This is a genomic window from Rhizobium sp. P43 (genome assembly GCF_056730705.1).
The window spans coordinates 789,164-844,926 of record NZ_CM161539.1; the positions used below are offsets into that span (position 1 = coordinate 789,164).

The window sequence follows — 55,763 nt, forward strand, 5'->3', positions numbered from 1 at the left end:
TTCCAGTCCTATGCCAGCGCCATCGAGGCGATCGGTGCGCATATGGCCAAGTTCGGCAAGAGCCAGCAGCTGCCGAACCGCATGGGCATCTCGGTCAAGCTGTCGGCGCTGCATCCGCGTTATCTCGCAACCCATCGTGACCGGGTGATGCGCGAACTGGTGCCGGATCTCCTGAAACTCGCGCAGATGGCCAAGGCGCATCAGCTCAATTTCACCGTCGATGCGGAGGAGGCCGACCGTCTCGAACTCTCGCTCGATGTCATCGCTGCCGTGTTCGCCGATCCGTCGCTGGCCGGTTGGGACGGTTTCGGCCTTGCGATCCAGGCCTATCAGAAGCGTGCACCACAGGTGATCGACTATATCGACAGCCTCTGCCAGCAATATGGCCGCCGCATGATGGTGCGTCTGGTCAAGGGCGCCTATTGGGATACCGAAGTGAAGCGCGCCCAGGAGCGCGGCCTCGACGACTACCCGGTCTGGACCCGCAAGCCTGCGACCGATCTTTCCTATCTGCATTGTGCTGCCAAGCTCATGGAAAAGCGCGCCCGCATCTTCCCGCAATTTGCCACCCACAATGCGCTCACTGTCTCGACGATCATCGAGCTTGCCGGCGCTGACCGCACGGGCTTCGAATTCCAGCGGCTGCATGGCATGGGCGAGGCGCTCTACGACACGCTGCTGTCGGGCAATGACCGCATCGCCTGCCGCATCTATGCGCCCGTCGGCGGCTATCGCGATCTGCTGGCCTATCTCGTTCGCCGTCTGCTTGAGAACGGCGCAAACTCCTCCTTCGTCGCCGTTGCCGGTGACAAGAACATTCCGGTCACGGCACTTCTGGAGCGGCCGACCGAGAAGCTCGGCCTTGGCAATGGCCAGAGCGCCCGCCACAGCCAGATCCCGATGCCGCTTGGTCTCTACGGCGACCGCAAGAACAGCGTCGGCTTCGAATTCGGTCATCGCGATAATCTTGAGCGGCTGATGACGCGCCTTTCGGTTCCCCTCTCGGAGATCAAGGCCCGGCCACTGGTGCCGGGTGCAAGCGGCGCCACCAGCGAGGAGGCCGTGCTGTCGCCGGCCGATCGTGCCCGCAAGGTCGGCACCGTGCGCAACGCGACGCCCGCCGATGTCAACAGCGCCTTTGCCGCCGGTCGCCAGGGCTTTGCCCGCTGGTCGCGGCTTGCCGTCGAGGAGCGCGCAGCCACCCTCGACAAACTTGCGGACCTGCTTGAGGCCGATCGCGACCGGTTGCTTGCGCTTCTGGCGCTCGAGGCCGGCAAGACACTGGACGATGGTGTTGCCGAAATCCGCGAAGCTGTCGACTTCTGCCGCTATTACGCTGTTCAGGCCCGCAAGCAGTTCGGCGAAGCCGAAGTCATGCCCGGCCCGACAGGCGAGCTCAACCGTCTCTCCTGGCGTGGGCGCGGTGTGTTTGCCTGCATCTCGCCGTGGAATTTCCCGCTGGCGATCTTCCTCGGCCAGGTCTCGGCAGCACTTGTCGCCGGCAATGCCGTGGTCGCCAAGCCGGCGCCGCAGACGCCGCTGATCGCCTTTGAAGCCGTTAAGCTGTTCCACCAGGCGGGCGTGCCCGAGGATGTGCTGATGCTGCTCCCGGGGGCCGGCGACGTCGGTGCGGCGATCGCCGCCCATCCGCAGCTTGCCGGCATTGCCTTCACCGGCTCGACGGCGACGGCTCAGGCGATCAACCGGACGCTTGCCGCCAAGAACGGCCCGATCGTGCCGCTGATTGCCGAAACCGGCGGCATGAACGCGATGATCGTCGATGCGACCGCGCTTGCCGAACAGGTGGCCGACGACGTCGTCATGTCCGCCTTCCGCTCGGCCGGCCAGCGCTGCTCGGCACTGCGCATCCTCTACCTGCAGGAAGATATTGCCGACGGCATGCTGGAGATGATCGAGGGCGCCGCCCGCGAACTCAATCTCGGCAACCCGCTCGATATCACCACCGATATCGGCCCGGTCATCGACGAAAAGCAGAAGGCGATGCTGGAGGGCCATGTCGCCGAGATGAAGCGGACGCAGAAGGTGCGTTACGCCGGCAAGGTCCCCTCGACTGGCAACTTCTTCGCCCCGCACATCATTGAGCTTGATCGTCCGGAGGCGCTGACCAGGGAGATCTTCGGGCCGGTGCTGCATGTCGTGCGCTGGAAGGCGAAGGCGCTCGACCAGGTCATCTCGTCGATCGCGGCCACCGGTTACGGCCTCACACTTGGCGTGCACAGCCGGATCGAGGCGACGATCCGCACCGTCACCGAAGCGCTCGACACGGGCAATATCTATGTGAACCGCAACATGATCGGCGCCGTCGTCGGCACCCAGCCTTTCGGTGGCTCCGGCATGTCCGGCACCGGCTTCAAGGCCGGCGGCCCGGCGTATTTGAGCCGCTTTGCGGTGGAGCAGGTGATCTCGGTGAATACGGCCGCTGCCGGCGGCAATGCGAGTTTGATTGCGATCGGCGAGGGGTGAATACCGGGCGCAACCGTTGCTGCGGACTGCGGACACCCCCTCTGTCACTACGTGACATCTCCCCCACACGGGGGGAGAGTGGGTGCCCGCCGCCGGCTCCGTGCAATGTCACAGGTCAATTTCGTAAGGCTGCGAGGTCAGCCGCATTCCGCTCTCCCCCCGTGTGGGGGAGATGCCCGGCAGGGCAGAGGGGGGTAACCTCCTCCACTGACATAAATCCATTTGCAAAAGGCCTCAGATCCTATCGGCGTCGCTTGCCTTCTTCTTGCCGTTCATCATCACCTCGAGATAGCCGAGCATCAGGGCCGAGACGACGAAGGCAATGTGGATGATGGTCAGCCACATCAGCTTGCCATCGGTATACTGGTTGATGTTGAGGAAGACCTGCAAAAGGTGGATCGACGAGATGGCGACGATCGATGAGGCGACCTTGATCTTCAGGCTGCCGGAATCGAGCTTGCCAAGGAACGATACCTCGTCATTGGCATCGTCGAAACGGCTGACGAAGTTTTCATAGCCGGAGATCATCACCATGACGATGAGGCTCGCGACCAGAGCTGCGTCGATCAGCGCCAGCATGGCGAGGATCATTTCGAAGTCCTCGTAGACGAAGACATTCTGGGCGATCTTCAGGAATTTGTAGCCGAAGGAGATGGCATAGACGCCGAGGGCCGCGACAAGGCCGAGATAGAAGATGACGAGGATCCAGCGGCTCGACAGGATGATTTTCTCGATCAGCAGTTCCAGCGATTTCATCGAGACCTTCCTTCGACGGCGCGGTTAGAGCAAGTCCAGCACATGAGGGTGACGGTTAGCGAGCGCAATTGCGGTACAACAGGGCATGAGAGCATTTCAACGACCCCGTCTTTTCGGAAATGCATCCGGTCCCTCATGATACATTGTTCTTCTGGGGAAGAAGAGGGGGCAGACGCGGCGGATCGGTTTGTAAACATGAAATAAACACCGAGACCCCGCTTGCCAGCCGGGCTGCGCCGTCCGATCTTCTCGGCACAGCGAAGGGGCAGGGGGAAGCATGACCGTACCATCCGATATCGACATCGCACGCGCGGCTTCCAAGCGGCCGATCCAGGAGATTGGTTGCAAGCTCGGCATTCCCTCCGAAAGCCTGATCCCTTATGGCCACGACAAGGCAAAGATCTCGGCGTCCTTCATCAAAAGTCTCGCTGACCGTCCCGACGGCAAGCTGATCCTGGTGACCGCGATCAATCCCACACCGGCGGGCGAGGGGAAGACGACGACGACGGTCGGCCTCGGCGATGGTCTCAACCGCATCGGCAAAAAAGCGGTCATCTGCATTCGCGAGCCCTCGCTCGGCCCCTGTTTCGGGGTGAAGGGCGGGGCGGCGGGCGGTGGTTATGCGCAGGTCGTGCCGATGGAGGACATCAACCTGCATTTCACCGGCGATTTCCACGCGATCACGTCGGCCCACAATCTGCTCTCGGCGCTGATCGACAATCACATCTACTGGGGCAATGAGCTCGGCATCGACACGCGCCGCATCACCTGGCGGAGGGTGATCGACATGAACGACCGGGCGCTGCGCCAGATCGTGACCTCGCTCGGCGGCGCCTCCAACGGTTTCCCGCGCGAGGCGGGCTTCGACATCACGGTTGCCTCGGAGGTCATGGCGATCCTGTGTCTTGCCACCGATCTGGAAGACCTGGAACGCCGGCTGGGCGCCATCATCATCGGCTACCGCCGTGACAAGACGCCGGTCTTTGCCCGCGACCTGAAGGCCGACGGCGCGATGGCCGTTCTCTTGAAAGAGGCGATGCAGCCCAACCTCGTGCAGACGCTGGAAAACAATCCGGCGCTGGTGCATGGCGGTCCCTTCGCCAATATCGCCCATGGCTGCAATTCGGTGGTGGCGACGAAGACGGCGTTAAAGCTCGGCGATTATGTCGTGACGGAAGCGGGGTTCGGGGCCGATCTCGGGGCTGAGAAATTTTTCGACATCAAATGCCGCAAGGCGGGGCTCACCCCCTCGGCCGTGGTCATCGTTGCGACGGTCCGGGCGCTCAAGATGAATGGTGGCGTGGCGAAGGAGGATCTGTCCCGCGAGGATGTCGGCGCCGTCGAGCGCGGCGCCGTCAATCTCGCCCGGCATCTCGAAAACCTCGCCAAGTTCGGCGTTCCGGCCGTCGTGGCGATCAACCATTTCACCACAGACACCGAAGCGGAAATCGCGGCGGTCAAGGCCGTTGCTGAAGGCCTCGGGGCCGAGGCCGTGCTCTGCCGCCACTGGGCGGACGGATCAGCCGGCATCGCTGCGCTTGCCGAAACCGTCGTGCGGATCGCCGAGGGCCAGTCCTCCTTCCATCCGCTCTATCCGGATGCCATGCCGCTCTTCTCCAAGATCGAGTGGATCGCCATCGAGATCTACCGGGCGGGTGAGGTGACCGCCGACAAGGCGGTGCGCGAGCAACTCGCCGACTGGGAGCGGCAGGGTTATGGCCATCTGCCGGTCTGTATGGCGAAGACGCAATACTCCTTCTCGACCGATCCGACGCTGCGTGGTGCGCCCGAGGGGCATACGGTGCATGTGCGGGAGGTCCGGCTTTCTGCCGGCGCCGGCTTCGTTGTGGCCATCACCGGTGAGATCATGACCATGCCCGGCCTGCCGCGTGTGCCGTCATCCGAAAAAATCCGGCTCGATGCCTCCGGCGCAATCGAAGGGCTTTTCTAGCCCTCGAAATCCACCCAAGATATGTTGTATTTCCGCAACGGTGACGGCCGTCACAATTCATGATTAAAGTAATCATGTTTTATATGTTGACTCACAAGATCATGTTTTATACGGCGTGATTACGGCGGAAAAATTCTCTCCGCCCCGTTTTTGACGCAATCACATCAGGCCGACCTGCTTCCGACCCCCGGGAAGCGGGACACCCTTTCTGCGGCCATTGAAAGGACGACACGCATGCGCTCCCGGTCCCTCCGCCCCCTCCTGCTTGCCTGCACGGCGCTCGCAGCCATCTCCTCTCTTGCCCCCGCAAAGGCCCAGACCGCCGCAACGACGACGACTGCCAATGGCGAGACGCAGCTGCAGACGATCGTGGTGAAGGGGAAGCGGGTACCGGCGGGATCTGTCGCCGATACGCCGCTGGCGACGGAGACGACGGCTGCCGAGATTGAAGCCAAGCAGATCACAAGCATCGAAGATCTCGGTCGCGTGGCAGAGCCGGGCGTCAACTTCAATCGCTCCAACGGAGCCGTGAATATCAGAGGTCTCGAGGGCGCGCGCGTGCTCACGACCGTAGACGGCATTCCGGTCCCCTACATCTTCGACGCGACGCGTGCCGCAAGCGGGGGCGTTGACGCGTTCAACTTCGCGGCACTTTCGGCAGTTGATGTCATGCGTGGAGCCGACTCGAGCCGGGCCGGATCGGGTGCGTTGGGGGGCGTTCTAGCCCTGCGGACGCTGACGCCTGATGACCTTATCTCTGATGATAAGGATTGGGGCGGGGTGGCCAAAACGACCTATGACAGTTCCGACAACAGCTGGGAGGGATCGGCTGCCGTCGCGAAACGTGTAGAGAATACCTCGGTTATGTTCCAAGGATCCTACAAAAAGGGTCACGAGCGCAAAACCAATGGTACCGTTGATACCTTTGGCACCACGCGGACCATGGCTGATCCTTCCGAATACGACCAGCACAATCTCCTGTTCCGTCTGCAACAGCAGCTCGAAGGTGGGCATACGCTTGGTCTCACGGCTGAGCGTTTCCGCAAGGATCGTGTGACTGATGCCAGAAGCCTACAGAATACCACCACCTTCCGGCCTGGAAACTATACTGGCAAAAAAGATACCGATCGCGATCGCGTCTCGTTGGACTACCAGTATGAAGCCCAGTCACAGGACGCCATAATTTCCAATGCATGGGCATCCCTGTACTGGATGGATCAGCGGACCATGGACGGCTACGATGCCATCCGGCAGACCACTCCGATCGGCGCGATTGGGCGCGAGAACGACAATAACGAGAGGACGATCGGGTTTATTGGGGCGGCCCAATCTGAACTTACGACGGGTCAGTTGAACCATACCTTTAGTTATGGTCTGGACACAGCCTTTGGCGTTTCGGATCAATACTCAAGCGGTTACGACAACTGCACAACGCCGAGAACCGGAACGTGCTTGAACTTGCACACCAACCAGGCCGATTCGCCGAAAGTCGACAGCAGCAAGCTTGGAGTGTTTTTTGACGACGAGATCGAGGTCGGTTCGTCGGGCGTAACTGTAACTCCAGGCTTGCGTTTTGACTGGGTGAAGCATTCGCCTGAAATGACGCCCGAGTATGACCGCAATTACCTCAATCCGGCACTGCCGAACGGCTTTGAGGATGCTGGGTTGTCACCGAAGCTGCGTCTTGCATACGAGTTGCAGCCTGACGTGACGTTTTACGGTCAGTGGGCGATGGCGTTCCGCGCGCCTACGGCGAGCGAACTCTACAGCGCGTTTGGCGGCTCAGGCACTTATCTGCGCCTTGGCAATGCCGATCTCCAATCCGAAACGAGCAATGGCTTCGAGTTCGGAGCCGATCTCGGCGACGAAGAGATGGGCGCACGTGTCTCGGTGTTCTATAATCGCTACAAGAATTTCATCGATATTGCTTCAATCACTGCTGCCGAGGCCGCCGCACTTGGTTTCACCGGTACTTACCCTCAAGGCAGGACCCGCTACTCCAATATCTCCGATGTAGAGATGTTCGGCGTCGATCTTTCAGCTCATAAAGTGTTCGACAACGGTTTCCGCGTTTCGGGCGGCCTTGCCTATGTGAAGGGCAATGATCTCGATCGCGGTACCTTCATCCGTTCGGTCGCGCCGCTTAAAGTCGTGGCCAGCATTGGCTACGACACTGAATTCTGGGGCGTTGGTGCCGATTTCGTAGCGGCGCAAAAATCGAGAGCCGACGACGGAAGAGGTACAGCCAACACCAGCTATTTCAGAACTGCGGGTTACGGTGTCGTTGACCTCAATGCGTGGTGGGAGCCGGAACAGCTGAACGGCCTGCGGATCACCGCCGGGGTTTATAACGTCTTTGACAAGACCTACTTCGATTACGCATCGGTCCGTACAAATTCATCGGCGCAGGCACGGGATTTCTACTCCGAACCCGGCCGGACCTTCAAAATCTACCTCACCCAGAAGTTCTGAGCGAGACGGACTCCAGTGCAGGGGCGGCGCAGCGATGCGCCGCCTTTTGCGTTTCAGCGGCAGTAGCGGAACCCGCTCTTCCGCGTGATCACGTCGAGATGCATATGGTCCTGATGCGTCGCATCGCTGCCTGGCGATAAGACGGTTGTGAAATAGAGGCAGGCGATCGCGTTGAAGGCGCGCTGGAAGGCGGCTTCTGCCGTTCCGTCGTCCTGACGGGCGATCATCACCGGCATCTCTTCGTTCCCGAATCGCAGGCCGGTTATGTCGATCGCATTGCCATAGGCGTGTTCGGAGACCTTGCCGTCGTCGGCGCTGTTGCGGTTGCGGCAGACATAGGTCGAGGCCTGGCGGATGGCCGTGAGCTGAGGCCGATCGGGAAAAGCGGCGTCGGTCGCCGGTTTCAGCATGTCCCGGGTCATCCGCGCGAGTTGCAGTGCCGTCTCACAGCGCAGAATACCCTTTGGCTCCAGCTGGATGCCGGGGGGTACGGTGTTGAGTTCGATCGGCTTGTCGATGCCGCAGGTCTCTCCATCCTCGATCCTGCCGATCTCCCGAAAGCCCGCCCCGATCGTCTCGAGCGCACTGATGCAAGCGGCATAAGCCTTCGGCTCCTCTGTGGCGATTTCGGAACGGTTGTGCGCTGCTGAAGCCTCGCTTCCGCCAAGGTCCCGGTCCTTGGCCAGATGCTCGGTCAGCGGCTGTGTCTCTGCTAGGGCAGGGTGCGCAGATGGGGCGGGAGACGCGGGTTTTTCTGCCGCCTTGTCGGTTTGTGCAGCATCTGGTTTCGCGGCAGGCACCGGCACGGTTTTAGGCTGAGCCGGGGATTCTGCCGGTTCCAGGCTTGAGTTTGGGGATGCGTCTTCGGCGCGCGGCGCCGGAGGCGGGACGGGCCCTTCTATCGGCAGGCTGGCGCCGCCAAGAACCGCTATCGACACGACAAGCGATGCCATCGGCATCAGGGGGTGGCGCATAGACGGCCCTCCGTTTCATCGGAATGAAAACGGCGGTGTCGTCGCTTTGTTCAAAAGAAGCGGGGGAGGGCCGCAGATATCGGCTCTCCCCCTTCGCTCTGGCCGACGTTGTCTCAGTCAGGCCGCCCGTTCCTTCTGGCCTGCTGATACTCCGCGCAACATGCGGGTCTTTTCGGCATCTTCTGGCGTGTCGCGCACCCTGTGGCGACGATTAAAGACGAACTGACCGACGAGGCGCACGAGTTCGCTCACCTCTTCGCTGAGCGAGTGGGTGGCCGCGCTGGTTTCCTCTACCATGCCGGCATTCTGCTGGGTCAGCTGGTCCATCTGGTTGACGGCCTGGCTGATCTCCGCAAGACCGGAGGCCTGTTCCTGGGCGGCATTGGCGATTGCTTCGACATCCAGGGCGATCGAGCTGATGCTCGTGGCGATTTCGCCCAGGGCCGAGCCGGTGTCGCGCACCAGCGATACCCCGCCGGCGACCTCCCGTCCGGATTGCTCGATCAGGCCGTTGATCTGCTTGGCGGCAGCGGCGGAGCGCTGCGCAAGGTCGCGCACTTCCTGGGCGACGACAGCAAAACCCTTGCCGGCTTCGCCGGCGCGGGCGGCCTCGACGCCGGCATTCAGCGCCAGAAGATTGGTCTGGAAGGCGATCTGGTCGATCACATCGGTGATGCTGGCAATGCTGGAAGAGGCTTCCTCGATGCGCCGCATGGCCTCCACGGCATCCTGAACCACGCGGGTCGATTTCTCGACGCTCTGGCGGGCGTCGCGCGTCTTTTCACGGGTGCTGCTGGTTCGTGCCGCAGAGGTTCGGATGTTGCTTGTGACTTCCTGAAGGGCTGCTGCGGTTTCCTCCAGGGCTGCTGCCTGCTGTTCGGTGCGCTTGGCCAGCTGATCGGAGGATTGCTGCAGGGCACCGGCATTGCTCTCGATCTGGCGGGCCTTGTCGAGGACCTGCGACATGGTCTCCTGGAAGACCGACAGCGACTTGTTGAAATCGTGGCGCAGCTGTTCGAATTCCGGCTGGAACGGTACATCCAGCGTGTAGCGGATGTTGAATTTCGACAGCCGGTCGAGGCCGGCGCCGAGATCGGTGATCACCCGCTGCAGGTTTTCCGCCTGGGCAATCTGGGTGGCCAGGCGAGCGCTGCGCTCCTCTTCGATGACGGACTGCTGCTGTCGAGCCTCTTCCTCCATGCGGATCTTTTCAATGCCAGCCGCACGGAACACCGCCACCGCACCCGCCATCGCGCCAATTTCGTCCCGACGGTTGGCATAGGGTACCGGTGTGTCGTAATCGCCTTCTGCCAGACCGTTCATATAGCCGCCGAATTGCGAGAGCGGCACCACGGCACGACGGCGGAACGTATAAAGGCCGACGACGAGCAGGACGAAGGCCGCGCCTGACACCGCAGCGGTCACAATCGTCAGATTGCGCCCTATGGTGTCCGCCTGCTCCTGGCGCTGCTGCATGGAGGCCTGGGACAGCGCCGTGATTTCGACAATCGCTGCGCGCTGTGTCTCATAGGCCTCCTTCAGGCGCTTCAGACTTCTCGACATGACGATCTTGTTCTTCGATTTCACTGCGGGGATGAAAACTTCGTTCATCTCGGCCCAGAAGGCGATCGAGGCCGGCTTGATCTGGTTGCGCAGGCCGCTGAGGATCTCCGGCGAGAGGCCCGAAAACTCCCAGCGCCGCATGGATTTGCCATAGGCCTGTCGGGCGACGATGATGCGGCGGATGTTCTGCTCGGCATCCTGTCCGCCCGATGCGGTTTCATTGGCGATCAGGAAGGCTTCGAGCAGGAAGAGCGGCGGCGGCATGATGTCGGCAATGAAATCCTTGCCGAGGCTGAGTTCGTTGTAAACCGGGCCGTTCACCTTCAGGCGTTCGAAACTGTAGTAGAATACGCCGAGCGCCAGCCCAAAGCCGAGCGCGACGAAGGCTCCGAAGAGCATGAGACTGCGAGAAATGGTGATGTTCATGCGTTTGCCCTCGTGGCCCCCGTGTGCGAAATCTACAACCCCTCATAGAGTTAGATAACGCTAAATCGTGATCTCCTAATTTTTATATAATTAGAATTGTTCCCGCATCGGTTTTTCAACCATGCGCCGATCCCGCAAATCCCGCTTGCACGGGACCTCGCCTCGGGTTATCAAATCGCCCATGAAGATCGTATCGAAGAACATTGCTTGGTGGTGGGCACGCTGACGCGGCCTTGACCAGTCATGTCTTCTGACGATTGACCCCAAAGCCGCCCGGAAACACTCCTGAGGCGGCTTTTTCGTATTCAAGGCGCCCCGGAGAAGGGCACTGACGAATGGAGAAGGACTGAAAATGTCGACGATTTTGCAGGAAGACGGCTCGGAAGCCTATCAGACGCGCGGCGGCGTGACCGTCACGCGCAAGCGGCGGCCGACCCCTTATGGCGATGCCATCTCCACCTATGTCGACAAGCTCGACGAGCGCCGTGGCGCTGTCTTCTCGTCCAACTATGAATATCCGGGCCGTTATACCCGCTGGGATACGGCCATCGTCGATCCGCCGCTCGGCATCTCATCCTTCGGCCGCAAGGTCTGGATCGAGGCCTATAACGGTCGCGGCGAAGCGCTGCTGACCATGATCGCCGAGGCGCTCGCCTCCGTCGAGGATCTCGCCCTGGGTGAGCGGACCGCCACGCGTCTTGATCTCGACGTCAAGCTGCCGTCGCGCGTCTTCACCGAGGAAGAACGCTCGAAGATCCCGACCGTCTTCACGGTTCTGCGCGCCATTACAGCGCTCTTTTACTCGGAGGAAGACTCGGCCATCGGCCTGTTCGGCGCCTTCGGCTATGATCTCGCCTTCCAGTTCGATGCCATCGACCTGAAGCTCACCCGTCCCGATGACCAGCGCGACATGGTGCTCTTCCTGCCGGACGAGATCCTGGTCGTCGACCATTATTCTGCCAAGGCCTGGATCGACCGCTACGACTTCACCAAGGGTGACGTCACCACCATCGGCCAGTCGGAAGAGATTGCGCCGGAGCCCTTTGAGCATACCAACACGATCCCGCCGCGTGGCGATCATCGTCCGGGGGAATACGCCGAGCTCGTCACCAAGGCGAAGGAGAGCTTCCGCAAGGGCGATCTGTTCGAGGTCGTTCCCGGCCAGAAGTTCATGGAACGCTGCGATTCAAAGCCGTCGCAGATCTCCAAGCGGCTGAAGGAAATCAATCCGTCGCCCTATTCCTTCTTCATCAATCTCGGAAACCAGGAATATCTCGTCGGCGCTTCGCCCGAGATGTTCGTCCGCGTCAACGGTCGCCGCATCGAGACCTGCCCGATCTCGGGCACCATCAAGCGCGGCGCGGACCCGATCGAGGATTCGGCGCAGATCCTGAAGCTCTTGAACTCCAAGAAGGACGAGAGCGAGCTCACCATGTGCTCGGATGTCGATCGCAACGACAAGTCCCGCGTCTGCGAGCCGGGCTCGGTCAAGGTCATCGGCCGCCGCCAGATCGAGATGTATTCGCGCCTCATCCACACCGTGGACCATATTGAAGGTCGCCTTCGTGACGGCATGGACGCTTTCGACGGCTTCCTCAGCCATGCTTGGGCGGTCACGGTCACCGGTGCGCCGAAGCTCTGGGCCATGCGTTTCATCGAGGCGCATGAGAAGAGCCCGCGCGCCTGGTATGGCGGCGCGATCGGCATGGTCGGCTTCAATGGTGACATGAACACGGGGCTTACGCTCCGCACGGTGCGCATCAAGGACGGCATTGCCGAGGTGCGTGCCGGCGCGACGCTTCTGAACGACAGCGACCCGCATGAAGAAGAAGCCGAAACCGAACTGAAGGCCTCCGCCATGATTGCAGCGATCCGTGACGCCAAGAGCGGCAACGACGCCTCCTCCAAGCGCGGCGTGGCCCGCGTAGGCGAGGGGGTCAACATCCTGCTCGTCGATCACGAAGATTCCTTCGTCCACACGCTGGCCAACTATTTCCGCCAGACGGGAGCGACCGTGAATACGGTGCGCACGCCGGTGCCGGAAGAGATCCTGGACAGTCTGAAGCCGGATCTGGTCGTGCTGTCGCCCGGCCCGGGCTCGCCCAGCGATTTTGACTGCAAGGCGACGATCAAGAAGGCGCGGGCGCGAAACCTGCCGATCTTCGGCGTGTGCCTGGGGCTGCAGGCGCTGGCCGAAGCCTATGGCGGGGAGCTGCGTCAACTCGCCGTGCCCATGCATGGCAAGCCGTCGCGCATCCGCGTGCTCGAACCCGGCCTCGTCTTCTCGGGGCTCGGCAAGGAAGTCACGGTCGGCCGCTACCACTCGATCTTCGCCGATCCGGCGACGCTGCACCGCGATTTCATGATCACGGCCGAAAGCGAAGACGGCACCATCATGGGCATCGAGCATACCAAGGAACCGGTCGCTGCCGTCCAGTTCCACCCGGAATCGATCATGACACTCGGCGGCGATGCTGGCATGCGGATGATCGAGAATGTGGTCGCGCATCTGGCGAAACGGGCGAAGGTCAAGGCGGCTTGAGCGTATTGATAAGGGGCGCTTCGGCGCCCCGAAGTCTTTAATGATGCTCCGGTATCGGTGAAGCGATCGGCCGGGCGGATGTTCTTCAAGCAGCCCGTGGCTGGATCCGCTTCAACTCCTCCTCTATCTCCCGCCGCCGCTGCATCAGATCGTAATCAGCCTGCAAACCAAGGAAGAAGCCTTCGGAAACACCGAAGTAGCGGGATAGCCTCAGATCGGTGTCCGCCGTCAGAGAGCGCTTGCCCAGCACGATTTCGTTGATCCGGCGCGGCGGCACGTTTAACGCCCGTGCCAGTGCGTTTTGGCTCAATCCCATCGGCCTCAAGAAATCCTCAAGCAGGATGTCGCCCGGATGCGGATTGGGCAGCAGGTCAGTCATGATAGTCGACGATCCTGACATTGCTCGGTCCTCCATCTTGCCAGTTGAAACATATCCGCCACTGCTCGTTGATCCGTATGCTGTACTGGCCGCCCCTGTCGCCCTTCAGGGCCTCCAGTCGGTTTCCAGGTGGCACGCGAAGATCCGGTAGGCTACGGGCATTGTTGATCAGACGTAGCTTCCTAAGCGCGACGGCCTGTATGTCCGGGGGAAGTTTGCGGCTTCGCTGACCGGACCAGATACGCTCGGTTTCAGCATCGGCGAAACTTTGGATCATGGTTGAGCATAACGTATCACGTTATGAAGGGCAACGCACCCCGCTGTGCGCACCCCATCTCCCGCCTTGACCTTTCCTCAACCCTTCGGCATTACCCTGCCGATCAGACTGAACCGCCCGAACGCACGGGCGGTTTTGTCGTTTTTGGCATTGCGTCTGCAATTCACTCGCATCTGCAGGGAAGAAGGCCATGGTGGTTGACAAGAACAATCTCGTCCGGCGGCTCGCCCTGATGGGTATTCCGCTCGCCTTTGGCGTCATGGGGCTCAAGGCTCTCGCCTGGTGGGTGACGGGCTCGGTCGCTCTTCTCTCCGATGCGCTGGAATCGACCGTCAACGTGATTGCCGCTTTCCTTGCCTATTTCGTCATCCGCTATGCGCAGAAGCCGGCCGACGACGATCACCCTTACGGCCATCACAAGGCCGAATACCTTTCGGCCGTTCTCGAAGGTGTGCTGATCGTGGTCGCGGCGCTCCTCATAATCCGCGAGGCGATCCCGGCGCTGCAGAACCCGACGCTGCCGGATGCACCCTTCCTCGGGCTTGCGATCAACGGTCTTGCCGCGGTCATCAATGCCGGCTGGGCGACGCTGCTCATCCGTGTGGGGCGCAGCCACCGTTCGCCGGCGCTGTCCGCCGACGGCCAGCACATCATGTCCGACGTGGTGACCTCGATCGGCGTCATCATCGGCCTCGCCCTGGTGCTGGCGACCGGCTATGCCATCCTTGATCCGGTGCTGGCCGTGCTGGTAGCGCTCAACATCATCTGGCAGGGCTGGAAGGTGATCGCGCAGTCCGTCGCCGGGCTGATGGATATTGCGGTCTCCCCCGAGGAAGACGAGGCGATCCGCCAGGCGATCAAGGAGAATTCCGAAGGTTCGCTCGGCGTGCATTATCTGCGCTCGCGGCGGGCTGGGGCTGCGACCTTTGTCGCCTTCGATCTCGTCGTGCCTTCGAAAATGACCGTGCGTGACGCGCATGTGATCTGCGACCGGCTGGAAATGGCCGTGCACAAGGCGGTACCCGGTACCCGTGTCACCATCCATGTGGAACCCGAGAACGAGATGGCGCATGGCGCGGGCATCGAACTCGGGCGTTGAATGAAAGGATCCCATCATGAGCAAGACCGATACGTCGGGACTGACCCAGCTCGGCCAGAGCGTCGAAGCGCCCACGAGCCCCGAAACCGCCGTTCTTGAGCGTGTGCCCAATGGCAATGCCGGCACCGATTACGTGGTGCGCTTCACGGCGCCCGAATTCACTTCGCTCTGCCCGATGACCGGCCAACCGGATTTCGCCCATATCGTCATCGATTACATTCCCGGCGACTGGCTGGTGGAATCGAAGTCGCTGAAACTCTTTCTGTTTTCTTTCCGCAACCATGGTGCCTTCCACGAGGATTGCTCCGTCTATATCGCCAAGCGCATCGTCGAGCTTCTCGATCCAAAGTGGCTGCGCATAGGTGCCTACTGGTATCCGCGCGGCGGTATCCCGATCGATGTCTTCTGGCAGACCGGTGAGCCGCCAAAGGGCGTCTGGCTGCCCGATCAGGGTGTCGCGACCTATCGCGGTCGGGGATAAGTGATTTCCGGCCGGTCCGGATCACGGCGTGACTCGCCGCAACTTGCGCGCTAGATTTCGGCATCTCGTCCCGGATCAGGAACAGAAGAGATGCCGAAATTCCTCGCCGTCTACACGATGAACCCAGAAAATCTCGCGCGCTTTCGTCGTCTGACAAAAGCCGAACAGGACGCGATCGATGCCGAGGGCATCCCCAAATGGTTGGCCTGGGAGACGCGCCATGCGGGTGCCATCGTTCATCGCGGCGGCATGGTCGGCAAGACGACCAGGGTGACGGCTGAGGGCATCGCTCCGGCGATGAATGCGATTTGCGGCTATCTGATCGTCGAAGCGGAAAGCGCCGAGGCTGCGGCGGAACTCTTTCTCGGCCACCCGCATATGACGGTGTTCCCCGGTGATGGCGTCGACATCATGCCGCTCGTGACCGAATTGACGGATTAAAGGCGTCCCTGCGTACTATGCGCGGGATTGTAGCCGGAACAAAAAACGGCGGCCCGAGAGCCGCCGTTTGCATGTGGAATGGCGTGTCGATCAGCCGAAGGCGATCAGAGCGCCACCGGCCACGGTCGCAAGGCCGAGCATGCGTGCGACTGCCGGGCCGAAGCGGGTGACGCCGAGGCCAAGCGCGATGCCGGCACCATGCAGGGCGGCGGTGGCGATCAGGAAGCCGATGCCAAAGGAGAGCGCACCGGCCGAGCCGAGTTCGCCGCCATGGGCATGGCCATGGAACAGCGCGAAGATACCCACAACGGCGGCAGAGGCTGCGACCGGCAGGCGCACGGCAGCGGCGACCAGCAGGCCAAGGCCGATGACGGAAGCGAGGATCGCCGGCTCGACAAAGGGCAGGCCGACGCCCGCGACGGCAAGGCCGAAGCCGACGGCCATCATCGATACGAAGGCTGCAGGAACAGCCCAGAGCGCGCGTCCACCGATCTGACTTGCCCAGACACCCACGGCGACCATGGCCAGGATATGATCTGCCCCGAACAGTGGGTGGGAGATGCCGGCCATCAGCGAGCCGTGTCCTGCCGGATCGAGATGAGCAAAGGCGGGGCTTGCCGCCAGCGTCATCAGGGCAGCGGTGAGTGAAAGGCGCTTCAACATGTTTCTATTCGTCCCTCTATTTGGTCGACTCAAGGCGGCCGTATTCGGTCCCGCCAATCGTCCCCTTAAACCATTGCTGACCCTAGCGTAAGCCGCTCGGCGCTGTCCACGACAAAGGCATCGCCGAACCTACGTCGAATGCCGGTGGTGAAGCCATGGCATCTGCGGCAGGGCGTGGCGCGAAGGGAACAGAGGCCCTTCTCATCCAAGGCCAGGAAGGCGGGGCATAACCCAGCTTATTGCTTTTCCACGCCCAGCACCTCGGCGCAGCGCGACAGGCTGAAGCCGTCGCCATCGGTGTCGTTGCTGGCGCGGATGGAGGTGATCACGCCAGATGTGTCGGTGTTGATCTGAAGCTCGCAGAAGAGCTGCTGGTAGCGCGGCGGAGTGATCATTTCCGGTTCCCAGAACGGATCGCGGGTAACGATGCGGGTCTCGGTGACCACGGTATTGCCGGAGCCATCGGTGCGGGTGTCCGTCCGGACCACGACGCGATCCGGTTCAGGGCTTGAATAGGTCGGTGGGATGTAGCGCGTCTTGTCGCCGCCGCGCCAGGTGTAGATCATGCCCGATGACAGCGGGTAGTCGCTGATCGGCGGGCCATAGGCGGCAAAGAAGCGTTCCACCGGCTGGCCGATCCAGCGGGATTGCAGTTCGCGATTGGTATCTTCCGTGGTCGTACAGCCAGTGAGGATCGCAAGGGGGATAATGAGGGCGGCGATCAGGCGGCAGAGGGGGCGCATGAAGGATCTCAAAAGGGGATATCCGTTGACATTGCCCCATTCGTAGCGCGGGCGGTCCGCCTCCTGCAAGGCGTCCCTGCGTCGCGATCGGCTCACTAGCACTGAGATTTGGCATGACAGGCAAATCCGGGAGGTCGCGTGATGACGCCGTGATCCGCCGGTTCTTGCAGAGGAGGGGTGCGCTGCCCAGTTCCGGCTTGTCTCCACCCCGTCCGATCCCATATCTGGAGGTAGCCCAACACATCTCCGGACATCCCGGACGAGGAGTGCCTTCTTGTTTTCCTTCGACAACAGTTACGCCCGCCTGCCGCAGAGCTTTCACCGGCCGGCGCGTCCCGCCGCCGCCCGTCAGCCGAGCCTCATCCGGTTCAACCGTGCGCTTGCGGCCGAACTTGGCCTTGATGTCGAGGGGGCGAGCGAGGCGCGGCTCGCGCAGGTCTTGTCGGGGCAGGTGATCCCTGTTGGGGCGGAACCCCTGGCGCAAGCCTATGCCGGCCATCAGTTCGGGCATTTCAATCCGCAGCTCGGTGACGGACGGGCATTGCTGCTCGGCGAAGTCCTCGACCGTGAGGGCCGGCGGCGCGACATCCAGCTGAAGGGCTCGGGCCCGACGGCCTTCTCGCGCAATGGCGACGGCATGGCGGCGCTTGGCCCTGTCCTGCGCGAATACATCGTCTCGGAAGCCTTTGCCGCGCTTGGCGTGCCGGCGACGCGGGCGCTTGCCGCTGTTGCGACCGGCGAGCAGGTGATCCGCGAAACCGTGCTTCCCGGCGCGGTCTTCACACGCGTTGCGGCAAGCCATATCCGCGTCGGCACGTTCCAGTTCTTTGCCGCTCAAGGCGATGAAGAGGCCGTCAAGACGCTCGCCGACCACGTGATCGACCGCCACTATCCGGAGGCGCGGGGGGCGGCAAACCCTTACCTTGCGATGCTGACAATGGTCGCCGAACGGCAGGCGAAGTTGATTGCGCGTTGGTTGTCGATCGGCTTCATCCATGGGGTGATGAACACCGACAACATGGCGATTTCGGGCGAAACCATTGATTTCGGCCCCTGCGCCTTCCTCGACGAATACGACCCGCGCAAAGTCTTTTCCTCGATCGACCAGCGCGGCCGCTATGCCTATGCCAACCAGCCCGGCATCGGCCAGTGGAACATTGCCCGCCTTGCCGAATGCCTGCTCCAACTTATCGAAGCGGATGAAGACAAGGCGCTCGAAGCGGCCAACAGCGTGCTCAAGGCATTCGGCGACGTCTTCCAGGCGGAATGGCTCGCGCTGTTTTCGGCCAAGCTCGGGGTGGCAGGCGAGGGGGCGGATGATCGTCTTCTAGTCAGCGATTTCCTTGAACTGATGCACCAGGGCGAGGCGGATTTCACACTGACCTTTAGGGTGCTGTCGAGGGTCGCCGGCGGCGCCGATGTTGAGGTTCTGACTTCGGTATTCACCACCCCGCAGCCCGGTCTTGCCGATTGGCTGACCCGCTGGCGGGCCCGGATCGAGGATGGCCGGACACCCTTTGAGCGTCAGGCCGCGATGGAAGCCGTCAATCCGGCGCTCATTCCGCGCAACCACCGTATCGAGGAAGCGATCGCGGCTGCCGTCTACAACGACTTCTCCTTCTTCCATCGCCTCGTGGATGCGCTGGCGACACCCTATGCCGAAGACCCCGACACGGCCGACCTGCGGCTTGCTCCGAAGCCCGACGAGCGGGTGACACGGACGTTTTGCGGGACGTGACGGCGAGGGGGGCCTGCTGATCAGCGCAGGATATCCAGCCCCTTGCGCTCGACAATGTCGAGGATCTTCGTCGCCGTACCGCTTGGCTTTTTCGTTCCTTGCTCCCAGGCGGCGACGGTGACTTTGCGAACGTTCAGATATCGGGCGAAGACGCCCTGGCTGACCTTGTTGGCATTGCGGATCGCGCGGATTTCTTCCGGCGAGTAATCTCGAAGCTGAGGAAGGCACAAAGCATCGAATTCGCGCATGGTCACGTCGTCAACGAAGCCTTCTTCGTGCAAGCGGGCAGCCGAGCGATGAACGTTTTCAAGTATCTTGCTCATCGAGACTGACCTCCAATAGCAGCTTCTTTGCAATCATCCGGCCGAAAACCTCAGCATCAGCCTGCATGTAGATTTCGCAGAGTTTCCTAAGCGCTTCCGTTTCACGCTTTGTGATTGTTTCGATCTCGTTCTTGGCGAAGCCATGAATGAAGATCAGCCTATCGCCCTGGCGGTAACCGAGGATGACACGATATCCACCTCTCTTGCCGCGGCCGGCTGCTGCGATCCGCTTCTTGATGAGGAAGCCGCCTAGCCTCGCGTCGATCAGACCTGCCTCGATCTCCACAGCCGCCCGCTTCAGCGCGGTCTCGGCCACGCCGTATTCCCGAGCCCATGTGTCGAACTCAAGCGTCTTCACCACAACAATCGGCATAATCTATATTACTCCGTGATATAGATTTCAAGCCATGACCAGCTTCCAGAGCGCTTGGCCCGCCCTTGCATAGATTGGCTGCCGAGTTCGATTTGTGCTGCCTTTGGTTGTGTTCGTCAATCTTTTGATATCATGTCATTCGCCGCTGATTTCCACTGCGACTTGCCCAGAATTTGACGAATTGAAGGTTGCAGGTGGGCGTATTCTTGCTCCCGAGTCTTATGGCGCTCAGTTCCGAGGATCGCTGCCGTTCCGCTCTCCACTTTACTGGAATTTTCATGCTCCGCTATTTCGAGACCATCATCGTTCCCACTGCCCGCGAGACACCGGGCGATCCGCCCGAGGGGCTTCTTGCCTTCTACTGGTTCTTCGTGCGTCAGGCGAAGGGGTTGTTCATCGCCCTTCTTTTGGCAAGTCTCCTGGTTGCCATCGCCGATGCGGCGATCCCGGTGCTGATGGGCCGGCTGGTCGAGGTGTTGACCTCGACCCCGAAAGAGCAAGTGTTCGAAGAGGCATCCGGCCTGATCCTTTCGCTGATCCTGCTGGTGCTCGTCATCCGCCCGCTCGTCACCCTGCTGCAAGGGCTGGTGCTCAACCAGTCGATTGCGCCGGGCGTCACCAATATGGTGCGCTGGCAGAGCCACTGGCATGTCATCCGTCAGAACATCTCCTTCTTCCAGAATGATTTCGCCGGCCGCATCGGATCGCGCATCCTCGAAATCGGCCACACGCTTCGAAGCTCCGTCGTCTCGATCATCTCGGTCGTCTGGTATCTGGCAGCTCTTGGCATCATCACCTCGGCCTTTCTCGCCGCTGCCAGCTGGTGGCTGGTGCTGCCGGTGGCACTCTGGACGCTCGCCTATATCGGCTTCCTCATCCTGATCGTGCCGCAGATCCGGCGCGGCTCGAAGGGGATTGCCTATGCAAGATCCGAAATGGTCGGGCGCATCGTCGACAGCTATACGAACATCATGACGGTCAAGCTCTTTGCCCGGCCGGAAGAAGAGGATGCTTTTGTCCGCGAAAGCGTCGACAAGCACACCGACCGGATGATCATCCAGCACCGCTGGCTGTCGCTGTTTTCGATCGGCCTCACCGTGCTTTCCGGCCTGCTGATCGCCGGTACGACCTGGGTTGCGGTAAAGCTCTGGGTGAGCGGTGCCGTCGGCATCGATGTCGTCGCCATGGTCCTGCCGATGACGCTGCAGATCTCCGGCACATCGGCCCGCGTCGCCCAGGAAATCACCCAGATCTCCGATCAGGTCGGCACGGTGCATGAGGCGATGGACACGATCGCCAAGCCGATTGGCCTCATCGACAAGCCGGCGGCGCGCCCGCTCGTTGTGAGCCAGGGGGCGATCCGCTTCGACAATGTTTCCTTTCATTATGGCCGCAAGGGCGGGATCATCGAGAACCTCACGCTCGATATCAAACCCGGCGAACGCATCGGCCTCGTCGGTCGTTCCGGGGCGGGCAAGTCGACGCTGATGAACCTGCTCCTGCGCTTCTACGATCTCGAATCCGGCCGCATCACCATCGATGGGCAGGATATTGCGATGGCCACCCAGGAAAGCATCCGGCGGCATATCTCCGTGGTCACCCAGGATACCTCGCTGCTGCACCGCTCGATCCACGACAACATCGCCTATGGCCGCCGCTCGGCGAGCCGGGCCGAGGTGATCGAGGCGGCGCGTCAGGCGCATGCTTTGGAGTTCATCGAACAGCTCACCGACTGGAACGGCCGTTCCGGCTTCGACGCCCATGTCGGCGAGCGCGGCGTGAAACTCTCCGGCGGCCAGCGCCAGCGCATCGCGATCGCCCGCGTCATCCTCAAGAACGCGCCGATCCTGATCCTCGACGAGGCGACCTCGGCGCTCGACAGTGAAGTCGAGCAGGCGATCCAGACCAGTCTCGAAGGCCTGATGCAGGACCGCACCGTGATCGCCATTGCGCACCGCCTGTCGACGATCGCCGCCATGGACCGGCTGGTCATTCTCGACAAGGGTCGCATCGTCGAGCAGGGAACGCATGCGGAGCTTTTGGCGCTCGGCGGCCACTATGCCGGCCTCTGGGCGCGGCAGTCGGGCGGGTTCCTCGAGGCGGAGGGGTAAGAGCGCGGGTTACCCCCTCTGTCCTCCTGAGCGTGTCGAAGGGCGGACATCTCCCCCACAAGGGGGGAGACTGGCTGGGCCGCCGGCCCTTCGCCCCCCTGTGATTCTCATGAAAGGGGGCGGCACACGCGGCGCTCCGCTCTCCCCCCTTGTGGGGGAGATGTCACGAAGTGACAGAGGGGGGTATCCATAGTCGATAGCCCAGCTGCTGTTCGCAACGCTTGGTCAGCTTCAAAAAAAAGGCGCCCCTTACGAGGCGCCTTTCAAGTGTCCGGTGATCGCTGCCGATCAGATCGACGGCTGCAGCGTCATCGAGGTGCCGGTGGCGGCGATGTTGAGGCCGATCTGGCCGGAGATGCTGACCGGCTGCAGATGGATCGAGCCGGAGGTGCCGCCGAACAAGACGTTGGCGCCAACGCCTGCACCGACTGTCGCTTCCGCCGTTGCGCCGCCATAGAGGCCGCCGAGCGAGCCCTTGTGGTAGCCGGCGGTGGGTGCAAAGACCGCCCAGATCACGCGGCTCTGGGTGGTGAAGCCGAGATCGACGCCGAACTTCTTGATCGAGCCCGTGTAGGTGTCGAGCGGTTCGCCATCGATGACGGAGGTGAAGTTGCAGTCAGCCGACTTGGCCGAGCCGAGGATGTAACCGACGCCACCGCCGATCTGGCAGTCGAGGTAACCGATGCGCACGCCGCCGACGCGGTCGCTTTCCACGACGGCCGGAACAGGGGCTGCGGCCGTCATGTCGGCGGCTGCGGTGATGCCGGCCGAGGTGAGGACGGGCAGGGCGGCGAGGCTCAGGATGAGCATTTTCTTCATGGCAATTCTCCTTCCATGTTCGGCTGCCGGGCGGGGATGGCCGTTTTCGGCTTCTCGGGCAGCGTGGAACAACGCCTATCGCGGAAGATTGATCCAACTGAGGCTGAACATAGGCAGCAAGGTGGCGATCCACCTGGCTTTGCCCCTGAACAGCTGGAATCACGGGATCCCTACAGCCGGCCGGCTAAAGCCCCGGTCCTGCCCGCCTGCGACATGCCTTCCGCCCATCCCGCCGCGATCAGACGGATTTTGCAGTGCAAACGGGTCGTGGGTCTCTTGCAGAATGTCGCAGACAGGCTGCAATTGTCTTTGCCCGCCTCTTAAGATCGGCGCCACATCATTCACTCCCAGACATCAGGGTTCACAAGGCTATGGCAGAGTTTCCGACCAAGGCGAAAGTCGTCATCATCGGTCTAGGCGGCATCGTCGGCGCGTCGATCGCGCATCATCTCATCGAGCGCGGCTGGGACGACATCGTCGGCATCGACAAGTCGGGCATACCCACAGATATCGGCTCGACCGCGCATGCGTCCGACTTCTGTTACACCACCAGCCACGATTATCTCTCGGTCTGGACCACCCAGTATTCCATCGATTTCTACGAGAAGATGGGCCATTACGCCCGTATCGGCGGTCTGGAAGTTGCCCGCACCGGCGACGACACCTGGATGGAAGAGATCAAGCGCAAGCTGTCGTCCGCCCGCGCCTTCGGCACCCGCGCGCACTATGTCTCGCCCGCCGAAATCAAGACGCTCTTCCCGCTGATCGAGGAAGATCAGGTCATGGGCGGCATGTTCGATCCGGATGCCGGCCTTGTCATCCCGCGCTCCCAGACGGTTGCCGGCAAGCTCGTCGATGCCGCTGAAAAGTCCGGCAAGCTGAAGATGTTCGGCAATACGCCGGCGAAGTCGCTGATCGTCGAGGGCGGCCGCATCAAGGGCGTCGTCACCCATCGCGGCACGATCATGGCCGATCACGTCATCGTCTGCGCCGGCCTCTGGGGCCGCCTGATTGCCGAAATGGTCGGTGAAGACCTGCCCGTCATGCCGGTCGACCACCCGCTCACCTTCTTCGGTCCGTATAACGAGTTCGAAGGCACCGGCAAGGAAATCGGCTATCCGCTGCTGCGCGACCAGGGCAACTCCGCTTACATGCGCGACACCGGCGACCCGAAGACCACCGAGGGCGGCCAGATCGAATGGGGCTATTACGAGCAGCACAATCCGCGCATGTGCCATCCGCGCGAACTCTTGGAAAAGCACGAGGCGCGTCTCTCGCCCTCGCAGCGCGACCTCGACATGGAGCAGATCATCGAGCCGCTCGAGCGCGCCATGGAACTGACCCCGATCCTCGGCGAACTCGGCTATAACGAAAGCCATAGCTTCAACGGCCTGCTACAGGTCTCCGCTGCTGGCGGCCCCTCCTGCGGCGAAAGCCAGAAGGTGCGCGGCCTCTGGTACTGCGTCGCCATCTGGGTCAAGGACGGCCCCGGTTACGGCAAGCTGATCGCCGACTGGATGACCGACGGCCGCACCGAAATCGACCATTCCTCGATCGATTACGCCCGTTTCTATCCGCACCAGCTGGAAGAGAAGTTCATCGAGGGCCGCTGCTATGAAGCCGCCCAGAAGATCTATTTCCCGGCCGTGCACACCCGCGAGCCCTATGCCTCGGGCCGCAATGTCAAGCGCTCGCCAATGTATGAGCGCGAAGTCGAGCTCGGCGGCTATTTCATGGAACTCGGCGGCTGGGAGCGTGCGCATGGCTATGCCGCCAACGAGCACCTGCTGGAAAAGTATGGCGACCGCGTTCCGGTTCGTGAAAACGAATGGGATAACAGACACTTCTGGCGTGTTTCGAATGCCGAACATCTGGCGATCAGCGAGGATTGCGGCATCGTCAACCTCAGCCACTTCCACATGGTCGACATCGAAGGTCCAGATCATGTCGAGCTGCTCGAATGGCTCTGCGCCGCGAAGATCGGCGGTGACGCGAATATCGGCAAGGGCATCTACACTCACTTCCTCGACGACGAGGGCATGGTGCGCGCCGACTTCACCGTCTTCCGCATGGCCGACCGCTGCCGCCTGGTGAATGGCGCCGATGCCGGCCCGCGCGACCTCTATTACATGAAGCGCGTGGCGGAAGATCGTGGCCTCAATGTCACGATCACCGACACCTCGGAGAAGTATATCACCATCGGCATCTGGGGCCCGAATGCCCGCGCCACGCTGAAAAAGGCGGTCGCCGACCCCGCCGGTCTTGATCCGGAAAACTTCCCCTTCGCCGCGATCAAGCCGATCGAGATTGCCGGCAAGCACGTCACCGCCTTCCGCATCTCCTATGTCGGTGAGCAGGGCTGGGAACTGCACATGAAATACGAAGACGGCCTCGCCGTCTGGGATGCGCTCCGCGCCACCGGCGTCATGGCCTTCGGCGTCGAGACCTATGCCAACTCGCGCCGTATGGAAAAGAGCCTGCGCCTGCAAAACGCCGATCTTCTGACCCAGTACAACCTGATCGAAGCGGATCTGGCGCGTCCGAAGGTCAAGGAAGCCGATTTCCGCGGCAAGGCCAAGCATCTCGAATACAAGGCCCGCGACAAGCAGCCGGCCATGCTCTGCACGCTCGTCATGACCGACAATGTGGACAGCAAGGGCGTCGCCCGCTACCCCGTCGGCTCCATGCCGGTCGTCGACCCTGCGTCAGGCGAAGTCCTGATCGACAGCCTCGGCCGTCGCTCCTACACGACCTCCGTCGCCTTCGGCCCGACCATCGGCAAGAACATCGCGCTCGCCTATCTGCCGCAGGAATATTGCGAGGTAGGCCGGAAGCTGAACGTGGAATACTTCGCCGAGAGCTTCCCGGTCGAAGTTGCGGCGGTGGGGTATAAGCCGCTGTATGATCCGGAGAATCTGAAGCCGCGCAGCTGAGAGCAGGGCGCCGCCTTCGTCATGCTCGGGCTTGTCCCGAGCATCTGCAACCGATTGACTTTATTGACGTAGTAGATCCTCGGCACAAGGCCGAGGATGACGTGGAGCAAGAGCAAGCAGTTTGTCATCAAGCTGAACCCGTCGGTCGCGAGGCCGGCGGGTTTTTTGTTGTTCACGCATATTGATGCGTCTGTCTTGATGTCTCAATTAAATGTAGCTACATTAAATCATGAAGATCGTCTGGGATGAGCCCAAGCGGCGCGCCAACCTTGAAAAGCATGGTTTCGACTTCGCCGACGTCAGCGAACTCGATTGGGAGAACGCCGTTGTCGAAGACGGCAGGCCAGATGTGGATGGCCGGCGACGGTTGAAGGCGATCGGATATTTTCGGGACGGAACGGCAGCCGTCGTCTTCGCCCTTCTCGGATCGGAAGCCATATCGATCATCAGCTTTCGCCCGGCTAGCGACAAAGAAAGAAGGAGGCTTCCATGGCCACCAAAGTCAAGACACTGAAAACGTTCGAGACTGGACGCGGTTATGACCGCGAGGACTGGGATGCCGTCGAGTTCCCGCAATTGAGCGACGAGGAACTGGCGCGTATGCGCCCCGCGCAGGAGGTCTTGCCGCCAGCCTTTTTCAAGGCAATGGAGGACCACCGCCGTTCGCGTGGCCGTCCAGCGGTGGCGCATCCGAAGAAGCAGATCACGCTGAGGCTCGATGAAGACGTCATCGCCAAATTCCGCGAGACCGGCAAGGGCTGGCAGGGGCGCCTGAATGCGGCACTGCGCAAGGCAGCGGGGATTTGAGGGTCTCCGGTTGCTCCGGCCCTACCTCCCCCCATGCGGGGGAGGACGGAAAATCGAAGGCTTAGGCGAGCGCAAGCCGCCTAAACTTCAGATTTTCCAGGAGAGGGGCTCGGTTCCGTTCGCGAACACCTTACCGAGCCCCCCCTCTTGCGATTTCAGATGTTTAGGCGGCTTGCGCTCGCCTAACTCATCGAAATCGCGTTCTCCCCCGCAAGGGGGGTGATAGGCGTCGCGCGAGCCCCTCATCCTGAGGTGCCCGACAGCGTCGGGCCTCGAAGGACGAGGCCACAACGGGATCCGGTGTCTGGATCCTTCGAGGCCCTCGCTTTGCGAGGGCACCTCAGGATGAGGGCTATCAGTCAAGCCGCAGACTCGGCGCCAACTTCCGACAAAAGGGGGATGAATTCCAAAAATCCCCCAACAAAATCAACAAAACTAAGTTTTTTCATCCCCGCCCATTTTTCCCGCCTTACCCTAATCCCCGTCCCGCCCTCGGATACACCTGACGATGCGATGTCAGGCGAGGCGGGGCCGGCGCCGGGAGGGAGGGTTGTCGCAGACCTGACGTTCCGGCCCGCTGCAACGGTCTCCCTCCGGACGAAGGGCTTGACGAGGGTGATGGGGTCGGATGCCCCAAAGCCTGGATACCCTGATCGGAAGGACGTGCCTCAGAGGCACACAAACAGGGCGCCCGCGCTGTCGCGAACATCCAGACAGCGGGGCGAATAAAACGGCGGGGATGAGGGCCGAGGTCGCCAATGACCAGGGCCCCATCCCCCGGGCGAGGGTCCCGGTCGGAATGGTGCACCATCCGGCGGGAACCTCCCGGGCTACCGGCCAGGCTGAAGCGTCATCTCGTATGACGCCGCAGCCGGACCCTACGCCCGGTCATCCTCGGGCCCGACCCGAGGACCGTCGCCGCCTTGCCAGAGAGACGCATGCAGCGGGAATAGACGCCGAACGAGGCGCCGGAAGGAGCCACATACATTACTTAGACAGGTTGCTTCTGGCGCCTCGTCCGAGACAAGTTTGACCGAACCGGAGGACGACAAGTCTGACCGGAGGCGAAGCTTGGGGTTTTTGACCGTTCAGTTCTTGGATGGTGGAAGAGCGGGCCGCAAGCGCGGAGCCCATCTCCCCCTTAGTGGGGGAGAAAGCGATTTCGATGAATTAGGCGAGCGCAAGCCGCCTAAACATCTGAAATCGCAAGTGAGGGGGTCCGTTCGTCGTGCCACCATCACCGATCCCCTCACCAACAAAATCTGAGGTTTAGCCCTGATCGGGCTAAGCCCTCGATTTTGTAACCTCTCCCACAAAGGGGAGAGGACAATTCAAAAATCATTTGTTCTCCCTTGAACAAATGGGCGTAAGCTGCCCATCTTGAGAGAGACAAAAAAAACGAGAGGCAACCGCCATGGACGGACTGGTATCGCCGAAATCCGAGATCGCGGATCCCGCAGCCCGCATCGCGTCTATTCTTGCCGCGCAAAAGGCGGCCTGGGCGAAGGATGTGACCCCTGATCATGCCACCCGGGATGATCGCCTCGCACGGCTCGACCGGATGATCGAGGCCTGGCAGGAGCGGTTTGCCGCGGCGATTTCGGAGGATTTCGGCAATCGGCCTGCCGTCGTCACCACGCTGACCGACATCGTGCCGGTGCGCGCCGCGATCCGCCATGCGCGCAAGCATCTGAAACGCTGGATGCGGCCGCGGAGCGTGTCGCTTGCCTGGACCGGCAAGCCGGCCTCGGCAGTCATCCTGCGCCAGCCGCTCGGTGTGGTCGGCGTCGTCGCCCCCTGGAACTATCCGCTGAACCTGATGCTCTCGCCGCTGACCGGGGCGCTTGCCGCCGGGAACCGCGCGATGCTGAAACCCTCGGAGCTGACGCCCGCCTTTTCTGACGTGCTGGCGAAAGCCGTGGCCGAGACCTTTGCCGAGGACGAGGTGGCCGTCGTGACCGGCGGGCCGGAGGTGGCGGCAGCCTTTACATCCGCCCCCTTCGACCACCTGATCTTCACCGGCTCGACCGCCGTCGGCCGCAAGGTGGCGGAAGCGGCGGCGAAGAACCTGACGCCTGTCACCCTCGAACTCGGCGGCAAGTCGCCGGCTATCCTCGACGCTTCCGTGCAGTTCGACAAGGCCGTGCCGCGCCTCGTCTGGGGCAAGCTTTTGAATTCCGGCCAGACCTGCGTGGCGCCCGATTATGCGCTGGTGCCGCGCGCGCGGGTTGCCGATTTCCTCGCCGCCGTGAAGGCAGAGGTTAGCAGGCAATATCCGGGCCTGCCTGGCAATACCGATTACACCTCGATCATCAGCCCCCGGCATTACGAGCGGCTGACGCGGCTGGTGGAGGAAGCGCGCGAAAAGGGCGCCGAGGTGGTCGAGCTTGCCGGTCCGCATGACGGCGAGGGCCGCGTGTTCTCGCCGGTGGCGGTGATCGGTGCGCCGGACGAGACCGCCGTGATGTCGGAAGAGATTTTTGGGCCGATCCTGCCGGTCGTTGCCTATGACACGCTGGACAAGGCGATCGCCTATATCAACCATCGCGACCGGCCCTTAGCGCTCTACTGGTTCGGTGAGGACAAGGCGGCGCGGGAGCGGGTTTTGACCGGCACGATTGCCGGCGGCGTGACGGTCAATGACACGATCCTGCATCTGGCCCAGGACGATCTGCCCTTCGGTGGTGTCGGTGCCTCAGGCTACGGCGCCTATCACGGCGAAGCGGGATTCGTGGCGCTCAGCAAGGAAAAGCCGGTCTTGAAGCAGTCGGCGATTTCGGGGGTGAGATTCCTCTATCCGCCCTATGGGCGGATGGCGCATTGGGTGTTGAAGCTGCTTGGCCGGTTCGGCTGAGCCTGCGATGCCCGCCGCCGGTCAGCCGGCGGCGAGGCGCGGGGCGGGACGTATTGCCGGGGCCTCCGGCATTGGTTTGGGCGTCGGCGCCAGCACGGAGATCTCGAAATCGGCAAGCGGCATGGGGCGGCCGAAGAGGTAGCCTTGGAAGAAGCGGCAGCCGGTGGTTTCGAGAAAGGCAAGCTGGGCGCGGGTTTCGACCCCTTCGGCCACGGTTTCCAGGCCAAGATCGGTGGCAATTGCCCGGATCGAGCGGACAAGGGCGGCGTCGCGGTCGTTTTCAGCGGCCGCCGTGACGAAGCTGCGATCGATCTTGAGTTCACTCACCGGCAGCCGGCGCAGATAGGCGAGCGACGAATAGCCGGTGCCGAAGTCATCGAGCGAGAAGGTGAGGCCGAGCGATTTCAAAGCCGCCATCTTCTCGGCCACGGGCTCGAGCCCGGCGATCAACACGCTTTCGGTGAGTTCCAGCCTGAGACGCGTGGGGTCGATGCGGTGGCGGGTGATGAGATCGCGCAGCGTGGTTTCGAAATCGGCTTCGTTGAACTGGCTGGCGCTGACATTGACGGAGAGGGTGAGGCGGCAAAGCCTCGGATCGGCCTGCCAGCGGGCGAGCGTCGTGCAGGCCTGTTCGAGGACAAAGGCCCCGAGAATCGGCATCAGGCCGACATCTTCGGCAGCGGGTACGAATGTCGATGGCGGTATCGGCCCTTTCAAGGGATGGTGCCAGCGCAGCAGCGCCTCGGCGCCGACCACGTGACCGCTTCGCTCGACCTGCGGCTGATAGACGAGGCTCAATTCTCCCTGGCGCAGCGCACGGACCAGGTCGCGGGCTATTCCACGCGGAGCGGAGAGGCGCTGTTGCAGCGTGTAGATCGCCCCGCAGAAGATCAGCGCGGCCATGGTCGGATTGAGCCATACGCCGATGCGGTGCAATTCCGGCGGGACGGGCTGGGCAAAGGGCAGTCTGAGATCGGCCGCATGCAGGACGACAAAGGCAATCAGGCTCGCGGCAATCACCGACAGTTGCATCCGGGAGGGCCGATGCAGGTGGTTGAGATAGGCGACCATGCCAAGCACCGGCAGGAACAGATGGGTGACGCGCGGGGCGCCGTTCTGCGGGACGTCGAACATCAGGCAAAAGCCGATGACAAAGATGAGGAAGCTGAACTGCGCCACCAGCAGGAAGAGATCGAGCCGCCGACGGGTGACGAGAACAAAGCAGATCAGGGCCGCGACGACCGGAAAGAACTCGGCCAGCGCCAGCAAAAGATGGCCCTGGATGAGGAAGATGACCGTCCAGAGGAGCGCAAAGCCGCCCACGGCAATCGACACAGCCCGATAAACGCGAATGACCCGGGCGAGCCTGTGCTGCTCATTGACCTTGCCGAACATAAGCTGCCCCATCGCCCGCTTCGGAGCTTCGGTTGGATCTTGGCCGGGCTGCCGATGCATCCCGAGTTTGGATCGAAATTCAGCATAACCTAACTTAGCCTGCTAAATAAACCTTATATGTCGAAGATTGCGTTTTCCTCTTTTCGGGCGGTCTCTGCACCGCAAAACGGGTTGGGGCGGCCCATCCTGCGATGAGCCGCCCCTCCGGACCTTTGCGGCCCATCCTCCCCCCGGAGAATTCTCAGCCTGCTTTGGCGACCTTCATGACCTCAGGGTCGTAAACCCGACCGAAGCGGTTGGCGAGGAAGGCATCAAGACCGATCTCCTCCTGGCGCACGAAACCGGCCTGCGGCAGCGTTCCATCGGCGAGCAGATCGAGCACCGTGCAGATGCCGGCGGCGGTGGTGATCTGGATGGCGCTCATCTTCTTGCCCGCAACAACGCCGGCATAGACCTTGTTGGCATAGGTCTCCTGCAGGTAGCGGCCGTCCTTCCAGCCACAGACGGTGACGAAGATCACGACGACATCCTGCATGGTGGCGGGCAGGGCGTTTTCGAAGAGGTCTTTCAAAACGTCGCGGCGATTCTTCAGGTTGAAGTCGTTCAAAAGCGCCTTGATGATCGCCTGGTGGCCGGGATAGCGGATGGTGCGATAGTTCATCGTGCGCACGCGGCCTTCCAGCGTCTTGGCCAGCGTGCCAAGGCCGCCCGAGGTGTTGAAGGCTTCATAGGTGACGCCGTCGAGCGAGAATTCCTCGCGCTCTTCCATGGCCGGCACGACCGCGAGCTTGCCTTCAACGATCGCCTCACAGGGCTCGATGTATTCGTTGATCAAGCCATCGGTCGACCAGGTCAGATTGTAGTTCAGCGCATTCGACGGATACTGCGGCAGGGCGCCGACGCGCATCCGCACCGTATCCAGCGTATCGAAATGTTTGGTCAGATCGTTGGCGACAATCGAAATGAAGCCCGGCGCCAGGCCACACTGGGGAATGAAGGCGGATCGCGCGCCGCGGGCCAGTTCTTCAACCTTGCGGGTCGTCGCCACATCTTCGGTCAGGTCGAGATAATGCGTCGCTGTGCGGGCCGCACTTTCGGCAATCGCACCGGTCAAATGGAAGGGGGCTGCCGAGAGGACGGCGAACTGGCCAGCCAAAGCAAGATCAAGCGCCTTCGTATCGGTGATGTCGAGTTCGAGGGTTTTCACGGCCGGATGCGAGTCGATTTTTGCCAGCTGGTCGGCGCTACGATCGGTGACGGTGACCTGGTAGTCGCCGGTTTCGGCCAGCATGCGGGCAATCGCGCCGCCGATCTTGCCCGCGCCGATGATGGTGATGTGTTTCATGATTTGCCCCTCGCATGCTGACAAGCCCGCCAAAGCCAGGCTTGATATCCTTGATCAAACCAGTGTGGCGGCGGCACCTGTCGATTCCAAGTGACGATATGAGCAAACTGCGGTATCGTTATAGGCATAACGACGATCACGATGGGCAAAATGCAGATTTCGGACAAGGACAGAGAACTTCTGGCGCTGCTGTCGGAGAACGCCCGCATGCCGGTTGCCGAACTGGCGCGTCGACTCGATCTGTCGCGCACGACGGTCCAGGCCCGGCTGGAACGGCTGGAGGGGCAGGGGGTGATCGCCGGCTATCAGGTGCGGCTGTCGGATGCCTATCAGAGCGGGCTGATCCGGGCGCATGTGATGATCACGATTGCGCCCAAGGCGCTGTCTGCCGTAACAGCTGAACTCAATGCCATCAAAGAAGTGTCCGCGCTGTATTCGGTGAATGGGCCCTACGACCTGATTGCGATCGTCGCGGCACCGTCAATCTCTGAACTCGACCGGTTGATCGATCGGATCGGCGATTTGTCGGGTGTCGAACGGACGCTCTCATCAATCATCCTCTCAACGCGGATTGCACGGTGATCGGCACACGAAAAGATTGTATTGGTCCACTTTTGTTTAGAGAAGTTTAATAAACCTCATGTTGAAGTGACGTCGATGGATTATCCGAGGGGTTGCCATGAGAGTGACAGCATTCCTACTGGCCTTCAGTCTTTTTCCGACATTCCTTGCAGCGCAGCCCATCGACCGACCCGAGGCGAAAGAACATCCTTTTCCCGGTGCGTCCAACTGGATCAACCGACAGGGTTCGGTGATGATGCTGGATATCGGTCCGGATGGTCTCGTCCAGGGCTTTTTCATCAACAATGCGCCCGGCAAAGGCTGCCGTGGCATTCCCTATACGTTGCGTGGTCAGATGCAGGGTGATGCGATCTCGTTCCAGGTCAGATGGCGAAACGGGGTGGCCGACTGCATGAGCGAAACGCAATGGCGCGGCCATATGCAGCCATCCCGCAATGGAGGGTTTGAAATCGTCGCCGAGTGGCAGCGTTCCTCGACGGTTGCGCTGACGTCGCAAGAGATCGTTCCTGAAAGCGGTCTCGATGTCTTCACATTCCGGCCGTTTACCAACTCTCGGTGACGCGAACCTGTACGTCCCTATTGTCGCAAGTTGTTGTCAGACGGGACCGTCGGTACCGTTAGGCAGCCTGATAGCCTATCAACGGCACTTGGTATAAATCGCGAAACGCCTTATCAGGCTGCCTTGAGCTCTGCCCTGGCGAGAGCCCGTTCGAGTGCGGCGATGCAGGCTTCGTCGTGATGACGACCGGCGCCGTCCCAGAGGATGGCGAGTGCCTTCTCGACTGGCATCGCGGCCCGGTATGGACGGTCTGCAGTCAGGGCGTCGAAGACATCGGCTGCGGCGACGATGCGGGTCTCGAAGGAAATCTGATCCCCTTTCAGGCCGCGCGGATAGCCGGACCCATCGAGCTTTTCGTGATGGGCACCACCAATCAACGCGAGATCTGCGAAGGCTGCGATGCGGGACAGGATCATTTCCGAGAATTCCGCATGCCGCTTCATCTGCTCCCATTCCAAGCCTTCCAGACGGCCGGGTTTGTCGAGCACGTTGTTGGAGACACCAAGCTTGCCGATGTCATGCAGCAGGGCTGCGCGTTTCAGTCTTCGGCGTTCGGGCAGGGCCATGCCGAGCTCCTCGGCGATCAGATCGGTGAAGAGCGCGACACGTTCGCTGTGGCCCGACGTGTAAGGGCTCTTGGCGTCGATGACGCGCGCAAAACCCGCGGCGATGTCATCAAGATAGTCTTCGTGAGCCATCACGGCCTGGCGGCCCGGCTCCATGGCGAGCACATAGGCTTCGAGAGTGTCCGAACCGAGTTCCGCAAAGAAAATCGGGGTGGCGAGCGTTTCGAAGGCGGCAACCAGTTCGGGGTCAAACCAGCTGCCGGCGCGCTTGCGGACTTCGGCGAGTGCGGCTTCGCTGCCCTCGTGAACGAAGAAAACGTCGATGACCTGCGCCATCAGGGCGATGCGGGCAAAGAGATGGATGTCATCGCCCTTTAATCCTCGCGGCTTGCCGCCGCCATCAACATGCTCGTCGAGATCGAGGATGCCACGCGCAACCTCTTCGGAAAATCGCATCTGGCGGGCGATCTCCGCGCCGCGCTGGCAGCGCGTCTGGATCAGGCTGGTCGATATCTCGCCGCCATTCTTGAAGATGTTGAGGATGCCACGGAACCGCTCGGCCAGGCCCGCTTCCATGCCGGTATGGGAAAGAACGAACTTCAGAATCTGCGGGAAAGAGCCATCGATCAGCTTGAAGTCGCGTTTGAACTTCAGGTCGTCGGCGAGATACAGTTCGCAGATGCGGGCGGCATTTGACGAGCAGCCAAGGTCCTTCAGGAGCAGCGTGTAGTAGAGGTCCCGCAATTGCTCTTCCTTCAGCCCGAGGGACTGACCAAGGCGGGTGCCGATAAAGCAGCAGCGGACGCAATGACCGGGTGGCTGTCCCTCGGTCATGTCGAGCGCATGGCTGAGCGCCTCGATCAGTTCTGCAAGCCTTATGGTCTCCGTCATGGCGGCTCCTCTCGAGCAAGAAGCCTAGGCGACGGACGTTAAGAACGGGTGTTGTGCTGCAATCGTGCCAAACGCAGCGCACCGGCTAAACTCATGCCGCCTCTCGGGTCTGCGTGCCAAGCACCCGTTCCAGAGCGTCGATGCAGACGGGATCGTGGTGCTCTCCCTGGCTTGCCCGGATCATCGCAAGCGCCTTGTCCGTGGGGATCGGGTCGCGATAGGGGCGAGAGGCCGTCAGGGCGTCGAAGACATCTGCGGTCGCCACAATGCGGGTGGCGAAGGTGATCTCGTCGCCTTTCAGCCCCCGGGGATAGCCTTTGCCATCCAGCCGTTCGTGATGGGCGCCGCCGATCGTGGCCAGTTCGGCAAAGGCTGGAATGCGCGAGAGGATGCGCTCCGAATGGGCGGCATGATCCCGCATCTCCTGCCATTCCAGCGCGTCGAGCTTGCCCGGTTTGTTGAGAATGCGGCCGGAGACACCGAGCTTGCCGATGTCATGCAAGAGGGCAGCCCGCCGCAGCGTCCGCAGCTCGCCCTCTGTCAATCCGAGCTCTCGGCCGATCTCCACGGTAAACTCAGCCACACGTTCGCTGTGGCCTGCGGTATAGGGGCTCTTGGCGTCGATGACGCGGGCGAAACCTTCGACGATATCGTCCAGATAGTCTTCATCCGCCAGGATGATCTTCTGACCCGGCTCGGCGGCCAGCACATTCGCCTCGAGATCTGGTGCGGCCAGTCCTACCCAGAAATCTGCGTCCGCCGTAACCTCCAGAAGGGCATCGGCGATCTTCGGGTCTAGCCACTGCCCGCGGCGCTTGCGGATTTCTGCCCGCGCGGCCTCCGGGCCTGACCTGGTGTTGAAGACATCCAGCACCTGGGCGGCAAGGGCAATGCGGGCGGACAGGTTGATCGCCTCTGCCTTCAAGCCCGCCGGACGGCCGGAGCCATCATAATGCTCGTCGAGATCGCGGATACCCTCCGCGACGGCTGCGGAAAACCGCATCTGACGGGCGATCTCGGCACCGCGCTGACAGCGAATGGCGACAAGTTCGCTGGCATGACGGCCACGCCTGAGAGCCGCGACAATGGCCGCGAAGCGACCGACAAGACTGCGTCGGCTTCCAGCGTGGCGGAAGACCTGGATCAGCAGGCTCGGCAGCGACCCGTCGACACGCTTGTAATCCCGCTTGAACCTGGTGTCGTCGGTGTCGAAGAGTTCGCACATGCGCATGGCATTGGCCGAGCAGCCAAGATCCTTCAGCATCAGCGTATAGTAGAGATCATGCAGCTCTTCTTCCGAGAGCCCGAGCTTGCGGCCGACCGCACTGCCGATATAGGCCGTGCGGATACAGTGACCCGGATCCTGACCTCCGGTGAGGTCAAGAGCATGGCTGAGGGCGCCGATCAGCTCGGCAAGGCGTATCTTGGCAGGCATGCGCAGTCTCCGTTCCTGCGAATAATAGCCCCCAAATGTTAAGGGGTCGTAGATTATTCGTATATTCCGAAAGTCCTATCTGTTTTGGCGGCAACCTCCTGTTCACTCCTTCCATGCTTGTCTTTTTCGCGCATTGTCTTAAGCCATGAGACGCACTATGTGCGGATGAGCCAAACCAACGAGGACTATCCCCTGTGATGAACGAAGACGAAGACGACAAGAGCAAGGAACTGCCGATCGGCAAGGAAACGGAAGCGAACCTCTTCAAGTCGCGTTCGATCTTCATCTATGGCGGTATCACCATGGAGCTGGCGCAGAAGGTCTGCACGCAGCTCGTCGCTCTCGCTGCAGCCTCGGACGAAGACATCCGCGTGTTCGTCTGCTCGCCTGGCGGCCATGTGGAAGCCGGTGACGCGATCCACGACATGATCCGCTTCATCAAGCCGAAGGTCTGGATCATCGCGACCGGCTGGGCGGCGTCTGCCGGCTCGCTGATTTTCGTCGCGGTTCCGAAGGAACGTCGTCTGGCCCTGCCGAACACCCGCTTCCTGATGCACCAGCCGTCTGGCGGCACGCGTGGCATGGCCTCGGACATCGAGATCCAGGCCCGCGAAATCATCAAGATGAACGAGCGTCTGATCAAGATCTACGCCAAGGCCACCGGCCAGTCGGAAGAGAAGATCGCCAAGGATATCGATCGGGACTACTGGCTGTCGGCCGAAGATGCCGTCACCTATGGTCTGGTCGGCCGGATCATCGAGAGCCACGCCGATATCGGCTGATTGGCTTCTAACGTAAAGATAAAAGAAAGCCGCCGGAGCGATCCGGCGGCTTTCTTCATTCTGGCTTCTTCTGCCGCTCAGATCAGCGGGCAACCGCGCCGATTGGCAAATCGCAGCTGCTCGGGGCCGCGGCGGGTGAAGCCGCGCACCGTGACACTGCGATCTGTGATGCGGACGACTTCGGCACGACGAAGCCCTTCTTCGCGCGCGGCGCGCTCGGCCTCGCGCGGGCTGCAGCCCCGATCGCGGATGCGATCACGCTGGGGGATGACCGGGCGGATGCCGTCCGGCCCGATGCGCAGCTCAAGCTCCTGGGCATGGGCCGGGGGGACAAGCGGTGCGGTGAGCGACGCACCGGCAATTGCAAGCATGCCAACACATGCGACGCGCAGAATTCTAGCGGACATGATCGGGTCCTCCTTCATTGTTGTGGCGGGAAAAGCCAGAAGGAGGGAAATGGTTCCCGGCGGCCCGGCCTTTTCGCCGGAACCGGGGCTGCAGCAAGGTCTCTTTTGTTCAGCTGCGGGTGAGGAGGCGGGCCAGGCGGAACGCAAGCGGACCGACGCCCAGCGACAGCGTGAAGGCGATCGGAAAGGCCATCAGGAAGCTCTTGGCCCATTCGGCGAAGAAGGCGGGCGAGGGGCCGAGATGCAGGAAGCCGAAGATGCCGGTCATCAGGCCGGCCATCATCAGGGCGATCAGTGCCTGGGCGAGGATGAGGGTTTTCTTGTTCGTCACGTCATGTCTCCACGTTTCTCAAAAGGCGGTGGAGCTGGTGGCGAAGACCTGGTCGTCGAGCACAGCACCACCCGTTTCCGGTTGATGCCGTGGGTTCGCCCAAGCAGGCGACTAAGTCCCGCAAAGAGAGCGGGGGCCGGGATAACCGAACCGGCCTTACGTTTTTCGGCTGGCCTCTGATAGTGGATCCTGCGACCAGGAGTCAAGATTTCACCGCGATATCGGCCGTTAACCTTGACGCGCGTCTTATGTTTGTTTTCGGGGCCGACAATGATTTTGAAAGGACTTGGCGGTGAAGCTTTGCACTCTTGCTGTTATACGAAGTGTCGATGATAGGAACCGATCCTATGGGTTCTTATCATCGACACTTGGTATTAGACATCTATTCACGTTGGCAATTTCCGGCCGGGATTTCTTATTCTTGTCTGTTTCCGATCTTCCTAATGCTCTGGCGATCTCGCGCCGTTCGACTGTGCGGCGGTGACGGATGACACGACCGCACCTCTCCCCTAGGACGGCGGACGGTCGGCACAGCCGGCGGGTGACGAATCTCGTCCTCTATGGCGGTTTGATTGTCGTGCTGGTCAGCGCCGTCTGGGTGGGCGCTGCGTTGCTTTTCTTGGCCCCGCACGCGCTTGCCACCTCGCTGATCGCCTTGGGTGTCGGGACTGCCATGCTTTCACTGGCGCTTGCCAACCGGATCCGGGCGGCTGCTCTGGTCATGTCGCATGGCCTGTTTCTGGTGGTGTTCCTTGCGGCGCTTATCGAGGCGCCGGCGCCGGGCATACCTTGCTCGATGCACTTCTATTTTCTGCCGGTGCTGGCAGCGACCTATCTCGCTTTCCGGCGGGAAGGCTTCTATCTCAAGGCCGTTCTGCCCTCGATCGGGCTCGCCGGCTTTCTCGGCTTTTCGCTCGATATGGTTCCGCATGTGGTTCTCCCGGGCCTGTCCGGCGGTTCGGGCATGATCGAGGTCTTCGCCCATCAGATCACCGGGACGGTCGCCACCTGTGCGGTTGTCGTCATCATGCAGGCGGATGTCGATGCCCGCCGCGCGCTGGAGGGCGATATCCGCCGGGCGATTGCACGGGGCGAGTTCCAGCTGCATTACCAGCCGCAGGTCGATCAGCGCGGGCGCATTACCGGCGTTGAAGCCTTGCTGCGCTGGCAGCATCCGGCACGCGGCATGGTGCCACCGAACGCTTTCATCCCGCTCGCCGAGGAGACGGGGCTGATCATCCCGATCGGCGAATGGGTCTTGCGGACGGCTGCGGCGCAACTGCAGGCCTGGGCGGGGTCGCCGGAGACGCGGGACCTGACCATTGCCGTCAATGTCAGCGCCACGCAGTTCCGCCAGCCGGATTTCGTCGAGCAGGTGCGGTCGATCATCACTCTTTCGGGCGCGCGGCCGGAAGCGCTGAAGCTGGAACTGACGGAAAGCGTGCTGGCCGAGGATATCGACGTCGTCCAGGCCAAGATGCAGGCGCTGAAGGCCTTTGGCATCACCTGGTCGCTCGACGATTTCGGCACGGGCTATTCTTCGCTGAGCTCGCTGAAAAACCTGCCTTTCGCGCAGATCAAGATCGACCAGTCCTTCGTGCGCGACCTGCTCGCCGATCCCCGCAACATGGCGATCGTGGAGACGATCGTCCGGCTGAGCGACAGTCTGGGGCTTTGCGTGATTGCCGAGGGGGTGGAGACGGAGGCGCAGCGCGCGGCGCTGGAAAAGGCCGGCTGCAGCCACTTCCAGGGCTATCTCTTCGGCCGACCGGTGCCTGTTGCCGAGCTTCTGTCGAAATTGCAGACGGCGGCCTGAGGCGCGATTAGCGCCATTCGTGGAGTTTTTCGCCTGTCAGCGGTCTCAATGTGACCAGCGGCAGGGCGGGGAAACGCTCCGCATAGGCCAGGGCGTCCGCCTCGTCGTTGAAGCCGATGAAGATCATCGACAGCACCTTCGCCTTCGGGGCGCCCTTCTTGCGATAGGCAAGCTTCACCGCGCAATGGGGGAAGGCTTCGTCCAGCACCGCAGCTTTGGGCAGCGCATCCGACAGCGCCAGATGGGCGCCGAGGCCAAGGAAACGGTCGATGGCGGCAAAGGCGGTCGCCTCGGGCAGCTGCTTGTTTTCGCTCGAGCCCGGCGCGCGGCCCCAGAACAGGCTGTCGACCAGCCCCTTTGAACGCTTGGACTTCACCACCACGAGACCACCGGCCGCAACGAGCTCCAGATGGGCGTCCCAGGTCTGGAAGAGGTCCGGGGATTGGTGGAGTTCGGACAGCAGGGGGCGGAGGGTGGTGGTTAGGTCGGTGTGGAGGGCAGGGGGCATAAGCGAGTGTCTCGGGGTGTGGTTGGGTGGTGGCGGCCTCGTAGCATGGTGGGGGCGAGGTGGATATGGGGGGAGCCGTGAGGCCGGTACTCTAACGGTTGCCGCCAGAGGTCGCAAAACTGTCGGCCCTCGATAATTCTCCACTACAGATATAACTCCTCGACTCTGCCATTCTGTTTGGTCCCATGCACAAGGAAACACGTTCGCTCGAAGTTCGATTTTGCCTTCCAGAACCACTCTGAGATTAGCTGTGTTTTCTCTGAGATCCCCTGATAGTCAGCGTACTTCATGGGAACTGGATTTGAGGTTTCAATAGGACGCGCTGCCAAGTGGGTTGATATTTCTGCCACCATTCCCGCCGCAAAATCTGCGATGGACACCAGATCCTCGCGGTACATGTGTGAACAGTCTTGCCCTGTTGTTCCCATTCCGAACCATCCGCGCTCGGTCGAAGAGAATACCCCTGAAAGTGTGGCGGCCATGCGTTGAACATCTAACCACATCAATTCGTTACCAAGGCTTGGGTCTTCGTCGCTGATCCAAGTCATCGACTGCTTTTGAGCTACATACCGGTCAGCCAAGAGCGCAACTAGCAGCGCCTTCCTTGTCGCTTCTTCAAGGGCCAAGGGCTTCCAACGGGCCTCCAGACTGAAAGCAGCGTTATCCGGGCGAATTGAAGGCATCTGCGACAGCAGTTGTTTTTCAAATGCGAAGACCAGAAGCCTTCCAGTCATCAACTTTGTGATGTCAAGGAAGTGTGCAAGAGCCCTCGGATTGTTGGTTTTGCCAAAACTTTTGAACGACAGCCGGCGATTGTCTGGAATGGACTGTTTCCGAAATAGCCACCGTGCTTGATCCCATTCCCAATTCAGTTCATTTGTGACGATGAAGGCGTATGTAACAAAACGGCTTCTCCGGTGCTGCCCGGAGTAGTCCGACGCGATTAGTACTGCTTGATCGAGGGGCGGGTTCCAACCCTTATCAGCGAGTGCTCCGCGAACAACGGTTATCCACGGCTGCGCCTCAATCAGCTGCGCATACATGCGATCGAGCTTTTGTCGCTGATTTTCGTGTTCCATCAGAGTAAAGTTTACCATAGGTTGAAGTGATTCGGAGGTCGGATGGCTCAAAAGACAGATATAGAGTGGACCGATGCAACCTGGAATCCTGTGACAGGGTGCACAAAAATTGGTCCGGGCTGTGACAACTGCTACGCGGAAAGATTCGCCGAACGCTGGCGCGGAACGGAGGGGCATCCATACGAGCAGGGTTTCGACCTGCGGCTTTGGCCGTCCCGTCTTGGCCAGCCCGCCCTCTGGAAAAAACCCCGTATGATCTTCGTGAATTCGATGAGCGATCTTTTTCACAAGAGCATCCCATCAGATCATGTAGACGCGGTGTTCGATGCAATGGAGGGCGCCAACTGGCACGTTTACCAAGTGCTGACAAAACGCTCGTCGCTAATGCGCAGTTACGTTCAACGCCGCTATGGTTCAGGTAAGGTCCCATCCCATATCTGGTTAGGCGTGTCTGTCGAGGATGCCGCCCACAAGAATCGAATCGAGCATCTAAGGCAAATCAATTCAGACGCACGTTTTATCTCTTTTGAACCGCTGCTTGGCCCAATGGGCGACGTCGACCTCACCGGTATTGCCTGGGCAATAGTCGGCGGAGAAAGTGGGCCTGGTGCAAGACCCATGGCTGCGTCATGGGCCACGCAACTGCGGATAGCATGTGAGCGCTACGGGGTGGCATTCTTCTTCAAACAGTGGGGAGGCGCTCGTCCCAAATCTGGCGGACGGTTGCTTGAGGGAGAGGAGTGGAATGGGTTTCCATGGCAAATTGTTCCCTCTGCTATTATAGCTGAGCTCCGTTAGGAAAATGATATGGACCCGCATCTAGATCTTTATCGTGACCGGGAACAATCTTTCATTAAGCATCAGTTTCTCACAAAGTATCTGCAAGCCGCTGCCTATAAAACGATGCAGGGGCGCTCTCCGGTCTTCAATTTCGTTGACGCTTTTGCTGGGCCTTGGCGTGTTTCTGACGATGCAAAGTATTCAGACGCATCATTTGATCAGGCGATAAACACCTTAGAGGCGGTGCGGGCTGACCTGGGAAGAAGCGGGATCTCTGGACTGAAAATCCGATTCTGTTTTTGCGAGCAGCGGAAAGAATCGGTGGATCGATTGCAGCAGTATGCTTCAACTAAGAGCCGTTTTGAAATTCACATATTTGAAGGTGCGTTCGAAGACAACTTAAACTCGATTGCAACCAAGTTGCCTGATGGCTTCACATTTACGTTTATTGATCCCACTGGATGGAAAATTCGCAACGAAGAGGTTTTTCGTTTCCTCCGCGCGCGGAATGGCGAATTCATGTTCAACTTTATGTCTGACCATATCAACCGGCATGCGGGGTATGAGGAAGTTGCTGCTTCCTTTGGTTTATTCCTCGCAGATGTAGATTGGGCAGACGATTTTGCGCGATTGCCGCTTGAGTGGACTAACGAACGCAAAATTCTCCATTTGTTAAAAACGACTATGCGGGCCAATAAAGTGGCCAGATACCTGCCAGATTTTTCCATAATGGTGCCGCGGGCAGAGCGCGTAAAGATGCGACTGATCTTGGGCACACATAGCGCAAAAGGACTGGAAGTTTTTCGTGACGTCCAGGAAAGAGTTGAGAAACAGGAACTGGAGATGCGGCTGACACTTCGGGAAAGTGATGGTGCTCAGGTCGGCCTCTTTTCTACGTCGGATATCGCTGCTCTTCAGCAAAAGCAAAGAGGAGTTGGTTGTAAATCGAACCAAGATTTAGCCGAGCTTATTGTCAGAGAATTTTTGCGCGACAAAATTCGTTCTTATCCAGCTCCAATTTACAATCAAGTGATGGAAAGCGTAGCAATAAGGAGAAAGCATTTAAACGATCTAATGCTTGTTTTGCGGGAGAGAGGTGTAGTGCAGTTTGATTTGCCTCCGAGGAAAAGGGTCCCGCAAGACGATACTCTTATTTCATACGTAGAGGCGTGATTTCCTGGTAATCGAGCGCTTTCAACATTTCAAAACCCAATTCACAACAAAAATCCCCGCCGAATTTCTCCGGCGGGGTCCGCATTTCCTCAATCCTCAAGCGCTAACCCGCGCTCTCAGAACTCCACAGCGCGATCGCCGTCCTCGTCCTGAATGCGGGTCGGCAGGCCGATCTTGTTCAGGAGGTTGATGAAGGGCTTGGGCGGCAGTTCCTCGACGTTGGCCATCTTCTTCACGTCCCATTCGCCGGTTGCGACGAGCATGGCGGCGGCGACCGGGGGGACGCCGGCGGTGTAGCTGATGCCCTGGCTGCCCACTTCGTTATAGGCTTGCCTGTGGTCGGCGACGTTGTAGAGGAAGACGGTCTTTTCCTTGCCGTCCTTGAAGCCCTTGACGTAGTCGCCGATGCAGGTCTTGCCTTCGTAATTGGGGGCTAGCGAGGCCGGATCCGGCAGGCAGGCCTTGACGACCTTGAGCGGGACCACTTCGGAACCGTCAGCCAGCTTGACCGGCTGTTCGGAGAGGAGGCCGATCGACTTCAACACGGTGAAGACGTTGATGTAGTGATCGCCAAAGCCCATCCAGAAGCGCACGTCGGCGCCGTCCATGTTCTTGGCCAATGAGTGCACTTCGTCATGGCCGCAGAGATAGGCGCGGCGGGTGCCGACGACCGGCAGGTCGTAGTCCTTGCCGATCTCGAACATCTTGTTGACCTTCCATTCGCCGCCCTGCCAGGAATAGACGACGCCGGTGAATTCGCGGAAATTGATTTCCGGGTCGAAGTTGGTGGCGAAGTACTTGCCATGGCTGCCGGCATTGATGTCAACGATGTCGACATCGGTCACCTTGTCGAGATATTCGTCCTTGGCGAGACGGGCATAGGCGTTGACGACGCCCGGATCAAAGCCGGCGCCGAGGATGGCGGTGATGCCCTTTTCCTCGCATTCTTCCGCACGCTTCCACTCGTAGTTTCCGTACCACGGCGGGGTCTCGCAGATCTTGTTCGGCTCTTCATGGATCGCGGTGTCGATATAGGCGACGCCGGTGTCCATGCAGGCGCGCAGCACCGACATGTTGAGGAAGGCGGTGCCGACATTGATGACGATCTCGGTGCCGAGCTTCTTGATGAGCGCCTTGGTGGCTTCGATGTCGAGGGCGTCGAGCGTGTGCGCTTCGAGAACGCCCGGCTGCTTCATCGCCTTCTTCTCATGCACGGATGCGATGATGGCGTCGCACTTCGCCTTGGTGCGCGAAGCGATGTGGATATCGCCGAGTACGTCGTTGTTCTGCGCACACTTGTGGGCAACCACCTGCGCGACGCCGCCGGCGCCGATGATGAGCACGTTCTTTTTCATTATGGGACCAACTCCTATGTCCAATCGTCAGAACCCGTTCCTGAGGGAGTTCAGGACAGGCTTGTTTCGTAGTCCGTGTAGTCGAACTCACGGACCGTCCTGAGGCTGCCATCCAGTTCGCGGATGGCGATTGCCGGCATTTGCACGCCGTTAAACCAGTTTTTCTTGACCATCGTGTAGCCGGCGGTGTCCTGCAGCGAGATGCGGTCGCCGATGTTCAATTCTTTCTCGAAATTGAACTCGCCGAAGATATCGCCCGCGAGGCAGGACTTGCCGCAGACCTGGTACCGGTGCGGTCCCTGGTTGGGGTGGACCTTTGCGCTTTCCCGGTAGATCAGCAGATCGAGGAGATGCGCTTCGATGGATGAATCCACCACGACAAGATCCTTGCCGTTATAGAGCTTGTCGAGCACGGTGACTTCGAGCGTGGTCGACTTGGTGATCGAGGCTTCGCCGGGCTCCAGATAGACCTGGACGCCGAACTCGCCGGAGAAGCGCTTCAGGCGCTCCGCGAACTTTTCCAGCGGATAGTTCTCGCCGGTGAAATGGATGCCGCCGCCGAGAGAGACCCATTCGGCCTTCTTGAGCAGGGGGCCGAACTTCTGCTCGATGTCACCGAGCATGCGGTCGAAGAGGTCGAAATCGCCGTTTTCGCAGTTGTTGTGGATCATGAAGCCGGAGATCAGCTCCATGACCGGCTCGACTTTTGCGAGATCCCATTCGCCCAGCCGCGAGAAGGGGCGGGCGGGGTCGGCGAGATCGAAGCTCGAGGACGATACGCCGGGGTTCAGCCGCAGGCCGCGGATGATGCCTTGGGATTGTTTCTCGAAGCGGGTCAGCTGGCCGATCGAATTGAAGATGATCTTGTCGGCATGGCTGACGACTTCGTCGATCTCGTAATCGGCATAGGCCACGGAATAGGCGTGGGTTTCCTTGCCGAAGCGCTCGTGGCCGAGGCGGACTTCGTTGAGCGACGACGAGGTCGTGCCGTCCATGTAGTCGCGCATAAAGTCGAAGACCGACCAGGTGGCGAAACATTTGAGCGCCAGAAGCGCCTTTGCGCCGGAGAGTTCGCGCAAGGTCGCGATCTTCTCCATGTTCTGGAGCAGCTTGGACTTGTCGATCAGGTAATAGGGAGTCTGGATCAAGGCTCTATCCTTCGTGAACCCAGCCATAACAGGCGGAAGTGAACGGGACGCCCCGAATGCGTCGGAGGGGGTCCATAGGCAAAAGGGGGGTAAAAGGCAAGCATTAGCTGGGGTTTTCGAGCGTTCTGCCGTCGGGATGCCTGAACTTGGTGAAACTGGCATGACAAGAGAGCCGCCGCCGCGCATGGCCCCCGCGCGCCCGGCGATCGGCGGCGGCCTTGAAGCAAGGCGTACCGGAGGTGATCTCCTGCGGCTTGCATTTCAGGCGTGGGGCGCGGAAAGCTCTCTGTCATCATCCATGCTCTTCACAGCCTCGAGTCCCCGCATGCTCAAAGACTTTTCTCCCCAGGCCGCCTTCATGGGCGTGCTCGTTGCCTTTGTCGGTTTTGCCAGTTCCTTTGCGGTCGTGCTGCAGGGACTGAAGGGCGTCGGGGCGACTGATTACGAGGCGGCGTCCGGGCTGATGGCGCTGTCGGTCGCCATGGGCATCTGCGGGATCGTCTTGAGTGTGTGGACGAAGCTACCGGTCTCTGTTGCCTGGTCGACGCCCGGGGCGGCGCTGATGGCGACGGCGGGGATCCCCGTCGGCGGGTTTCCGGCGGCGGTTGGCGCCTTTCTCGTTTGTGCGGCATTGATCGTGCTTGCCGGTCTCATCCGGCCCTTCGGTCGGGCGGTGGCGGCGATCCCGGCGCCGATTGCGAACGCGATGCTGGCGGGCGTTATCCTCAATCTCTGCTTTGCGCCGTTCAAGGCCGTGGCTTTCGATCCGCTGCTGGGCTTGCCGATCCTCGTGGTCTGGGCGGTGGTGGCGGCGTTCAAGCGGCTTTATGCGGTGCCGGCGGCGCTTTTGACCTTTGTTGTTGTCATCGTCTTCGGCGTCGATCTGCCAGAGGGCGCGATGGCGAGCTGGGCGGCGTCGCTGGCGCCACCGGTGGAGCTGGTCGCTCCAGCCTTTACGCTGCCGGCGTTGGTGTCGATCGCGCTGCCGCTCTTCATCGTCACCATGGCCTCGCAGAACATTCCGGGCATCGCGATCCTCAAGGTCAACAAATACGAGCCCAATCCAGGGCCGATGTTTGTGGTGACGGGGGTGTTTTCGGCACTCTCGGCTCCCTTCGGCGGGCATGCGGTCAATCTGGCGGCGATCACGGCGGCGATGTGTGCGGGCGAGGATGCACATGCCGATCCCAAGCGGCGCTACTGGGCGGCGATCATCGCCGGCATCGGCTATGTGCTGCTCGGGCTGGCGGCCGGTGCCGTCACCGGTTTCGTCTCGCTTGCGCCGCCGATCCTCATCCAGTCGGTTGCGGGTCTGGCGCTGATCGGGGCGTTTTCGGGGTCTGCGGTTGCGGCGTTCCAGGTGCCCGAGACGCGGGAGGCTGCGGCGGTGACTTTTCTGGTGACGGCGTCGGGGATTTCCATTCTCGGGATCTCAGGCGCGTTCTGGGGTCTGATTGCCGGGGTGGCGATGCTGGGGCTGGTGCGGGCTGCACGGAAGGGTTGAGTGGTGGCTGTTTTCCATGCTTTGATGCGGCATGGAGTTCGAATTCGATCCTGTGAAAAGCGAGGCGAACAAGGCGAAGCACGGAATCGATTTCGTGGCGGCGCAGGAATTGTGGTATGATCTTTTTGCTGTAGACGCGGATGCCGGGCATCCGGCGGAAGCAAGGCGAATTCGCGTAGGTCGGATCGCTGGTGTGTTATGGACAGGTGTCTACGTTTTGCGGAACGAGCGCATTCGGATCATCTCGGTGCGCCGAGCAAGAATTCAGGAGAGGCGTCGCTATGAAGACAATCAGCGCTGAAGAGTTCGACCGCAAGTTCGATGATGGCGAGGATATCAGCGAATACGTCGACTGGAGTACGGCGACACGTCCTAATCTTGAGCCGGTTGAGCTGACAGTTACTGTCATGCGCGGGACGAAGCTTAGGCTTGAGCGTCAGGCCAAGGAGCTCGGTGTGTCCGTGGATTCCCTGCTTGAAGACTGGCTCCGCGAAAAGCTCGACGCGGCGAGGCCATCCGCCGCCGAATAACACCCTTGCGCGATTCAGTTCGTCGCGTTATTCCTCATCTCATGAAGACAAACGGCACGACCATTGCTGCGACTGAAATGACGGCCCGCGCTGCGGTCCGCTTCGTCGCGTCGGTGCCAAACTCGCTTCTTCTTCTCGGCCTTATCCGCGGTTGCCGGGTCCATTGAGGAGCGCCCGGCGGCCGGGTCAGCCGTTTGGCGATTGCTCCTCGAAAACTCCCTAATCCAGATCAGTAATTCCCTGAACAGGGTTCGTTCGGACGTGTCAAAGCCAGGCTGATTTGTTATCAGCTGATCACGCCGACGAGGACGAGAAGAGACGAAGACGATGATTTTGAAGACCCATACCGCCAAGCAGGGCATGCCGGACGCCGCAACCAAGTACCGCCCTTATCCGCAGATCGACATTGCAGACCGGACCTGGCCCTCGAAGGTGATCGACAAGGCGCCGATCTGGTGCTCGGTGGATCTGCGCGACGGCAACCAGTCGCTGGTCAACCCGATGGGCCATGACCGCAAGGCGCGCATGTTCCAGCTCTTGCTCGACATGGGCTTCAAGGAAATCGAGATCGGCTTTCCGTCGGCGTCGCAGACCGATTTCGACTTTGCCCGCTGGTGCGTGGAAGAGGGCGGTGTTCCCGCCGACGTCTCCCTGCAGGTGCTGGTACAGTGCCGCCCGGAGCTGATCACGCGGACGTTTGAGGCGCTGGAGGGGGCCACGAACCCGATCATCCATTTCTACAACTCGACCTCCGAATTGCAGCGCCGCGTGGTGTTCGGCAAGGATGTCGCCGGCATCAAGCAGATCGCCGTCGATGCGGCGAAGATGATCATGGACATGTCGGCCAAGGCCGGCGGCGGCTATCGCTTTGAATATTCGCCGGAGAGCTTTACCGGCACTGAGCTGGAAGTGGCCTTGGAGATCTGCAACGCCGTGATCGCCGAAGTGAGGCCGACGGCTGACAACAAGCTGATCCTCAACCTGCCGTCGACCGTCGAGATGGCGACGCCGAATATCTATGCCGACCAGATCGAATGGATGTGCCGCAACATCGACAACCGCGAGAACGTCATCATCTCGCTGCATCCGCATAATGACCGGGGGACCGGCATTGCCGCCACCGAGCTCGGTCTGATGGCCGGTGCCGACCGCGTTGAGGGTACGCTGTTCGGCAATGGCGAGCGCACTGGCAATGTCGACGTGGTGACGCTGGCGCTCAACATGTACACGCAGGGTGTTGACCCGAAACTGGATTGCACCGACATCGAGCGGATCAAGGCGGTCTATGAATATTCCAACGAGATGGTGATCCCCGAGCGCCATCCTTACGTCGGCGAACTGGTCTATACGGCCTTCTCCGGCTCGCACCAGGATGCGATCAACAAGGGCATGAAGGCGATCAAGAAGGCCAATTCGCCGATCTGGGAAGTGCCCTATCTGCCGATCGACCCGCAGGATGTCGGCCGCACCTATGAGGCCATCATCCGCATCAATTCGCAGTCGGGCAAGGGCGGCATCGCCTATATCCTGCAGGAGGATTACGGCATCAACCTGCCGCGCAACCTGCAGATCGAGTTCCGCGAGGACATCCAGCGGATTACCGACGAGGAGGGCAAGGAACTGCCGTCGAAGAAGATCTATGAGCGCTTCATCGAGCGTTATGTCGATCAGACCGGTTCGCGCCTGAAATTCGTCGATCACCACACCTATCCGGATACGGAGAAGAAGGGCATCCGCGTGGTTGCCGCCGAGATCACCGACAATGGCGAGGTGAAGCGGATCGAAGGCAAGGGCACGGGTCCGATCGACGGCTTTGTCAATGCGCTCTCGACCTATCTCGGCATTGATCTCTCGGTGCAGGACTATTCCGAGCATTCGCTGCAGCATGGTTCGAATGCAGCAGCGATTGCTTATGTCGAGATGGCGCATGCCGGCGGCAAGCTGTTCGGTGCCGGCATCAACACCAATATCGTGACGGCTTCGCTCGAGGCCATCGTCTCGGCCGCCAACCGCGTGCTCGACGAGAAGAAGAAAGCCTGAGGCCGGGATGGTCTTCGCCGAGGTTCGACGGTCCTCCTCGGCGAAGGCGCCGCTCGTGCTGCTGCATGGCTTTGGCGGGATTGGCGCTCTTTGGGCTCCGGTCATCGAACGGCTTAATGCTGATCAGCCCCTTATCATCTACGATCTTCCGGGGCATGGGCGCTCGCTCGACCCTGATGGTGTCGGGCATGCGGGCGTCATGGCCAAGGCCATCCTTGCTGATCTCGACCAGCGGGGAGTGTCCTCCTTTCATCTCTGTGGCCACTCGATGGGTGGGGCGGTGGCGAGCCTTGTTGCGCTGAAGGCTGCCTCCCGCGTGCACTCGCTGACGCTTCTTGCCCCTGGTGGCTTTGGCTTCGAGATCGATCATCAGGCCTTGCGACATTATGCGGTCGCCGAAAAGGAAGGCGATCTTGCGACGGCGCTTGCGGCGATGATGGCACCGGGACATGTGGCGGACCCATCCGGCCTCGAACGGCTGGCTGCGGCGCGCCAGGCACCTGGAGCGCTGGATCGGCTGTTGGCCATTCTCGCCTCCTTCCTCGTCGAGCGCGACGGTCGGACGGGGCAGGGGACATTGCCGCTTGCTTCGTTCGACGGTTTTGGGATCCCGACTCGGCTCCTGTGGGGCACCGCAGATCCGATCCTGCCGGTCGAGCAGGCGTCGAAGATCTGGCCGGGTGCGGTGGTGACCTTGGTCGATGGGGCAGGGCATATGCTGATCGACGAGGCGCCAGACGTCGTGGCGGCAGCAATCCGGGCTACCTTGGCCGAAGACTGAGCGTCAGTCGCCCAGCAGCCGCTCGCTGTGATCCAGCTTCAGCGGCGCATCTTCGCTCTCGATCTTGTAGCGCTGCCAGTCGAGCTGCCAGTTTCCCGCTTCGCCGTCGATGGAGAAGAGATTGTAGCCGGCAGCCGGTTTCTTGGCGCCCGGGCCCTGGCTCGCCGAGGCGATGCCGACGACGGGGACCTTCTTTTCGCGGTCTGCCAGCCAGTAAAGCGTGTTCAGATGCGTGTGGCCGTGCAGCACGAGTTCGGCGCCGCCGGTGCGGATCGCGGCCGCGAAGCGGCGGATGCCGATCATGCGCTTATGCTGGGGGGCAGCGCCCCGGATCGGTGGGTGGTGGATCATCACCACGCGGAACAGGCCTTCCTCACCCGCCGCCTTCAACAGACCTGCCGTCTCGCGCGCCTGGCGGCCGCTGAAATAGCCCTGGGCTGAGAAGGGCGGGGTGGCGATCGAGGTGGAACAGCCGATGAGGGCCACCGGGCCACGGCGGCGGATATAGGGAAAGAGCTTGTGGTCGTCCTGGAAGATCAGCGGATCATCGTCGCCGCGCATGTAGTCGTACCAGGCCTGGACGACGCGTTCATGGGCACCCGGCACATAGGCGTCGTGATTGCCGGGGACGACGGAGGTGTCGAGGGGCGCGCCGGCTTCCTTCAGCCATTCGGCGACCAGGCGCACCTCGAGCTTGGAGGCGAGGTTGACGAGGTCGCCTGTGATCGCGAGATGATCCGGATTTTCTGCGCGCAGCGCGTCGAGAACCATTTCCAGCGCATTGGGAAAAAGATGCTTGCGACGGTTGCGATGCCAGTTCACATAGCCCGTAATCCGCTTCGATGCCAGTTCCCGGATCGTCAGGTTCGGCAGCGGGCCGAGATGCACGTCGGAGATGTGGGCGAGCTTGAACATGGCGCTTCTCATAGCGGCGCTGAAACCGAGGGGCAAGGAAAATGAAGCCAGCGGATGGTGCCGGACCCGGCGCCGATAGCGAAAGGCTCGGATGGCCGAAGAGGTTCCTTGTTCGTCTGTTGCATGTCTATTTCGCCGTCAGCCGTGGCATGACACTGGGGGTGCGGGCGGCCTGTTTCGACGAGGCGGGGCGGATATTTCTCGTGCGTCACACCTATGTGCCCGGCTGGCATCTGCCGGGCGGTGGGGTCGAACGCGACGAGACGGCGATCGAGGCGCTGATCAAGGAGATGCGGGAGGAGGGCAATCTGGAGCCAATCAGCCCGCCGAACCTCTTCCATGTCTATTTCAATGCGCGGATCAGCCGGCGCGACCATGTTCTGCTCTACCGCGTCACGGTGCGGCAGACGGCGGAGCGGCCCGCCGATCGGGAGATTGCCGAGGCCGGCTTCTTCGATCTGGACAGGCTTCCCGACGGCGCGACCCAGGCGACGCTGCGGCGGATCGCGGAGCTCACCGGGGACATGACCCCCGCACATCACTGGTGAGGCTCAGCCGCCGAGCGCTTCTCTGCCATGCGGCGCCATCAGGTCTTCCTTCGGGCCGACGGGGACGACGCCGGTCGGATTGATCATGGTGTGGCTGCGATAATAGTGATGCTTGATGTGGCGCATCTCGACGGTCTCCGCCACGCCCGGCGTCTGGTAAAGGTCGCGCAGATAGCCCGACAGGGCCGGATAATCGGCGATGCGGCGGATGTTGCATTTGAAATGCCCGACATAGACCGGATCGAAGCGCACCAGCGTGGTGAACAGGCGCCAATCGGCTTCGGTCACGCGGTTGCCGAACAGATAGCGCTGGTGTGTCAGGCGGGATTCCAGCCAGTCGAGTGTTGCAAAGAGCGGATAGACGGCACTCTCATAGGCTTCCTGGGAGGTGGCAAAGCCTGACTTGTAGACGCCGTTGTTGACGGTGTCGTAGATGCGGGCGTTGATCTCGTCGATCTCGGCGTGGAGATCCTTAGGGTGCATGTCGAGGCTCGAGCCGGTCAGGTGATCGAAGGCCGAATTGAACATGCGGATGATCTCCGAACTTTCGTTCGAGACGATCGTGCCCGTCTGCTTGTCCCAGAGCACCGGGACCGTGACGCGGCCGGAAAAGCTCGGGTCCGCCTTCACATAGACCTGCCAAAGGAAATCGGAGCCGAAGAGATGATCGGCTGTCGCGCCATCGCGGTCATGGAATTCCCAGCCGTTCTTCAGCATCAGCGGATCGACGACCGACACCGAGATCAGGTCTTCAAGACCCTTCAGCTTGCGGAAGATCAGCGTGCGATGGGCCCAGGGACAGGCATAGGAGACATAAAGATGATAGCGACCGGCCTCGGCCTTGAAACCACCCTTGCCCGAGGGGCCGGGAGAACCGTCAGCCGTGACCCAGTTGCGGAAGCTTGCATCAGCGCGCTTAAAGTGTCCGGAGGTCGACTGCGTGTCGTACCAGACGTCGTGCCAGACGCCATCCACCAGCTTGCCCATGGTTGTTTCCTTCTCGTTTGAACGTGACCCGGAAAATACGGTTGTTGGCGGGGATTGCGAGGGGCTGACGATTGAACAGTGCGTTTTCCGTTGGACGCGCGGAAATTTTGCTGCTATCGGAACCAAACTCAAGATTTGAAGGCCCCGATGACCATCGCACGGAACCCACGACGACGCTGAAGCTCTCGAACGCACGATCCCCGTGCGCGTGAACTCTATCGCTGTCTGTCTTTTTGGTTTCGGTCATCCATGTTTCACTCTGGCCTTGTCTACCTCACCGAGGATGCGTCGCACGACGCCGTCATCGAACTCATCAATGAAGAAGCTTTCGGTCCCGGCCGGCACACGCGTGCGGCAGCCCGCATTCGCGAGCAGGGGCCGCATGACCGGTCGCTCTCCTTCATCGCAGCCGACAATGGCGAGACCATTGCCTCGGTGCGCATGACGCCGGTTCTGGCCGGGGATGTGAAGGGGCATCTGCTCGGGCCGCTTGCCGTGCGGCCTTCCCACAAGAACCGGGGCATAGGCCGCGAACTGGTGCGGATCGCGATCGAGGCGGCGCGGCGCAAGGGGTCGGAAGGGGTGATCCTGATCGGCGACCCGCCCTATTACATGCCGCTCGGCTTCGAGAAGGTGGCCTACAAGGCGCTCGACTTCCCCGGTCCCGTCGATCCGAACCGGGTGCTGATCGTGCCGCTGGCGGATGATGTGCATGCGCGGCTGAAGGGCGTGATCGCCTGGCGCGACTGCAAGGCTGTCATGGCCGAGCCCGTTTCCGCAACGGAAGAGGCGCCTGCCCGGGCCTATGCCTCTGCCTGAGATTTTGATTCAGGCGTTTCCCCGAAGCGCTTGATCAGCCAGCATATATCGAGGCCTTTGCTGAAATCTTCGATGCGACCGAAGACACGGTAGCCGGCGCGCTCGTAAGTGCGGCAGGCGACCGGGTTGATCGTGTCAATATAGGCGCCGATGCAGCCGCGCGCCCTGGCTTCCTCCTCCGCGAGCGCCAGAAGTCTTGCCGCCATGCCCTGACCGCGCAGGCGTTCGGGGACGAAGAGCAATTCCACGTAAAGCCAGCCCCGACCGGTATAGCCGATCAGCCCGCCATCGACGTCGCCGTCTTCGCTGGTGATCGGGATGAAGACGTCCCTGCGGTCGGTCGGGCCGAGCAGGGTGTCGTTATGGCCCCGGATGCCGGCAAGGATGGCATCGCGGGCAGCTTCGGGGACGGCGTCGGAGAGCGAGAGGGGGAGAGGTGTGGGGTTGATCATGCGCGCTGTCTTGTCATTCGACCAGTTCTCCTTATGTCGCAACACGTTTGCATGTGACTAGTCTGTTTTGTGCATCTCGTGCGTAACAATCAGTCGTTTGCTATAGCCGCCGCTGCTATCATCTCCCCAGCGATGATGTTTGATCTCGATGGCGATGGCGCCAGCCTTCAAAGGTTGGGATGGTGCTAACTGTGCGGTTCTATAGATCTCCGAGACTTCGCCATGTTGAACTACCTGCTTCAGTATGGCGACAGAGAGTTCGTCGAATGCTGCCCCGGCTTCTGCATTGTCGTTCCGATGATAGCCCCGAAGTTCCAAATGTATTTGGGTGACAGCCCTGTCGTTGCCGCGCAGTCTGTAACTGACCTCGTCGGCCAAGACATTGTCACTGCGTTTGACGCGTGATGATTCCGCAGTCCATCCGTGGAGGGTCCTGTGATAGTCGTCGGTGACAATACCGAATTCCTGCAAATAGCCATTCGCCTTGTATGGTGACCATCCTTCACTCGGCGAAACCAAGGGGGGATTGCGTTCAAGCCTCTTGAGCCTTTTTATCTCCTTGATCGCTTCGGACACGCCTTTTCGATCAGATATGTCGCGATTGCGCATGTCTCGCGTAAGACGTTTGACGGAGGCTATATCCCATCCGAAGGCCAGTATCGCTTGCCACTTTGCGCTTCTCGAGACAGAAGCCTGAGTTGGGCGAAGTCCCATATATACAAACTCTCGCTCATACGCGATTAAAGCTGCGACAGTCAGCATGTACGGGACGAAGAGAAGCCAGAGAAGAAATGGCAGTCCGAACTCGCGTAGCGTGTCAACCGACCAGAACTGATCCACGTTCTCGACAATCACATACAGGCTGCAGACTATGATCGTGAACCCAGCGGCAGCTTGGATGATACGTAGAAATCGAACTGTCCGGTCCATTCCAGGCTCATCTAGCCGTTGCTCGCCAACTGCTATCAATGCGGTGAGGAGCGCAATGAGCGGGAAGAGTAAGATCTCAACCCATAGGCGAAAGCTCACGAGTTCGACTACGAACAGCACAACGGCAGCTACGGCAAATGTGTCGCGTGCCAGCTCGCGGAGCCTAATTGAACCCTTCGCCAGTCGGTTGGCGTCGAATACGGTTGCGAACCCCACACTCAACCACCACAGAAGAGTTGATTTCAAGTCCACTGTCTTCCAAAGGTCAGCCAAAGACAGCAGACAAATCGAAGCTGCAAGGTAGACTGACATTGTCAGCCACAAGAGGGAAAGCTTTGGTTCAAGAGATGTTTTTATAAAATTCCATATAAGATAGCGCGACGGCTTGCAGAACAGCAGCATAGATAGGCAGATTGCAAATGAATAGAATAGCGTCGCAATCTCTCTATTGTTCAGGGCTATAGAATCCGCGAGAGCGCTGCCCATGCTTTTTGCACTCGCCCTGTTCGCTAACTACTTGCCTCGTTGCGAGGCTGTGTCTTCACTAACTGCTCAAGCAGCGGCTTGGTGAGATCGATCCCCTTCCTCAACGGAAGATCCGAAACCTTCATGGAGTTCGCACCGCGCAGTTCGACATACTGGCCTGTGCGCGGATCGCGCAGCATCCATTGTCCTGTCGGTGTCTGCTTGAGGTCGGCTTTGGTCATGTCGCTACCATAGCGGGAAAACACGGCAGAATCCAGATGGCCCGCTTGCCAAGCCTTACCGCCCCTCGCGCCACCACATGGCGGAGACCGCGAGCAGCAAGATCCCCAAGCCGGCGAATCCTGCAAACAGCGGCATTGTGTTGACGCCCTTCAGCACCGTTTCATCGGTCAGGCGGATCAGCATGCGGC

At 60.8% G+C, this 55,763-nt stretch carries 52 protein-coding genes (2 of these 52 running past the window's edge); 26 read left to right on the forward strand and 26 right to left on the reverse strand.

The window, feature by feature from the left end:
- Positions 1-2,484 carry the 3' portion of a bifunctional proline dehydrogenase/L-glutamate gamma-semialdehyde dehydrogenase PutA gene (gene putA, locus AC1PUL_RS03785; RefSeq protein ID WP_480466694.1) on the forward strand. 636 nt of this gene lie to the left of the window's left edge, so the window shows 2,484 of its 3,120 coding nt (coding positions 637-3,120); its start codon lies beyond the left edge, outside the window; its stop codon occupies positions 2,482-2,484.
- A gap of 234 nt (positions 2,485-2,718) precedes the next feature.
- Here the strand turns inward: putA and AC1PUL_RS03790 are convergent, their stop codons facing one another.
- A complete protein-coding gene (locus AC1PUL_RS03790) occupies positions 2,719-3,240 on the reverse strand; it encodes a TIGR00645 family protein (protein ID WP_480466695.1) in 522 nt (173 codons plus the stop codon).
- Between the two features lie 277 nt (positions 3,241-3,517).
- Here AC1PUL_RS03790 and AC1PUL_RS03795 point away from each other — a divergent pair, with 277 nt between their 5' ends.
- Both AC1PUL_RS03795 and AC1PUL_RS03800 read left to right on the forward strand, forming a co-directional pair.
- A complete protein-coding gene (locus AC1PUL_RS03795; protein WP_480466696.1) occupies positions 3,518-5,191 on the forward strand; it encodes a formate--tetrahydrofolate ligase in 1,674 nt (557 codons plus the stop codon).
- Positions 5,192-5,425: 234 nt separating this feature from the next.
- The gene (locus AC1PUL_RS03800; protein WP_480466697.1) at positions 5,426-7,663 is read left to right on the forward strand and encodes a TonB-dependent hemoglobin/transferrin/lactoferrin family receptor; all 2,238 of its coding nucleotides are present in this window, start codon (positions 5,426-5,428) and stop codon (positions 7,661-7,663) included.
- 53 nt (positions 7,664-7,716) lie between these two features.
- On the opposite strand, the gene AC1PUL_RS03805 is transcribed toward AC1PUL_RS03800, so the two are convergent.
- Complete coding sequence (locus tag AC1PUL_RS03805; protein WP_480466698.1) at positions 7,717-8,637, reverse strand: extensin-like domain-containing protein; 921 nt, start codon at positions 8,635-8,637, stop codon at positions 7,717-7,719.
- 117 nt (positions 8,638-8,754) lie between these two features.
- Positions 8,755-10,626 (reverse strand): methyl-accepting chemotaxis protein, encoded by a 1,872-nt coding sequence (locus AC1PUL_RS03810; RefSeq protein WP_480466699.1) that lies wholly within the window; start codon positions 10,624-10,626, stop codon positions 8,755-8,757.
- Positions 10,627-10,978: 352 nt separating this feature from the next.
- Between AC1PUL_RS03810 and AC1PUL_RS03815 the strand changes: the two genes are divergently transcribed.
- On the forward strand, positions 10,979-13,168 hold the full coding sequence (locus AC1PUL_RS03815) for an anthranilate synthase (protein ID WP_480466700.1): 2,190 nt from the start codon (positions 10,979-10,981) through the stop codon (positions 13,166-13,168).
- Between the two features lie 85 nt (positions 13,169-13,253).
- On the opposite strand, the gene AC1PUL_RS03820 is transcribed toward AC1PUL_RS03815, so the two are convergent.
- Together AC1PUL_RS03820 and AC1PUL_RS03825 are read right to left on the reverse strand one after the other, a co-directional pair.
- Positions 13,254-13,547 (reverse strand): HigA family addiction module antitoxin, encoded by a 294-nt coding sequence (locus AC1PUL_RS03820; protein ID WP_480466701.1) that lies wholly within the window; start codon positions 13,545-13,547, stop codon positions 13,254-13,256.
- Positions 13,540-13,824 carry a type II toxin-antitoxin system RelE/ParE family toxin gene (locus tag AC1PUL_RS03825; RefSeq protein ID WP_480466702.1) on the reverse strand — a complete coding sequence of 95 codons (285 nt, stop codon included), beginning with the start codon at positions 13,822-13,824 and terminating at the stop codon, positions 13,540-13,542. Before AC1PUL_RS03825 ends, AC1PUL_RS03820 begins: the two co-directional genes overlap by 8 nt.
- A 190-nt stretch (positions 13,825-14,014) precedes the next feature.
- Here AC1PUL_RS03825 and AC1PUL_RS03830 point away from each other — a divergent pair, with 190 nt between their 5' ends.
- The 3 genes from AC1PUL_RS03830 to AC1PUL_RS03840 all read left to right on the forward strand — a co-directional run bounded on the left by AC1PUL_RS03830 (position 14,015) and on the right by AC1PUL_RS03840 (position 15,845).
- Positions 14,015-14,923, forward strand: coding sequence for a cation diffusion facilitator family transporter (locus tag AC1PUL_RS03830; protein ID WP_480466703.1), 909 nt, complete (start codon positions 14,015-14,017; stop codon positions 14,921-14,923).
- A gap of 16 nt (positions 14,924-14,939) precedes the next feature.
- Entirely contained in the window at positions 14,940-15,404 is a 465-nt protein-coding gene (gene queF / locus AC1PUL_RS03835) for a preQ(1) synthase (protein WP_480466704.1), read from the forward strand.
- 90 nt (positions 15,405-15,494) lie between these two features.
- The gene (locus AC1PUL_RS03840) at positions 15,495-15,845 is read left to right on the forward strand and encodes a hypothetical protein (RefSeq protein WP_480466705.1); all 351 of its coding nucleotides are present in this window, start codon (positions 15,495-15,497) and stop codon (positions 15,843-15,845) included.
- A 90-nt stretch (positions 15,846-15,935) separates the two neighbouring features.
- On the opposite strand, the gene AC1PUL_RS03845 is transcribed toward AC1PUL_RS03840, so the two are convergent.
- Positions 15,936-16,508, reverse strand: a complete 573-nt coding sequence (locus tag AC1PUL_RS03845; protein WP_480466706.1) for a HupE/UreJ family protein — start codon at positions 16,506-16,508, stop codon at positions 15,936-15,938.
- 236 nt (positions 16,509-16,744) lie between these two features.
- The gene (locus tag AC1PUL_RS03850) at positions 16,745-17,251 is read right to left on the reverse strand and encodes a hypothetical protein (RefSeq protein WP_480466707.1); all 507 of its coding nucleotides are present in this window, start codon (positions 17,249-17,251) and stop codon (positions 16,745-16,747) included.
- 274 nt (positions 17,252-17,525) lie between these two features.
- On the opposite strand from AC1PUL_RS03850, the gene AC1PUL_RS03855 reads away from it, so the two are divergent.
- Positions 17,526-18,989: a protein adenylyltransferase SelO gene (locus tag AC1PUL_RS03855; RefSeq protein WP_480466708.1), complete on the forward strand. Its 1,464-nt coding sequence runs from the start codon at positions 17,526-17,528 to the stop codon at positions 18,987-18,989.
- A gap of 20 nt (positions 18,990-19,009) precedes the next feature.
- Here the strand turns inward: AC1PUL_RS03855 and AC1PUL_RS03860 are convergent, their stop codons facing one another.
- Positions 19,010-19,312: a helix-turn-helix domain-containing protein gene (locus AC1PUL_RS03860; RefSeq protein WP_480466709.1), complete on the reverse strand. Its 303-nt coding sequence runs from the start codon at positions 19,310-19,312 to the stop codon at positions 19,010-19,012.
- A complete protein-coding gene (locus AC1PUL_RS03865) occupies positions 19,296-19,685 on the reverse strand; it encodes a type II toxin-antitoxin system RelE/ParE family toxin (RefSeq protein ID WP_480466710.1) in 390 nt (129 codons plus the stop codon). The genes AC1PUL_RS03860 and AC1PUL_RS03865 overlap by 17 nt, the downstream gene beginning before the upstream one ends.
- A gap of 278 nt (positions 19,686-19,963) precedes the next feature.
- Between AC1PUL_RS03865 and AC1PUL_RS03870 the strand changes: the two genes are divergently transcribed.
- Positions 19,964-21,796, forward strand: a complete 1,833-nt coding sequence (locus AC1PUL_RS03870; RefSeq protein ID WP_480466711.1) for an ABC transporter ATP-binding protein — start codon at positions 19,964-19,966, stop codon at positions 21,794-21,796.
- 288 nt (positions 21,797-22,084) lie between these two features.
- On the opposite strand, the gene AC1PUL_RS03875 is transcribed toward AC1PUL_RS03870, so the two are convergent.
- Positions 22,085-22,615, reverse strand: coding sequence for a DUF992 domain-containing protein (locus AC1PUL_RS03875; protein WP_298466944.1), 531 nt, complete (start codon positions 22,613-22,615; stop codon positions 22,085-22,087).
- Between the two features lie 371 nt (positions 22,616-22,986).
- Between AC1PUL_RS03875 and AC1PUL_RS03880 the strand changes: the two genes are divergently transcribed.
- The 4 genes from AC1PUL_RS03880 to AC1PUL_RS03895 all read left to right on the forward strand — a co-directional run bounded on the left by AC1PUL_RS03880 (position 22,987) and on the right by AC1PUL_RS03895 (position 29,209).
- On the forward strand, positions 22,987-25,548 hold the full coding sequence (locus AC1PUL_RS03880; RefSeq protein WP_480466712.1) for a GcvT family protein: 2,562 nt from the start codon (positions 22,987-22,989) through the stop codon (positions 25,546-25,548).
- 229 nt (positions 25,549-25,777) lie between these two features.
- Positions 25,778-26,062, forward strand: a complete 285-nt coding sequence (locus AC1PUL_RS03885) for a BrnT family toxin (protein ID WP_480466713.1) — start codon at positions 25,778-25,780, stop codon at positions 26,060-26,062.
- The gene (locus tag AC1PUL_RS03890; protein ID WP_480466714.1) at positions 26,038-26,355 is read left to right on the forward strand and encodes a BrnA antitoxin family protein; all 318 of its coding nucleotides are present in this window, start codon (positions 26,038-26,040) and stop codon (positions 26,353-26,355) included. The genes AC1PUL_RS03885 and AC1PUL_RS03890 overlap by 25 nt, the downstream gene beginning before the upstream one ends.
- A 1,414-nt stretch (positions 26,356-27,769) precedes the next feature.
- Positions 27,770-29,209 carry a coniferyl aldehyde dehydrogenase gene (locus AC1PUL_RS03895; RefSeq protein WP_480466715.1) on the forward strand — a complete coding sequence of 480 codons (1,440 nt, stop codon included), beginning with the start codon at positions 27,770-27,772 and terminating at the stop codon, positions 29,207-29,209.
- A 21-nt stretch (positions 29,210-29,230) separates the two neighbouring features.
- Here the strand turns inward: AC1PUL_RS03895 and AC1PUL_RS03900 are convergent, their stop codons facing one another.
- On the reverse strand, positions 29,231-30,616 hold the full coding sequence (locus AC1PUL_RS03900; RefSeq protein WP_480466716.1) for a putative bifunctional diguanylate cyclase/phosphodiesterase: 1,386 nt from the start codon (positions 30,614-30,616) through the stop codon (positions 29,231-29,233).
- Positions 30,617-30,845: 229 nt separating this feature from the next.
- A complete protein-coding gene (locus AC1PUL_RS03905; protein WP_480466717.1) occupies positions 30,846-31,949 on the reverse strand; it encodes a saccharopine dehydrogenase family protein in 1,104 nt (367 codons plus the stop codon).
- Positions 31,950-32,099: 150 nt separating this feature from the next.
- Here AC1PUL_RS03905 and AC1PUL_RS03910 point away from each other — a divergent pair, with 150 nt between their 5' ends.
- Positions 32,100-32,531, forward strand: coding sequence for an Lrp/AsnC family transcriptional regulator (locus AC1PUL_RS03910; RefSeq protein WP_480466718.1), 432 nt, complete (start codon positions 32,100-32,102; stop codon positions 32,529-32,531).
- A 97-nt stretch (positions 32,532-32,628) separates the two neighbouring features.
- Positions 32,629-33,090 carry an avidin/streptavidin family protein gene (locus AC1PUL_RS03915; protein ID WP_480466719.1) on the forward strand — a complete coding sequence of 154 codons (462 nt, stop codon included), beginning with the start codon at positions 32,629-32,631 and terminating at the stop codon, positions 33,088-33,090.
- A gap of 113 nt (positions 33,091-33,203) precedes the next feature.
- On the opposite strand, the gene AC1PUL_RS03920 is transcribed toward AC1PUL_RS03915, so the two are convergent.
- Both AC1PUL_RS03920 and AC1PUL_RS03925 read right to left on the reverse strand, forming a co-directional pair.
- Positions 33,204-34,547, reverse strand: coding sequence for an HD-GYP domain-containing protein (locus tag AC1PUL_RS03920; protein ID WP_480466720.1), 1,344 nt, complete (start codon positions 34,545-34,547; stop codon positions 33,204-33,206).
- A 91-nt stretch (positions 34,548-34,638) separates the two neighbouring features.
- On the reverse strand, positions 34,639-35,982 hold the full coding sequence (locus AC1PUL_RS03925; protein ID WP_480466721.1) for an HD-GYP domain-containing protein: 1,344 nt from the start codon (positions 35,980-35,982) through the stop codon (positions 34,639-34,641).
- Positions 35,983-36,179: 197 nt separating this feature from the next.
- On the opposite strand from AC1PUL_RS03925, the gene AC1PUL_RS03930 reads away from it, so the two are divergent.
- Entirely contained in the window at positions 36,180-36,764 is a 585-nt protein-coding gene (locus tag AC1PUL_RS03930) for an ATP-dependent Clp protease proteolytic subunit (RefSeq protein WP_480466722.1), read from the forward strand.
- A 77-nt stretch (positions 36,765-36,841) separates the two neighbouring features.
- Here AC1PUL_RS03930 and AC1PUL_RS03935 read toward each other — a convergent pair whose 3' ends face one another.
- On the reverse strand, positions 36,842-37,171 hold the full coding sequence (locus AC1PUL_RS03935; protein ID WP_480466723.1) for a hypothetical protein: 330 nt from the start codon (positions 37,169-37,171) through the stop codon (positions 36,842-36,844).
- Positions 37,172-37,280: 109 nt separating this feature from the next.
- The gene (locus tag AC1PUL_RS03940; RefSeq protein WP_480466724.1) at positions 37,281-37,502 is read right to left on the reverse strand and encodes a DUF2798 domain-containing protein; all 222 of its coding nucleotides are present in this window, start codon (positions 37,500-37,502) and stop codon (positions 37,281-37,283) included.
- A gap of 541 nt (positions 37,503-38,043) precedes the next feature.
- Here AC1PUL_RS03940 and AC1PUL_RS03945 point away from each other — a divergent pair.
- Positions 38,044-39,318, forward strand: a complete 1,275-nt coding sequence (locus AC1PUL_RS03945; RefSeq protein ID WP_480466725.1) for a putative bifunctional diguanylate cyclase/phosphodiesterase — start codon at positions 38,044-38,046, stop codon at positions 39,316-39,318.
- A gap of 7 nt (positions 39,319-39,325) precedes the next feature.
- Here AC1PUL_RS03945 and AC1PUL_RS03950 read toward each other — a convergent pair whose 3' ends face one another.
- Positions 39,326-39,826 carry a hypothetical protein gene (locus tag AC1PUL_RS03950; RefSeq protein ID WP_480466726.1) on the reverse strand — a complete coding sequence of 167 codons (501 nt, stop codon included), beginning with the start codon at positions 39,824-39,826 and terminating at the stop codon, positions 39,326-39,328.
- Positions 39,827-39,969: 143 nt separating this feature from the next.
- Positions 39,970-40,905 (reverse strand): hypothetical protein, encoded by a 936-nt coding sequence (locus AC1PUL_RS03955; RefSeq protein WP_480466727.1) that lies wholly within the window; start codon positions 40,903-40,905, stop codon positions 39,970-39,972.
- Positions 40,906-40,947: 42 nt separating this feature from the next.
- On the opposite strand from AC1PUL_RS03955, the gene AC1PUL_RS03960 reads away from it, so the two are divergent.
- Positions 40,948-41,703 carry a DUF5131 family protein gene (locus AC1PUL_RS03960; protein WP_480466728.1) on the forward strand — a complete coding sequence of 252 codons (756 nt, stop codon included), beginning with the start codon at positions 40,948-40,950 and terminating at the stop codon, positions 41,701-41,703.
- A gap of 9 nt (positions 41,704-41,712) precedes the next feature.
- Positions 41,713-42,858 carry a three-Cys-motif partner protein TcmP gene (gene tcmP, locus AC1PUL_RS03965; protein ID WP_480466729.1) on the forward strand — a complete coding sequence of 382 codons (1,146 nt, stop codon included), beginning with the start codon at positions 41,713-41,715 and terminating at the stop codon, positions 42,856-42,858.
- Positions 42,859-42,974: 116 nt separating this feature from the next.
- Here the strand turns inward: tcmP and AC1PUL_RS03970 are convergent, their stop codons facing one another.
- Positions 42,975-44,213 carry a saccharopine dehydrogenase family protein gene (locus AC1PUL_RS03970; RefSeq protein WP_480466730.1) on the reverse strand — a complete coding sequence of 413 codons (1,239 nt, stop codon included), beginning with the start codon at positions 44,211-44,213 and terminating at the stop codon, positions 42,975-42,977.
- A gap of 50 nt (positions 44,214-44,263) precedes the next feature.
- Positions 44,264-45,361 (reverse strand): carboxynorspermidine decarboxylase, encoded by a 1,098-nt coding sequence (locus AC1PUL_RS03975; protein ID WP_480466731.1) that lies wholly within the window; start codon positions 45,359-45,361, stop codon positions 44,264-44,266.
- A 325-nt stretch (positions 45,362-45,686) separates the two neighbouring features.
- Here AC1PUL_RS03975 and AC1PUL_RS03980 point away from each other — a divergent pair, with 325 nt between their 5' ends.
- The 5 genes from AC1PUL_RS03980 (at position 45,687) to AC1PUL_RS04000 (ending at position 50,216) form a co-directional block, all read left to right on the forward strand.
- Positions 45,687-46,865: a benzoate/H(+) symporter BenE family transporter gene (locus tag AC1PUL_RS03980; RefSeq protein ID WP_480466732.1), complete on the forward strand. Its 1,179-nt coding sequence runs from the start codon at positions 45,687-45,689 to the stop codon at positions 46,863-46,865.
- 31 nt (positions 46,866-46,896) lie between these two features.
- Positions 46,897-47,166: a BrnT family toxin gene (locus AC1PUL_RS03985; protein WP_480466733.1), complete on the forward strand. Its 270-nt coding sequence runs from the start codon at positions 46,897-46,899 to the stop codon at positions 47,164-47,166.
- A complete protein-coding gene (gene brnA / locus AC1PUL_RS03990; RefSeq protein WP_480466734.1) occupies positions 47,147-47,395 on the forward strand; it encodes a type II toxin-antitoxin system BrnA family antitoxin in 249 nt (82 codons plus the stop codon). The genes AC1PUL_RS03985 and brnA overlap by 20 nt, the downstream gene beginning before the upstream one ends.
- A gap of 327 nt (positions 47,396-47,722) precedes the next feature.
- Positions 47,723-49,435 (forward strand): 2-isopropylmalate synthase, encoded by a 1,713-nt coding sequence (gene leuA, locus AC1PUL_RS03995; RefSeq protein ID WP_480466735.1) that lies wholly within the window; start codon positions 47,723-47,725, stop codon positions 49,433-49,435.
- Between the two features lie 7 nt (positions 49,436-49,442).
- Entirely contained in the window at positions 49,443-50,216 is a 774-nt protein-coding gene (locus AC1PUL_RS04000) for an alpha/beta fold hydrolase (RefSeq protein WP_480466736.1), read from the forward strand.
- 3 nt (positions 50,217-50,219) lie between these two features.
- Here AC1PUL_RS04000 and AC1PUL_RS04005 read toward each other — a convergent pair whose 3' ends face one another.
- Positions 50,220-51,131, reverse strand: a complete 912-nt coding sequence (locus AC1PUL_RS04005; protein ID WP_298469660.1) for a metallophosphoesterase family protein — start codon at positions 51,129-51,131, stop codon at positions 50,220-50,222.
- 41 nt (positions 51,132-51,172) lie between these two features.
- Here AC1PUL_RS04005 and AC1PUL_RS04010 point away from each other — a divergent pair, with 41 nt between their 5' ends.
- Positions 51,173-51,679 (forward strand): NUDIX domain-containing protein, encoded by a 507-nt coding sequence (locus AC1PUL_RS04010; protein WP_480466737.1) that lies wholly within the window; start codon positions 51,173-51,175, stop codon positions 51,677-51,679.
- A 3-nt stretch (positions 51,680-51,682) separates the two neighbouring features.
- On the opposite strand, the gene AC1PUL_RS04015 is transcribed toward AC1PUL_RS04010, so the two are convergent.
- Positions 51,683-52,666 carry a glutathione S-transferase family protein gene (locus tag AC1PUL_RS04015; protein ID WP_480466738.1) on the reverse strand — a complete coding sequence of 328 codons (984 nt, stop codon included), beginning with the start codon at positions 52,664-52,666 and terminating at the stop codon, positions 51,683-51,685.
- Between the two features lie 249 nt (positions 52,667-52,915).
- Between AC1PUL_RS04015 and AC1PUL_RS04020 the strand changes: the two genes are divergently transcribed.
- Positions 52,916-53,485, forward strand: a complete 570-nt coding sequence (locus AC1PUL_RS04020) for a GNAT family N-acetyltransferase (RefSeq protein WP_480466739.1) — start codon at positions 52,916-52,918, stop codon at positions 53,483-53,485.
- Here the strand turns inward: AC1PUL_RS04020 and AC1PUL_RS04025 are convergent.
- The 4 genes in view from AC1PUL_RS04025 to AC1PUL_RS04040 are tightly spaced (at most 57 nt apart) and all read right to left on the reverse strand, a layout consistent with a single transcriptional unit that may run on beyond the window.
- A complete protein-coding gene (locus AC1PUL_RS04025; RefSeq protein ID WP_480466740.1) occupies positions 53,470-53,937 on the reverse strand; it encodes a GNAT family N-acetyltransferase in 468 nt (155 codons plus the stop codon). The genes AC1PUL_RS04020 and AC1PUL_RS04025 overlap by 16 nt on opposite strands.
- A 57-nt stretch (positions 53,938-53,994) precedes the next feature.
- Positions 53,995-55,353 carry a hypothetical protein gene (locus AC1PUL_RS04030; RefSeq protein WP_480466741.1) on the reverse strand — a complete coding sequence of 453 codons (1,359 nt, stop codon included), beginning with the start codon at positions 55,351-55,353 and terminating at the stop codon, positions 53,995-53,997.
- A 23-nt stretch (positions 55,354-55,376) separates the two neighbouring features.
- Positions 55,377-55,574, reverse strand: coding sequence for a hypothetical protein (locus tag AC1PUL_RS04035; protein ID WP_480466742.1), 198 nt, complete (start codon positions 55,572-55,574; stop codon positions 55,377-55,379).
- A 55-nt stretch (positions 55,575-55,629) separates the two neighbouring features.
- Positions 55,630-55,763, reverse strand: the 3' end of a protein-coding gene (locus AC1PUL_RS04040; RefSeq protein WP_480466743.1) for a hypothetical protein. The gene runs 1,936 nt beyond the window's last position; the window shows 134 of its 2,070 coding nt (coding positions 1,937-2,070); its start codon lies off the right edge, out of view — the gene reads right to left on this strand; the stop codon is at positions 55,630-55,632.

What these genes read in the sequence shown, in the direction of transcription:
- AC1PUL_RS03915 (WP_480466719.1), top strand. Translation starts at nt 32,629, where the DNA reads ATGAGAGTGACAGCATTCCTACTGGCCTTCAGTCTTTTTCCGACATTC.
- AC1PUL_RS03925 (WP_480466721.1), bottom strand. Translation starts at nt 35,982, where the DNA reads ATGCCTGCCAAGATACGCCTTGCCGAGCTGATCGGCGCCCTCAGCCAT.
- AC1PUL_RS03970 (WP_480466730.1), bottom strand. Translation starts at nt 44,213, where the DNA reads ATGAAAAAGAACGTGCTCATCATCGGCGCCGGCGGCGTCGCGCAGGTG.
- AC1PUL_RS03815 (WP_480466700.1), top strand. Translation starts at nt 10,979, where the DNA reads ATGTCGACGATTTTGCAGGAAGACGGCTCGGAAGCCTATCAGACGCGC.
- AC1PUL_RS03890 (WP_480466714.1), top strand. Translation starts at nt 26,038, where the DNA reads ATGGCCACCAAAGTCAAGACACTGAAAACGTTCGAGACTGGACGCGGT.
- queF (WP_480466704.1), top strand. Translation starts at nt 14,940, where the DNA reads ATGAGCAAGACCGATACGTCGGGACTGACCCAGCTCGGCCAGAGCGTC.
- leuA (WP_480466735.1), top strand. Translation starts at nt 47,723, where the DNA reads ATGATTTTGAAGACCCATACCGCCAAGCAGGGCATGCCGGACGCCGCA.
- AC1PUL_RS03870 (WP_480466711.1), top strand. Translation starts at nt 19,964, where the DNA reads ATGCTCCGCTATTTCGAGACCATCATCGTTCCCACTGCCCGCGAGACA.
- AC1PUL_RS03805 (WP_480466698.1), bottom strand. Translation starts at nt 8,637, where the DNA reads ATGCGCCACCCCCTGATGCCGATGGCATCGCTTGTCGTGTCGATAGCG.
- AC1PUL_RS03810 (WP_480466699.1), bottom strand. Translation starts at nt 10,626, where the DNA reads ATGAACATCACCATTTCTCGCAGTCTCATGCTCTTCGGAGCCTTCGTC.
- AC1PUL_RS03895 (WP_480466715.1), top strand. Translation starts at nt 27,770, where the DNA reads ATGGACGGACTGGTATCGCCGAAATCCGAGATCGCGGATCCCGCAGCC.
- AC1PUL_RS03790 (WP_480466695.1), bottom strand. Translation starts at nt 3,240, where the DNA reads ATGAAATCGCTGGAACTGCTGATCGAGAAAATCATCCTGTCGAGCCGC.
- AC1PUL_RS03845 (WP_480466706.1), bottom strand. Translation starts at nt 16,508, where the DNA reads ATGTTGAAGCGCCTTTCACTCACCGCTGCCCTGATGACGCTGGCGGCA.
- AC1PUL_RS03795 (WP_480466696.1), top strand. Translation starts at nt 3,518, where the DNA reads ATGACCGTACCATCCGATATCGACATCGCACGCGCGGCTTCCAAGCGG.
- AC1PUL_RS04035 (WP_480466742.1), bottom strand. Translation starts at nt 55,574, where the DNA reads ATGACCAAAGCCGACCTCAAGCAGACACCGACAGGACAATGGATGCTG.
- AC1PUL_RS03865 (WP_480466710.1), bottom strand. Translation starts at nt 19,685, where the DNA reads ATGCCGATTGTTGTGGTGAAGACGCTTGAGTTCGACACATGGGCTCGG.
- AC1PUL_RS03980 (WP_480466732.1), top strand. Translation starts at nt 45,687, where the DNA reads ATGCTCAAAGACTTTTCTCCCCAGGCCGCCTTCATGGGCGTGCTCGTT.
- AC1PUL_RS04005 (WP_298469660.1), bottom strand. Translation starts at nt 51,131, where the DNA reads ATGTTCAAGCTCGCCCACATCTCCGACGTGCATCTCGGCCCGCTGCCG.
- AC1PUL_RS03800 (WP_480466697.1), top strand. Translation starts at nt 5,426, where the DNA reads ATGCGCTCCCGGTCCCTCCGCCCCCTCCTGCTTGCCTGCACGGCGCTC.
- AC1PUL_RS04025 (WP_480466740.1), bottom strand. Translation starts at nt 53,937, where the DNA reads ATGATCAACCCCACACCTCTCCCCCTCTCGCTCTCCGACGCCGTCCCC.
- AC1PUL_RS03985 (WP_480466733.1), top strand. Translation starts at nt 46,897, where the DNA reads ATGGAGTTCGAATTCGATCCTGTGAAAAGCGAGGCGAACAAGGCGAAG.
- AC1PUL_RS03820 (WP_480466701.1), bottom strand. Translation starts at nt 13,547, where the DNA reads ATGACTGACCTGCTGCCCAATCCGCATCCGGGCGACATCCTGCTTGAG.
- AC1PUL_RS03900 (WP_480466716.1), bottom strand. Translation starts at nt 30,616, where the DNA reads ATGGGGCAGCTTATGTTCGGCAAGGTCAATGAGCAGCACAGGCTCGCC.
- AC1PUL_RS04030 (WP_480466741.1), bottom strand. Translation starts at nt 55,353, where the DNA reads ATGGGCAGCGCTCTCGCGGATTCTATAGCCCTGAACAATAGAGAGATT.
- AC1PUL_RS03825 (WP_480466702.1), bottom strand. Translation starts at nt 13,824, where the DNA reads ATGATCCAAAGTTTCGCCGATGCTGAAACCGAGCGTATCTGGTCCGGT.
- AC1PUL_RS04000 (WP_480466736.1), top strand. Translation starts at nt 49,443, where the DNA reads ATGGTCTTCGCCGAGGTTCGACGGTCCTCCTCGGCGAAGGCGCCGCTC.
- brnA (WP_480466734.1), top strand. Translation starts at nt 47,147, where the DNA reads ATGAAGACAATCAGCGCTGAAGAGTTCGACCGCAAGTTCGATGATGGC.
- AC1PUL_RS03930 (WP_480466722.1), top strand. Translation starts at nt 36,180, where the DNA reads ATGAACGAAGACGAAGACGACAAGAGCAAGGAACTGCCGATCGGCAAG.
- AC1PUL_RS03885 (WP_480466713.1), top strand. Translation starts at nt 25,778, where the DNA reads ATGAAGATCGTCTGGGATGAGCCCAAGCGGCGCGCCAACCTTGAAAAG.
- AC1PUL_RS04015 (WP_480466738.1), bottom strand. Translation starts at nt 52,666, where the DNA reads ATGGGCAAGCTGGTGGATGGCGTCTGGCACGACGTCTGGTACGACACG.
- AC1PUL_RS03880 (WP_480466712.1), top strand. Translation starts at nt 22,987, where the DNA reads ATGGCAGAGTTTCCGACCAAGGCGAAAGTCGTCATCATCGGTCTAGGC.
- AC1PUL_RS03860 (WP_480466709.1), bottom strand. Translation starts at nt 19,312, where the DNA reads ATGAGCAAGATACTTGAAAACGTTCATCGCTCGGCTGCCCGCTTGCAC.
- AC1PUL_RS03840 (WP_480466705.1), top strand. Translation starts at nt 15,495, where the DNA reads ATGCCGAAATTCCTCGCCGTCTACACGATGAACCCAGAAAATCTCGCG.
- AC1PUL_RS03955 (WP_480466727.1), bottom strand. Translation starts at nt 40,905, where the DNA reads ATGGAACACGAAAATCAGCGACAAAAGCTCGATCGCATGTATGCGCAG.
- AC1PUL_RS04020 (WP_480466739.1), top strand. Translation starts at nt 52,916, where the DNA reads ATGTTTCACTCTGGCCTTGTCTACCTCACCGAGGATGCGTCGCACGAC.
- AC1PUL_RS03935 (WP_480466723.1), bottom strand. Translation starts at nt 37,171, where the DNA reads ATGTCCGCTAGAATTCTGCGCGTCGCATGTGTTGGCATGCTTGCAATT.
- AC1PUL_RS03905 (WP_480466717.1), bottom strand. Translation starts at nt 31,949, where the DNA reads ATGAAACACATCACCATCATCGGCGCGGGCAAGATCGGCGGCGCGATT.
- tcmP (WP_480466729.1), top strand. Translation starts at nt 41,713, where the DNA reads ATGGACCCGCATCTAGATCTTTATCGTGACCGGGAACAATCTTTCATT.
- AC1PUL_RS03950 (WP_480466726.1), bottom strand. Translation starts at nt 39,826, where the DNA reads ATGCCCCCTGCCCTCCACACCGACCTAACCACCACCCTCCGCCCCCTG.
- AC1PUL_RS03920 (WP_480466720.1), bottom strand. Translation starts at nt 34,547, where the DNA reads ATGACGGAGACCATAAGGCTTGCAGAACTGATCGAGGCGCTCAGCCAT.
- AC1PUL_RS03910 (WP_480466718.1), top strand. Translation starts at nt 32,100, where the DNA reads ATGCAGATTTCGGACAAGGACAGAGAACTTCTGGCGCTGCTGTCGGAG.
- AC1PUL_RS03960 (WP_480466728.1), top strand. Translation starts at nt 40,948, where the DNA reads ATGGCTCAAAAGACAGATATAGAGTGGACCGATGCAACCTGGAATCCT.
- AC1PUL_RS03850 (WP_480466707.1), bottom strand. Translation starts at nt 17,251, where the DNA reads ATGCGCCCCCTCTGCCGCCTGATCGCCGCCCTCATTATCCCCCTTGCG.
- AC1PUL_RS03830 (WP_480466703.1), top strand. Translation starts at nt 14,015, where the DNA reads ATGGTGGTTGACAAGAACAATCTCGTCCGGCGGCTCGCCCTGATGGGT.
- AC1PUL_RS04010 (WP_480466737.1), top strand. Translation starts at nt 51,173, where the DNA reads ATGAAGCCAGCGGATGGTGCCGGACCCGGCGCCGATAGCGAAAGGCTC.
- AC1PUL_RS03875 (WP_298466944.1), bottom strand. Translation starts at nt 22,615, where the DNA reads ATGAAGAAAATGCTCATCCTGAGCCTCGCCGCCCTGCCCGTCCTCACC.